At 33.4% G+C, this 57,671-nt stretch carries 49 protein-coding genes, 1 other RNA gene and 1 pseudogene; 36 read left to right on the forward strand and 15 right to left on the reverse strand.

Annotated elements, in window-relative coordinates; all coding sequences use genetic code 11:
- A pseudogene (locus CRV04_RS13000) lies at window positions 1–443 on the forward strand (methyl-accepting chemotaxis protein); the annotation flags it as partial.
- Here the strand turns inward: CRV04_RS13000 and CRV04_RS10920 are convergent.
- Window positions 440–661 (reverse strand): hypothetical protein, encoded by a 222-nt coding sequence (locus CRV04_RS10920; RefSeq protein ID WP_128996885.1) that lies wholly within the window; start codon window positions 659–661, stop codon window positions 440–442. The pseudogene CRV04_RS13000 and the gene CRV04_RS10920 sit on opposite strands and share 4 nt — an antisense overlap.
- The gene (locus CRV04_RS10925; RefSeq protein ID WP_128996886.1) at window positions 661–960 is read right to left on the reverse strand and encodes a hypothetical protein; all 300 of its coding nucleotides are present in this window, start codon (window positions 958–960) and stop codon (window positions 661–663) included. Before CRV04_RS10925 ends, CRV04_RS10920 begins: the two co-directional genes overlap by 1 nt.
- Window positions 961–1,152: 192 nt before the next feature.
- Between CRV04_RS10925 and CRV04_RS10930 the strand changes: the two genes are divergently transcribed.
- Window positions 1,153–3,156, forward strand: coding sequence for an SEL1-like repeat protein (locus CRV04_RS10930; protein ID WP_164969154.1), 2,004 nt, complete (start codon window positions 1,153–1,155; stop codon window positions 3,154–3,156).
- A 10-nt stretch (window positions 3,157–3,166) separates the two neighbouring features.
- Here CRV04_RS10930 and CRV04_RS10935 read toward each other — a convergent pair whose 3' ends face one another.
- Window positions 3,167–3,967: a bacteriohemerythrin gene (locus CRV04_RS10935; RefSeq protein WP_128996888.1), complete on the reverse strand. Its 801-nt coding sequence runs from the start codon at window positions 3,965–3,967 to the stop codon at window positions 3,167–3,169.
- Between the two features lie 186 nt (window positions 3,968–4,153).
- Window positions 4,154–4,548: a transfer-messenger RNA gene (ssrA, locus tag CRV04_RS10940) on the reverse strand.
- A gap of 85 nt (window positions 4,549–4,633) precedes the next feature.
- On the opposite strand from ssrA, the gene CRV04_RS10945 reads away from it, so the two are divergent.
- From CRV04_RS10945 to ppk2 (CRV04_RS10965), 5 genes are all read left to right on the forward strand, one after another.
- On the forward strand, window positions 4,634–5,827 hold the full coding sequence (locus CRV04_RS10945) for a saccharopine dehydrogenase family protein (RefSeq protein WP_128996889.1): 1,194 nt from the start codon (window positions 4,634–4,636) through the stop codon (window positions 5,825–5,827).
- A 256-nt stretch (window positions 5,828–6,083) separates the two neighbouring features.
- Entirely contained in the window at window positions 6,084–6,254 is a 171-nt protein-coding gene (gene rd, locus CRV04_RS10950) for a rubredoxin (protein ID WP_128996890.1), read from the forward strand.
- 3 nt (window positions 6,255–6,257) lie between these two features.
- Window positions 6,258–7,385, forward strand: coding sequence for a carboxynorspermidine decarboxylase (gene nspC, locus CRV04_RS10955; RefSeq protein ID WP_128996891.1), 1,128 nt, complete (start codon window positions 6,258–6,260; stop codon window positions 7,383–7,385).
- Between the two features lie 12 nt (window positions 7,386–7,397).
- The gene (gene ppk2 / locus CRV04_RS10960; RefSeq protein ID WP_128996892.1) at window positions 7,398–8,324 is read left to right on the forward strand and encodes a polyphosphate kinase 2; all 927 of its coding nucleotides are present in this window, start codon (window positions 7,398–7,400) and stop codon (window positions 8,322–8,324) included.
- Window positions 8,321–9,451, forward strand: coding sequence for a polyphosphate kinase 2 (ppk2, locus tag CRV04_RS10965; RefSeq protein WP_128996893.1), 1,131 nt, complete (start codon window positions 8,321–8,323; stop codon window positions 9,449–9,451). The genes ppk2 (CRV04_RS10960) and ppk2 (CRV04_RS10965) overlap by 4 nt, the downstream gene beginning before the upstream one ends.
- A gap of 3 nt (window positions 9,452–9,454) precedes the next feature.
- Here ppk2 (CRV04_RS10965) and CRV04_RS10970 read toward each other — a convergent pair whose 3' ends face one another.
- Window positions 9,455–11,200: a tetratricopeptide repeat protein gene (locus CRV04_RS10970; RefSeq protein ID WP_128996894.1), complete on the reverse strand. Its 1,746-nt coding sequence runs from the start codon at window positions 11,198–11,200 to the stop codon at window positions 9,455–9,457.
- 90 nt (window positions 11,201–11,290) lie between these two features.
- Between CRV04_RS10970 and tig the strand changes: the two genes are divergently transcribed.
- The 5 genes from tig (at window position 11,291) to CRV04_RS10995 (ending at window position 18,110) form a co-directional block, all read left to right on the forward strand.
- Window positions 11,291–12,592, forward strand: a complete 1,302-nt coding sequence (gene tig, locus CRV04_RS10975) for a trigger factor (protein WP_128996895.1) — start codon at window positions 11,291–11,293, stop codon at window positions 12,590–12,592.
- A 3-nt stretch (window positions 12,593–12,595) separates the two neighbouring features.
- Complete coding sequence (clpP, locus tag CRV04_RS10980) at window positions 12,596–13,180, forward strand: ATP-dependent Clp endopeptidase proteolytic subunit ClpP (protein ID WP_128996896.1); 585 nt, start codon at window positions 12,596–12,598, stop codon at window positions 13,178–13,180.
- Window positions 13,180–13,704, forward strand: a complete 525-nt coding sequence (gene def, locus CRV04_RS10985) for a peptide deformylase (RefSeq protein WP_128996897.1) — start codon at window positions 13,180–13,182, stop codon at window positions 13,702–13,704. Before clpP ends, def begins: the two co-directional genes overlap by 1 nt.
- Before the next feature lie 77 nt (window positions 13,705–13,781).
- On the forward strand, window positions 13,782–14,879 hold the full coding sequence (locus CRV04_RS10990; protein ID WP_128996898.1) for an ATP-binding protein: 1,098 nt from the start codon (window positions 13,782–13,784) through the stop codon (window positions 14,877–14,879).
- A 297-nt stretch (window positions 14,880–15,176) separates the two neighbouring features.
- Window positions 15,177–18,110 carry a P-loop domain-containing protein gene (locus CRV04_RS10995; RefSeq protein WP_128996899.1) on the forward strand — a complete coding sequence of 978 codons (2,934 nt, stop codon included), beginning with the start codon at window positions 15,177–15,179 and terminating at the stop codon, window positions 18,108–18,110.
- Window positions 18,111–18,405: 295 nt separating this feature from the next.
- Here CRV04_RS10995 and CRV04_RS11000 read toward each other — a convergent pair whose 3' ends face one another.
- Complete coding sequence (locus CRV04_RS11000; protein ID WP_128996900.1) at window positions 18,406–19,146, reverse strand: endonuclease; 741 nt, start codon at window positions 19,144–19,146, stop codon at window positions 18,406–18,408.
- Between the two features lie 133 nt (window positions 19,147–19,279).
- On the opposite strand from CRV04_RS11000, the gene CRV04_RS11005 reads away from it, so the two are divergent.
- The 5 genes from CRV04_RS11005 (at window position 19,280) to CRV04_RS11025 (ending at window position 24,721) form a co-directional block, all read left to right on the forward strand.
- Window positions 19,280–19,597 carry a hypothetical protein gene (locus CRV04_RS11005; protein WP_128996901.1) on the forward strand — a complete coding sequence of 106 codons (318 nt, stop codon included), beginning with the start codon at window positions 19,280–19,282 and terminating at the stop codon, window positions 19,595–19,597.
- 241 nt (window positions 19,598–19,838) lie between these two features.
- Complete coding sequence (locus CRV04_RS11010; RefSeq protein WP_128996902.1) at window positions 19,839–20,129, forward strand: hypothetical protein; 291 nt, start codon at window positions 19,839–19,841, stop codon at window positions 20,127–20,129.
- 34 nt (window positions 20,130–20,163) lie between these two features.
- Window positions 20,164–21,684 (forward strand): ParB/Srx family N-terminal domain-containing protein, encoded by a 1,521-nt coding sequence (locus CRV04_RS11015; protein WP_164969155.1) that lies wholly within the window; start codon window positions 20,164–20,166, stop codon window positions 21,682–21,684.
- On the forward strand, window positions 21,677–22,579 hold the full coding sequence (locus CRV04_RS11020; protein WP_128996904.1) for a DNA adenine methylase: 903 nt from the start codon (window positions 21,677–21,679) through the stop codon (window positions 22,577–22,579). Before CRV04_RS11015 ends, CRV04_RS11020 begins: the two co-directional genes overlap by 8 nt.
- 153 nt (window positions 22,580–22,732) lie before the next feature.
- A complete protein-coding gene (locus CRV04_RS11025) occupies window positions 22,733–24,721 on the forward strand; it encodes a hypothetical protein (RefSeq protein WP_128996905.1) in 1,989 nt (662 codons plus the stop codon).
- On the opposite strand, the gene CRV04_RS11030 is transcribed toward CRV04_RS11025, so the two are convergent.
- Genes CRV04_RS11030 through CRV04_RS11050 form a run of 5 tightly spaced genes read right to left on the reverse strand, consistent with a single transcriptional unit; the run spans window position 24,713 to window position 30,450 of the window.
- A complete protein-coding gene (locus CRV04_RS11030) occupies window positions 24,713–25,885 on the reverse strand; it encodes a hypothetical protein (RefSeq protein ID WP_128996906.1) in 1,173 nt (390 codons plus the stop codon). The two genes, CRV04_RS11025 and CRV04_RS11030, sit on opposite strands and share 9 nt — an antisense overlap.
- Complete coding sequence (locus CRV04_RS11035) at window positions 25,882–26,955, reverse strand: TniQ family protein (protein WP_128996907.1); 1,074 nt, start codon at window positions 26,953–26,955, stop codon at window positions 25,882–25,884. The genes CRV04_RS11030 and CRV04_RS11035 overlap by 4 nt, the downstream gene beginning before the upstream one ends.
- Entirely contained in the window at window positions 26,942–27,847 is a 906-nt protein-coding gene (locus CRV04_RS11040) for a TniB family NTP-binding protein (protein ID WP_128996908.1), read from the reverse strand. The genes CRV04_RS11035 and CRV04_RS11040 overlap by 14 nt, the downstream gene beginning before the upstream one ends.
- 9 nt (window positions 27,848–27,856) lie before the next feature.
- A complete protein-coding gene (locus CRV04_RS11045; protein WP_128996909.1) occupies window positions 27,857–29,755 on the reverse strand; it encodes a Mu transposase C-terminal domain-containing protein in 1,899 nt (632 codons plus the stop codon).
- Window positions 29,752–30,450, reverse strand: coding sequence for a TnsA endonuclease N-terminal domain-containing protein (locus CRV04_RS11050; RefSeq protein ID WP_128996910.1), 699 nt, complete (start codon window positions 30,448–30,450; stop codon window positions 29,752–29,754). Before CRV04_RS11050 ends, CRV04_RS11045 begins: the two co-directional genes overlap by 4 nt.
- Before the next feature lie 133 nt (window positions 30,451–30,583).
- On the opposite strand from CRV04_RS11050, the gene CRV04_RS11055 reads away from it, so the two are divergent.
- The 10 genes from CRV04_RS11055 to folE all read left to right on the forward strand — a co-directional run bounded on the left by CRV04_RS11055 (window position 30,584) and on the right by folE (window position 40,343).
- A complete protein-coding gene (locus CRV04_RS11055; protein WP_128996911.1) occupies window positions 30,584–31,030 on the forward strand; it encodes a magnesium chelatase subunit ChlI family protein in 447 nt (148 codons plus the stop codon).
- Window positions 31,031–31,039: 9 nt separating this feature from the next.
- Entirely contained in the window at window positions 31,040–31,819 is a 780-nt protein-coding gene (locus CRV04_RS11060) for a hypothetical protein (RefSeq protein WP_128996912.1), read from the forward strand.
- 63 nt (window positions 31,820–31,882) lie between these two features.
- Window positions 31,883–32,557: a WG repeat-containing protein gene (locus tag CRV04_RS11065; RefSeq protein ID WP_128996913.1), complete on the forward strand. Its 675-nt coding sequence runs from the start codon at window positions 31,883–31,885 to the stop codon at window positions 32,555–32,557.
- Window positions 32,558–33,439 carry a GTPase Era gene (era, locus tag CRV04_RS11070; RefSeq protein ID WP_128996914.1) on the forward strand — a complete coding sequence of 294 codons (882 nt, stop codon included), beginning with the start codon at window positions 32,558–32,560 and terminating at the stop codon, window positions 33,437–33,439.
- A 77-nt stretch (window positions 33,440–33,516) separates the two neighbouring features.
- Entirely contained in the window at window positions 33,517–35,628 is a 2,112-nt protein-coding gene (locus tag CRV04_RS11075; RefSeq protein ID WP_128996915.1) for a cache domain-containing protein, read from the forward strand.
- Between the two features lie 60 nt (window positions 35,629–35,688).
- Complete coding sequence (locus tag CRV04_RS11080; protein WP_128996916.1) at window positions 35,689–36,552, forward strand: hypothetical protein; 864 nt, start codon at window positions 35,689–35,691, stop codon at window positions 36,550–36,552.
- A complete protein-coding gene (locus CRV04_RS11085) occupies window positions 36,521–37,186 on the forward strand; it encodes a hypothetical protein (protein WP_128996917.1) in 666 nt (221 codons plus the stop codon). The genes CRV04_RS11080 and CRV04_RS11085 overlap by 32 nt, the downstream gene beginning before the upstream one ends.
- A 1-nt stretch (window position 37,187) precedes the next feature.
- Complete coding sequence (locus CRV04_RS11090) at window positions 37,188–38,579, forward strand: GspE/PulE family protein (RefSeq protein ID WP_128996918.1); 1,392 nt, start codon at window positions 37,188–37,190, stop codon at window positions 38,577–38,579.
- On the forward strand, window positions 38,576–39,763 hold the full coding sequence (locus CRV04_RS11095; RefSeq protein ID WP_128996919.1) for a type II secretion system F family protein: 1,188 nt from the start codon (window positions 38,576–38,578) through the stop codon (window positions 39,761–39,763). Before CRV04_RS11090 ends, CRV04_RS11095 begins: the two co-directional genes overlap by 4 nt.
- 10 nt (window positions 39,764–39,773) lie before the next feature.
- On the forward strand, window positions 39,774–40,343 hold the full coding sequence (folE, locus tag CRV04_RS11100) for a GTP cyclohydrolase I FolE (protein ID WP_128996920.1): 570 nt from the start codon (window positions 39,774–39,776) through the stop codon (window positions 40,341–40,343).
- Window positions 40,344–40,345: 2 nt separating this feature from the next.
- Here folE and mgtE read toward each other — a convergent pair whose 3' ends face one another.
- Together mgtE and CRV04_RS11110 are read right to left on the reverse strand one after the other, a co-directional pair.
- Window positions 40,346–41,689 (reverse strand): magnesium transporter, encoded by a 1,344-nt coding sequence (gene mgtE / locus CRV04_RS11105; protein WP_128996921.1) that lies wholly within the window; start codon window positions 41,687–41,689, stop codon window positions 40,346–40,348.
- A gap of 16 nt (window positions 41,690–41,705) precedes the next feature.
- A complete protein-coding gene (locus CRV04_RS11110) occupies window positions 41,706–42,893 on the reverse strand; it encodes a peptidoglycan DD-metalloendopeptidase family protein (protein ID WP_164969156.1) in 1,188 nt (395 codons plus the stop codon).
- A gap of 224 nt (window positions 42,894–43,117) precedes the next feature.
- Here CRV04_RS11110 and purL point away from each other — a divergent pair, with 224 nt between their 5' ends.
- The 9 genes from purL (at window position 43,118) to CRV04_RS11155 (ending at window position 55,580) form a co-directional block, all read left to right on the forward strand.
- Window positions 43,118–45,328 carry a phosphoribosylformylglycinamidine synthase subunit PurL gene (gene purL / locus CRV04_RS11115; RefSeq protein ID WP_128996923.1) on the forward strand — a complete coding sequence of 737 codons (2,211 nt, stop codon included), beginning with the start codon at window positions 43,118–43,120 and terminating at the stop codon, window positions 45,326–45,328.
- Window positions 45,329–45,408: 80 nt separating this feature from the next.
- The gene (gene purH / locus CRV04_RS11120; protein ID WP_128996924.1) at window positions 45,409–46,941 is read left to right on the forward strand and encodes a bifunctional phosphoribosylaminoimidazolecarboxamide formyltransferase/IMP cyclohydrolase; all 1,533 of its coding nucleotides are present in this window, start codon (window positions 45,409–45,411) and stop codon (window positions 46,939–46,941) included.
- 245 nt (window positions 46,942–47,186) lie between these two features.
- Window positions 47,187–48,161: a 5'-nucleotidase gene (locus CRV04_RS11125; protein WP_128996925.1), complete on the forward strand. Its 975-nt coding sequence runs from the start codon at window positions 47,187–47,189 to the stop codon at window positions 48,159–48,161.
- Between the two features lie 141 nt (window positions 48,162–48,302).
- Window positions 48,303–48,836: an ORF6N domain-containing protein gene (locus tag CRV04_RS11130; RefSeq protein WP_128996926.1), complete on the forward strand. Its 534-nt coding sequence runs from the start codon at window positions 48,303–48,305 to the stop codon at window positions 48,834–48,836.
- Window positions 48,837–48,990: 154 nt separating this feature from the next.
- On the forward strand, window positions 48,991–49,356 hold the full coding sequence (locus tag CRV04_RS11135; protein ID WP_128996927.1) for a hypothetical protein: 366 nt from the start codon (window positions 48,991–48,993) through the stop codon (window positions 49,354–49,356).
- A gap of 88 nt (window positions 49,357–49,444) precedes the next feature.
- Window positions 49,445–50,737 (forward strand): NfeD family protein, encoded by a 1,293-nt coding sequence (locus tag CRV04_RS11140; RefSeq protein ID WP_164969157.1) that lies wholly within the window; start codon window positions 49,445–49,447, stop codon window positions 50,735–50,737.
- 3 nt (window positions 50,738–50,740) lie between these two features.
- Window positions 50,741–51,484, forward strand: coding sequence for a slipin family protein (locus CRV04_RS11145; RefSeq protein ID WP_128996929.1), 744 nt, complete (start codon window positions 50,741–50,743; stop codon window positions 51,482–51,484).
- 184 nt (window positions 51,485–51,668) lie between these two features.
- Complete coding sequence (locus CRV04_RS11150; RefSeq protein ID WP_228126544.1) at window positions 51,669–52,931, forward strand: MFS transporter; 1,263 nt, start codon at window positions 51,669–51,671, stop codon at window positions 52,929–52,931.
- A 57-nt stretch (window positions 52,932–52,988) separates the two neighbouring features.
- Complete coding sequence (locus CRV04_RS11155) at window positions 52,989–55,580, forward strand: ABC transporter substrate-binding protein (protein ID WP_128996930.1); 2,592 nt, start codon at window positions 52,989–52,991, stop codon at window positions 55,578–55,580.
- Window positions 55,581–55,589: 9 nt separating this feature from the next.
- Here CRV04_RS11155 and CRV04_RS11160 read toward each other — a convergent pair whose 3' ends face one another.
- Together CRV04_RS11160 and CRV04_RS11165 are read right to left on the reverse strand one after the other, a co-directional pair.
- Complete coding sequence (locus tag CRV04_RS11160) at window positions 55,590–55,955, reverse strand: DUF779 domain-containing protein (protein ID WP_128996931.1); 366 nt, start codon at window positions 55,953–55,955, stop codon at window positions 55,590–55,592.
- Between the two features lie 54 nt (window positions 55,956–56,009).
- Entirely contained in the window at window positions 56,010–57,506 is a 1,497-nt protein-coding gene (locus CRV04_RS11165) for an aldehyde dehydrogenase family protein (RefSeq protein WP_128996932.1), read from the reverse strand.
- Window positions 57,507–57,671: the final 165 nt, after the last annotated feature.

Here is a 57,671-nt window from a genome sequence, read left to right on the forward strand (position 1 = left end):
GACATGGTAAGACCATCAGTGCAGATATGATTGAAGGGTATAAAGGGTTGTTGGATAATATCAGTAAATCCACACACATGATTGAAGAGATTGCCAATGCCAGTAAAGAGCAAGAAGCAGGGATTACACAAATCAATGATGCCGTGACACAACTGGATCAACAAACTCAACAAAATGCATCAATCGCAAGTCAAACGCATGATATTGCTGTCCAAACAGATACCATTGCTAAAGAGATTGTCAATGATGCAAACAGTAAAGAGTTCTTAGGAAAAGAGAGTGCTAAGATACAAACAGTTAAAAAAGCACAAAAAGAGGAACCTCAGAAAGAGTTAAAAAAAGAGAGTCCTAAAAAGGAAGTGAAAACACAGGAGCCTAAGAAGAAAGAGGAACCTAAAAAAGTGCACAGCACACATGATGATGCTGTGTGGGAAGAGTTTTAATCTGAATCTTTTTTAGATTCAGGTTCTTGTGATTGTCGATTGTGGCAATCACACTTAATAATACTTCGAATGACAAAATATAAAATCGATACAAAAATCCCTATACCTACTGTTTTTTCAACACTGGCAATGCCTTGTGAGTTGAGATAAATGCCTGTGAGAATCACAATGATATAAAAAATCAAAAGAGAGGGTTTTTTAAAATCAATAATAAACACTATTTTTCTTTTTTAGAAGGAATGTATTTAAAAAACACATAGAGAACTCCTACCATCACAATCACACTGATAATGGCCATAAAGCTGATTTCTACTTCAGGCGTAACTCCTCTTTGATAGTTGGATGGAGCAAAGAGTATCATGGTAGAGATAAACATAAATGAAGCCGTTATGATAGCAATAATGTGTGCAAATATTTTATGAAATCGAATTTTATAGAAATCAAAGACCATTTTCCACGTTGCAAAGGCTGCTGTAAACGTGATAACAAGTACAATGATTTTATCCATATTTTCCATTTTTATCCTTTTGTTATGGTGAGTTATTTTAGATACTATTTGCTTAAGGAAGCATTATGGGTGAAAATATAGTACAAATTTATAGCAATCACATAGCAAAGAATATAAAAAAATTGTAACTTTTAAAGACATCAAAGTAAATTTATAATAAAGTTATAGGAACAATTATTAATATTCATAAAAGGTATGGCAATGAAACGAGTTATCCTTTCGACTTTTATTCTGTTGGGTACATTAGCATTTGCAGACCCCATTGATGATTTTAATCAAGGGAAGTATGCATATGAAGATAAAAACTACATTGAAGCTGCTTATTGGTTTAAAAAAGCAGCCAAAGAGGGAGAACCGTACGCTCAAACGCACTTAGCCACCATGTACTTTTTGGGACAAGGGATCAAACAAGATTATAAAGAGGCGCTTTATTGGTATGAAAATGCTGCTTCACAAGGTAATCCTACGGCACAACTCAATTTGGGGCACATGTATAAAAATGCCATTGGAACCACACAAGATTATAAAGAGGCGTTTTATTGGTTTGAAAAAGCCGCACTTTGGGGTGATGCGTATGCACAGTTTCAACTGGGACAACTCTATGAAAAAGGTTTAGGGGTACCTGCTGATACTGCTTTAGCTTTTCAATGGTATGAAAAATCAGCACAACAAGGAAAAAAAGAGGCACAATATGCACTTGGTGTGATGTATGAGAATGGTTTGGGGGTAAAAAAAGAGGAGAGCAAAGCGTATTATTGGTATAAAAAAGCGGCACTACAGGGGCATGCGTATGCACAACTGGCATCGGGGTACATGCTTGAAAATGGTTTGGGCATCCAACCTGATTATGCCTTGGCGTTTAATTGGTACGAAAAAGCGGCCAAACAAAACTTGCCTTCTGCAAAATATAACTTAGCCAATCTCTATTTTAATGGTTTGGGCATTGAGCAAAACTATAAAGAGGCACTTCACTGGTATGAAGAGGCTGCCAAACAAAAAGATGTCAATGCACAAGTCAATACGGCGTATATGTATGATGTAGGAAAAGGGACTCAGAAAGACGCTACTAAAGCCTTTTTTTGGTATGAAAAAGCCGCCCAAAAAGAGAATGCAACAGCACAGCAAAATTTAGCCATCATGTATGCGATGGGTGAGGGTGTGAAACAAGATTATGCACAAGCATTGACTTGGTATGAAAAAGCAGCCAAAGCTGGAAAAGCCGTTGCTCAAAACAATCTGGCGCAACTTTACTTTGAAGGTTTAGGTGTAGAAAAAGATTATGCTAAAGCCTATAAATGGTTTAAAGAAGCCGCACGTCAAGGCGTAGATAACGCACAATTTTATTTAGGTGAGATTTATCTTAAAGGGTACGATACCATTGTCAATGTTCCAAACGCCGTGATGTGGTATGAAAAAGCGGCCAATCAAGGTAATATTAAAGCGCAATATCGACTGGGTGAAATCTATTTTTATGGCAAATTCATTGACCAAGATTACAATAAAGCTTTTACATGGTATGAAAAAGCCGCTTCACAAAATGACGTGAATGCACAAGTGAATGTGGGTTATTTATATTTCAATGGCTTGGGTGTGCAAAAAGATTATGAAAAGGCCTATTTTTGGTATAAAAAAGCGGCACTGCAAGGCAATGATATTGCTCAGTTTAATATTGGAAATCTCTATTATGACGGTTTAGGGGTCAAACAAGATTATCTTCAAGCCATGAGTTGGTATGAACAAGCCGCACAAAAAGAGAATTTAAAAGCACAACTGAATTTGGCGTATATGTATTATGATGGTTTGGGTGTGAGCATTGATTATGCCAAAGCCTTAAGTTGGTATGAAAAAGCAGCACTGCAAAACAGTGCAGCAGCACAAGCCAATTTGGGTTATATGTATTATGCCGGTAAAGGGGTGGTTCAGGACTACGAAAAAGCTTTTACATGGTATGAAAAAGCGGCACTGCAAGGTGAAAAAACATCGCAATTCTCTATTGGATACATGTATGAGTTTGGACAAGCTGTCCCTTTTGATTATGAAAAAGCAGTACAGTGGTATGAAAAAGCCGCCAAACAAGGTCATATTGAAGCGCAAACGCGTTTAGATAAACTGCTCAAAAGCAAAGAAGAAGAGAAAAAAGATGAGACAGAGGTTGCCCAAACAGCTGAAGATAAGGAAGCCCAAAAGAGTGGGCGAAATAAATAGAGGTGAACAGCTAATCTTTTTTGATTAAACGTTTATCTTCAAACACAATATGATTGACCAACCATATGTCCATATACTCTATGAGTTTTCTGTCCACTTTTTCTTTGGGTAAAGTGGGCACAAGTCGTATGAAGTTGTTCATCTCTTGAATGATATTTAAATGCAGTTTACGATGGTAAGTCAGGTATTTATAACGGATGCTCTGCATATACTCCTCTTCATTTTCAAAATGATATTTCATGTAATCATACAAATCAACAATGGTTGCTTTAAATTTTGAATTGTGTTTATCTTGAATAGAGATGTCCAGAGCTTTAAAAGCGATTTCAAAAAGTTTTTGATGTTCATAATCGATTTTTTCATGACCTACTCTATAAACATCTTGCCACATAAATATTTTTTTGAGATCATGAATGGGACGTCTGAAATGAAAGAATTTTTTGTCGTGTTCTAAAATATGTCCCACAAAATAGCTTTGGATAAAATCTAAAAGCGCTTCTTTGATCTCAAATCTTGAATAATGTCCAATATTCTCAATAAAATTAGCTAAAAAACGAACCAGTTTTTTATGCTCTTTTTGGTGTGTCAAAAATTCAGGGTACGCAATCTCGACCATATACTTTTCTTCATGTTTAAAATGCGTTTTAGTGTAGTCAATAATCTCTTTGAGTACCTCTTTGATGGTGTTCATATCTTCTGCGTGATAAATCAGTTTATCACATAACAAAAATATGATTTTGTGTTCATTGTCAATTTTTTTGTGACCAACTGAGTAGACTCTTGACCAACTTTGGGGTGAGATGATTGTCATAATTAAACCTTTAAATACAGAAAAAAGAATCACATAAAAGTCATTTTTACATACTCAAAGTTATAAGCAACTTATATAATATTTTTACTTATTTAAATTCATCATGGTATAGAGCGTCAAATTTAAAAATAGGATGAGGGTTATAACTCTCACTGTCTATAGTAATTTTACCTTGCAGTAAGTTAATGGTGGAAGTGACGGGGGTCGAACCCGTGTCTTAAAACAGATACTACCAGCGTCTACATGTTTAGAGGGGTTGAAAAATTTCACTTCACAACAGCTCAACCCGCAAGGCAATTGCGAAGCTAAGATTTGAAATTTCTCTAATAGGTGCAATCAATACCCAAAAGATAATCTATCTGGGTGAATCCACTATAACCTGCATAGATAGAATCTACAGAGTGAACCTCCGAGGCCTCAACCCTGTACAGGGGAGTCCTGAATTGTTTAACTTATGCTACTTTAGCGTAAGCTGGAGCGTAATTTGTATTGTTTGCGTCTAAAAAATTTGAACTTATTAAGGCGGTTCAGACCTACATGCAACTGATCCTCTCTGCTCTAATCGAAGCCAAATCACTCCCATTAACAAAAAGTAGACGTACATTATAGCTAAAATAAGTTATAATACGGCTTATTTTAACAAACAATTTTCAATGAAGGAATGAGATGAAAAAAGGTATTTTAATTATCGGTGCAGGTGGAGTAAGTCGTGTTGCCACAGTGAAGTGTGCTATGAATATCGATACATTTGAAAAGATTACTTTAGCTTCAAGAACCGTGTCGAAATGTGATGCGATTGCTGAAGATATTAAGAAAAATCAAGGTGTAGATATTGATACAGCTTCCGTTGATGCTGATAATGTACCTGAATTGGTGGCACTGATTAAAAAAGTTAATCCAAAGCTGGTTTTAAATGTGGCGTTGCCCTATCAAGATTTAACAATTATGGACGCGTGTACGCAATGTGGTGTTGATTATGTGGATACTGCAAACTATGAGCACCCAGATGAAGCAAAATTTGAGTACAAAGAGCAATGGGCAAAGAATGAGCAATTTAAAGATGCCAATGTAATGGCACTTTTAGGAAGTGGTTTTGACCCAGGAGTTACGGGTGTTTTTTGTGCATATGCGCAACAAAATCTCTTTGATGAGATTCATTTCATCGATATCATGGATTGTAATGCAGGTGACCACGGGTATCCTTTTGCAACCAACTTTAACCCAGAGATCAACTTACGAGAAGTGAGTGCCAATGGTCGATACTGGGAAGAGGGAAAATGGATTGAGACCAAACCACTTGAAATCAGAGTAGAGCATGATTATCCAGAAGTAGGGGTGAAACCATCATACTTACTTTACCATGAAGAGTTAGAGTCATTAAGTAAAAATATCAAAGGTCTGAAAAGAATTCGATTTTTTATGACATTTGGTGATTCATATATTGCGCACATGAACTGCTTACAAAATGTAGGTATGTTAGGAATTGAGTCAGTCATGCACAAAGGTGTTGAGATCATCCCTATTGAGTTTTTAACGACACTTTTACCCGATCCAGCAAGTTTAGGACCACGAACTGTGGGTAAAACAAACATTGGGTGTATCATTGAAGGTTTAAAAGATGGAAAGAAAAAGAAAATTTACATCTATAATGTGTGTGACCACCAAGAGTGTTACAAAGAGACGGGAGCCCAAGCGGTGAGTTATACGACGGGAGTACCTGCTATGATTGGTTCAAAGTTATTGTACAAAGGTGTTTGGAAAAACACAGGTGTATTTAACATTGAAGAGTTTGACGCGAAGCCATTTATGGATGAGTTGATGACGCAAGGCTTACCTTGGAAAATCCTAGAACTAGAATAACTCTTTTTCGCTCAAACTTGCGTTTACAAAAAGATATTAAGCAGGTCACTTACTTGATGTAAGCTTCCTCGCTTAATACTTTTCACGCCTTGTTTGAACAAAAAAACTCTTATTCTAATGAAGAGGTACTTTAACTTTATGAACAAAACCCCTTTTTTTAATTATCTGTAAACCTACAATTATTTAAATCTTAATCACAACAATTTGACTTTTAACAAACCCATAGTATAATAAGAGACAACAAAAGGAGTCCATTATGCAAAAATATATTTGTACCGTATGTGATTATATTTATGACCCAGCTTTGGGCGATGAAGAGAGTGGAATTGCAGCAGGAACTGCATTTGAAGATCTGCCTGATGATTGGGAATGTCCTGATTGTGGGGTTGGAAAAGATGACTTTGAACCATACAATGAAGAGGATTAGACCATCGAAAATTTAGAAAATTTACCCTCTCCAAGCTTTGTTTGTGAAGAGAAACTGTTACGTAAAAACCTAGAACTGCTGAAACAGGTACAAGAGGAAGCAGGTGTTAAAATCTTACTTGCACTTAAAGGGTTTGCACTTTGGTCAACTTTTGATATGTGCAAAGAGTATTTGCAAGGATGCTGTGCCAGTGGTTTAAATGAAGCCTTGCTTGCAAAAGAGGAGTTTGGTAAAGAGGTGCACACCTATTCGCCTGCATTTAAAGAGGATGAGATTGATACAATTTTAGAGATTTCAAACCATGTGGTCTTTAACTCGTTTGCACAGTTTCAAAAATATAAAGAAAAAGCCGTGGGGAAAACCTCATGCGGTTTACGAATTAATCCTGAGTACTCCAGTGTTGAAGTCGATTTATACAATCCTTGTGCTCCTTTTTCACGTCTTGGTATTACAAAAGCCAACTTTAAACCTGAACTGCTTGATGGCATAGAAGGGTTGCATTTTCATGCTTTGTGTGAACAAAATGTGGATGCTTTAGAAGGGGCATTGGCTGCATTTGAGAAAAACTTTGCAGCATATCTGCCTCAAATGAAGTGGATGAATTTTGGTGGAGGTCACCACATCACACGTGAAGATTATGATGTGCAAGGGCTTATTAAACTTTTAAAAGCATTTAAAAGCAGGTATCCACACTTAGAGGTCTATTTAGAACCAGGTGAAGCCGTTGGTTGGCAAACAGGGTTTTTAATGGCGACCGTTTTAGATGTGGTGGATAATGGAATGCCATTGGCGATTTTAGACACCTCTGCTGAAGCACACATGCCTGATACTTTGGCTATGCCATATCATGCAGCCATTCGAGGTGCAGGCTTACCTAATGAAAAGGCATATACGTATAGATTGGGTGGAAACACTTGTTTAGCAGGAGATATTATTGGTGATTATTCGTTTGATAAACCACTGCAAGAAGGGGATAAAATCATATTGGAAGATATGATTCATTATACTATGGTTAAAACCACGACGTTTAATGGTATCAACTTGCCAAGCATTGTGCTTCAAAAAGAGGATGGTTGTTACCAAGTTGTAAAAAACTTTGGCTACAATGACTATAAGTGCCGACTATCGTAAAAGGAAACATGAATGGGTCAAGACAGAAGTATTATAAAAGATGAATTCTCTGATATGGAGGTCATCGACAGTTCCAAAGATATTAAGCACAACTACAATGATCAAAGTCGTGAACGTGAACCCATGGCTGAAAAAGATGATGGTGAAAAAAAGATTCAGATTTGGGTTCGAAAAGAGACCCTGCTGTATCAAAAAGAGCTGACTCAACTGCAAATTGAACTGCTTAAACTTCAAAACCATGTGAAAGATCAGGGTTTAAAAGTGTTGATTATTTTTGAAGGTCGGGATGCGGCTGGAAAGGGTGGTACGATTAAACGTATTACAGAGCATCTGAACCCAAGGGGCGCACGTATTGTGGCATTGGAAAAACCAAGTGATATTGAAAAAACACAATGGTATTTCCAACGTTACACCAAACACTTACCCAGTGCAGGTGAGATTGTACTGTTTGACCGAAGTTGGTATAACCGTGGGGGTGTTGAGCCTGTGATGGGGTTTTGTACACCTGAAGAACACGAAGAGTTTTTAAATGAGGTACCGGAGTTTGAAAAAATGTTGGTCAATTCTGGTATTATTCTGATAAAATTCTACTTCTCCGTTTCTAAAAGAGAACAGAAAAAACGATTTGAAAAACGAAAAGTAGACCCTTTAAAACAGTATAAACTCACTCCTGTAGATGAGAAGTCTCAAAAACTTTGGAATGAATACTCTGCTGCAAAATATACGATGCTTTCTGCATCTAATACGGCATTTGCACCGTGGACCATTGTACGCAGTGATAACAAAAAGAAGGCACGAATAAACTCTATTAAGTATATATTAAAACAGATTGATTACCCAAATAAGACTCTTAAGGAGAAACTCAAATTGGATAAACGTATTGTCTTAAGTGGTACAGATGAGATAGAGCGAATAGAAAGGAAAAAAGGTATTAAATGAACTTAAGTGATTTTAAAAAGACAGATTATAGTGGTTTATATATTTCAAAAGCAACGCACCCAACATTTGGGAAAAAATATGTTGCACGATTTCAACACAATAAAAAAAGATATGTAAAAGTTTTAGGCTATACACAAAAAGACAATTTAACGAAGAAAACGGCTATTAGTTTACTTCAAAAGTTTAAGGCATCACTTGAAATTGATGATAATATTGAAGCAAAAAACATCACCATCAATCCAAAAAACAATGAAGTGAAACTCGATAAAGGTATTGCTGATCTTAAAGAAGAAAACCAATTTTTAAGAGGTTTACTCGGTGATGAGTATAAAAATGTCAACATTGATGTACTTAAAGATGGTATTCAAAAGATTTATGATTTAGAAGAGTTAAAAGAGTATCAAATTGAGTTGATTAAACTGCAAGAGCATTTAGAGAAACAAAATCAAAGAATGATTATTCTTTTCGAGGGGCGTGATGCTTCTGGAAAAGGGGGTGCCATTCGGCGAATTACTCGATATATGAACAACAAACATTATCGAGTCGTTGCACTTGGTAAACCAACAGAGACACAAAAGAATCAATGGTTTTTACAACGATACATTGAGCACTTTCCAACTGGGGGTGAAATCGTTCTTTTTGACCGAAGTTGGTATAACCGAGCGATGGTAGAACCCATCTTTGGATTTTGTTCACAAGAAGAGTACGAAATTTTCATGGAAGATGTGGTGAATTTTGAACAAGACTTGGTACGACAAGGTATGATTTTGATTAAATTGTACTTCTCAGTATCTAAAGCAGAACAAAAACGAAGATTTGACCGACGAATCAATGATCCTTTACGACAATGGAAATTCTCTGAAGTAGACATGCAAGCACAAGATTTGTGGGGTGAGTTCTCAGAGAAAAAATATGAGATGTTAAAGCGAACAAACTCACGAAGTGCACCGTGGAATATTGTACGAAGTGACAACAAACACTTAGCACGACTTGAAGCGATGAAAACCATCTTAAACTCTGTTGATTATGAAGGAAGAAATTACTCGTTAGACTTTCAACCAAGAGAGGATATCAATATCTCTGTGCAACGAGAGTTGTTACAGATGAGAAAATCTCAAAACTACTAATGGTTACCAAGGTGATGAAGCAGAAGATGCTTCATCATCACTGCTGCTTTCAAACTTTCTTAATAATGTTTTTTGATTTTGGTTCTGTAAACTTTTAAGCCATTTTCGCTCTTCCAAATCCGATATTTCAGCTTGTTGCATCTGTTGTTGTGAAGCTTGTTGTGCTTGCTCTTTTTGTTCTTGAGCATTTTTCTGCTCTTGGTTTTTTTGTTGAGCCTCTTGCTTTTGTTCGCTGTTTTGATTTTTTTCTTGAGTCTTTTCTTGGTTGTTTTTTTTGTTTTGTGAAGACTCTTTACTCTCTTTCTTTTTTTGCTCTTGATTCTTATTTGAATCTTGTTGGTTTTGTTCTTGCTCATTTTGCTGGTTGTTTTGTTGCTCTTGCTCTTTTAGGGCTTTTAAAACTTCATCTAAATTGTGTTGAGTCTCTTCATCATTTTTGAGCTTTAAAGCTTTTTCATACACTTTTTTTGCCTCTTGCAGTTGTCCAAGTTTGGCATAAGCATTTCCCAGATTGTGCAACTTTTGTGCTTCAAGCTCTGCTTTTTCAGTGACCACTTTATTGTAGTTTTCAATGGCTTTTTCATATTTGCCTTGTTTGTAGTAACTGTTTCCTAAGTTGTAATAGCCTTGTGCATTGGAAACCACTTTTTCATAAAGCTTGCTTGAGGCTTTATACTCTTTATTTTCATAATGCTCTTTGGCGTCATTGAGTGTTTGAAAATCCAAAAGAGAGGCTTGGCTTTGGGGCTGAAAAGTACATAATATAAAGGCACAAAACAAAGCGGTTCTTTTTAGTTTTGGCAGAGAAGAAAAAGTAACAAACAGAAGCAACAGAGCAAAAGCCAATGGATAATAAAAAAGCTCTGTATAGGTTTTAAAACGTTTGGTGCTTTGTGCTTGTTTTTGGGATTGTTGGTTGATCTCATTTAAGATTTGGTGGATGTCTTGGTCATTGATACTAAATTGTATAAAACCTGCCCCATTTTGTAAACTCAAATTTTTAATGGCATCGTTTCTTTGGATTAAGACAATGGTGCCATCCTCTTTGGTTTGGTATCCATTTGAAGTTGGAATGGGTGTGGGGTCATTGGTTGCTACAGCAATGGTATAAAGCTTGATATCCTGCTTTTTGATGTATTCTAACTCTTGTGAATAGTCCTTTTTATTCCCACCATCTGAAAGCAGAATGATGTTTTTACTTTGGTAGTTTTTTAAAAGTGCATTGCTTGCTTCAAGCATCGCTTGTATGTTAGAACCTGCTGAGGCTTCTTGTTGAAAATCCAGTTTTTCGACCATCTGTTTTAATGAGTTAAAATCATTGGTCACAGGAGAGAGTATAAAGGCATTTTGACCAAAAAGCACCACTCCAATAGAGTGGTTGGTGGCTTTAGAAATGAGGGTTTCAAGCTTTTTAATGGATAATTGTAAACGTGAAGGGAAGACATCTTGTGCCAACATAGATTTGGAAATATCAATGGCAACAATCAAAGGAATGGTTTCTTGCTCTATTTTTTGCTCTTTTTCATTCATCACTGGGCGAGCAAGGGCAATAATCATTAAAATCAGTGCGATAAAAAAGAGATAGTTTCGAGTGGTTTTATTTAAACCTTTTGAGTGAGCACTTAACGCATTAAGAATTTCAGGCTTAAAATAGCTGTGCAGTCTGCTCTTTTTCGTATTGAGTAAAAAGATGAGTAACAGTGTGGGGATTAACATCATAAAAAGTACATTAGGGTATAGAAATTGCAACACCAATCCTTGTAAAAAAAGTATTTTATTAAAACTTTAGTGATAGTTAGATAAAATCACTGAAAATTTATAATAACGGAGTGAAATTCTATGGAATTTAATGCACAGAAAATTGATGCAGCCAATGCAGTTGTTACAAGCACAATTGCAAAAGATGTTATCGAAAAAAATCTTGACAAAGTAGCAAAACAAGCATCTAGAAACCTGAACATTGATGGTTTTAGAAAAGGAAAAGTTCCTGTTGCTGTTGTTAAAGCAAGATACGGAGAGAAATTACAAGAAGATGCAACAAGTGAAGCATTACGAGGTCTTTTTGACGCAGCTTTAAAAGAGTTAAACATTGCAAACGAAGATTTAATCGGTGAGCCAAACATCACTAAGTTTGACAAAAAAGAAGATGGTTCAATTGATGTTGAAGTAAAAGTTTCTTGTAAACCAACAATTGATTTAGGTGATTACAAAGCGTTAATTCCAGAAGTCAAAACTAAAAAAGTGACTGCTAAAGAAGTAGATGCACGACTAGAAGAGATGGGTAAAGCATCGGCACCAATTGAAAAATTAAAAAGAAAAAGAGCAGCAAAAGAGGGTGATTACGCGGTAATCGACTTTGAAGGTTTTGTTGACGGTGTCGCATTTGAAGGTGGAAAAGCTGAGAAATATACACTTCAATTAGGTTCTGGTTCATTCATTCCTGGATTTGAAGACCAAGTGATTGGTATGAAATATGAAGAGGAAAAAGATGTTGTAGTAACTTTCCCAACTGAGTACCAAGCAGAGAACTTAGCAGGTAAAGAAGCAACATTTAAAGTAAAGCTTCATGAATTACAACAAAAAGGTGAACCTGTTATTGATGACGAGTTTGCTAAAAAGATGTTACCAGGTGAAGAAGACGCTACAGTTGATACATTAAAAGAAAAAATCAAAGAGCAAATCAAAGCTGAAAAAACAAGCACGTACTACCGAGAAGAGTTAAAACCAGCATATTTAGATAAATTGATTGAGGCTTTAGATTTCGCACTTCCTGCAACTGTGGTTGACCAAGAAGTGAACATGGCATTAAACGGAAAAGTTCGTTCAATGACTGAAGATGAAATCAAAGAGCTTCAAGAAGATGCTTCTAAAGTAGATGTGTTAAGAGAAGAGTTAAAAGGTGATGCTGAAAAAAGCGTTAAAGCAACTTTCATTGTAGATGAGTTATCTAAAGCTGAAAATGTAACAGTAAGTGATCAAGAGGTTACACAAGTAATCTATTACGATGCAATGCAAACAGGTAGAAATCCACAAGAGACATTGAAACAATATCAAGAGTCTGGATATTTACCTGCAATTAAAATGTCTATGATTGAAGACAAAGTTATTACTAAATTATTAGACGAGAAGTCAGGAAAATAAAACATGAGTTATATCCCATACGTAGTTGAAAAAACAGGTCGAGGTGAACGAAGTTACGATATCTATTCACGACTATTAAAAGACAGAATTATTATGTTAAGTGGTGAAATTAATGATGCCGTCGCTTCAACAGTGGTTGCACAACTTCTATTTTTAGAAGCCGAAGATCCAGAAAAAGATATTTACCTTTATATCAACTCTCCAGGGGGAGTGATTACAAGTGGTATGTCTATTTACGATACGATGAACTACATCAAACCAGATGTGTCAACGATTTGTATTGGTCAAGCGGCTTCTATGGGTGCATTTTTATTAAGCAGTGGTGCAAAAGGAAAACGATATTCACTTCCTCACTCTCGAATTATGATTCACCAACCGTTAGGTGGAGCACAAGGGCAAGCAACTGATATCCAAATTCAAGCAAAAGAGATTCAACGTATGAAAGATATGTTGAATCACATGATTGCAGAGCAAACAGGACAAAAACTTGAAGTTGTTGAAAGAGACACAGACAGAGATAACTTCATGAGTGCTGATGAAGCTAAAAAATATGGATTAATTGATAAAGTAATAGTTGACCATAAATAATGATTCGAGAAGTTATTACTTATCCCAACCCTCTTTTACGTAAAAAATCAAAAGAGGTGGTGCAGTTTGATGAAGAACTGCACACTCTTTTGGATGATATGTATGAGACCATGATGGAGCACTCAGGTGTTGGGCTGGCAGCCATTCAAGTGGGAATTCCTCTGAATGTTTTAATCATCAACATTCCCAATGAAGATGATATTCAAGACAAAGCAGAGTTGATTGAAGCCATCAATCCTAAAATTACTCACAAAGATGGGGTTCAAATATTCACTGAAGGGTGTTTAAGTGTTCCAGGGTTTAATGAAGACGTCAAACGTGCACAACATATTATTGTTGAGTATTTTGACCGACATGGAAACCCCAAAAAAATGGAAACGGAAGATTTCTTAGCTGTGGCTTGGCAGCATGAGATGGAACACCTTGAAGGTCATCTGTTTATTGAGAAACTCTCTATTATCAAACGTAAAAAATTTGAGAAAGAGTGGAAACGAAAACTCAAAGACGAACAGAAGAAAAAGTAACAAAAAAAAGACAAACTAAGTATGGATTAACCAAAAAACATCTATAATCTTTAAAACCCGTTTTTAAAGATTGTATGATGAAACAGTTAAAATGTGCTTGTATCGAAGGTCTGGATGCCACCAGTGTAGATGTGGAAGCCACGTTTACAAAAGGATTGCCCTCTTTTTCCATTGTAGGGCTTGCAACAAACTCTATTCAAGAGTCCAGAGACAGAATCAAATCGGCTTTACTTACCAACGAATTTACTTTTCCTCCTAAAAAAATTACCATTAATTTATCTCCCAGTGAAATATCTAAAAGTGGTTCACACTTTGATTTGCCCATCGCACTTTTAGTCGCACTCAATGATGTGAAGTGTTCATTGGATGGTTTTTATGTCTTTGGAGAAGTGGGCTTAGATGGGAAACTCAAAGACACGCACTCAATTTTTGTTCTGATTCTTTCCTTGGCTCAACAAGGCTTACTTAAAAAAGTACTCATACCTAAAGCCTCTGTAGAGAAAATTTCTAAAATACCCAATATAGAAATCTATGCAGTAGATACGTTAAGCCAAGCGTGTGATTTTTTTAAATTTGATTCCAAAGAGCAAAGCAGGGTGATCAACAGTGAATTTTCTTATAAAAAGATGACCATAAACAAAAAAAGTTACTATTATGACACCCAATATGTGTATGATTTTAAAGAGGTCAAAGGTCAACAAACAGCAAAAAGAGCAGCATTGATCGCTGCAGCTGGGAATCACAACATTCTTTTTGAAGGAAGTCCCGGATGCGGAAAATCGATGATAACAAAAAGATTGCAGTATATTATGCCACCCATGAGCTTGGAAGAGATTTTGGAAAAAGCGAAACTGGATTCACTCGATGCCATTGAACCATCGTTTCATCCCATAAGAGTCTTTCGCTCCCCACATCATACGGCAACCAAAGCTTCGATTTTTGGAGGTGGAACACAAAGTGCTAAGATGGGTGAAGTGGCATTGTCCAATAATGGGATACTCTTTTTTGATGAGTTGCCACACTTTGGTAAAACCATTTTAGAGGCTATGAGAGAACCTTTAGAAGATCATCGATTGTTGATCAGTCGAGTGAACAGTAAAATACATTATGAGACGAAATTTTTGTTTGTATGTGCTTTAAATCCTTGTCCTTGTGTCATTTCTAATTATAAATAATACATTACAACTAAAAGTGATACAAGAATAAATACTTAAAGGTGTTTTGTCTTTTTCATAAGTCCAATTTGAGAAAAGATACAATGTGAATGTTATTCAATCCAAGGTGTTAATTGAATAAATTGGTGTCTTTAGTCTAGGAGTCATTCCAAAGATATTGAAAAATAGATTTCAATAAATATGTGAAAGAGTCCTTATTTGATACTCATTTTACTCAAAATACTATGAGTGATATATTTTAATGTCTCTACTAAGTAATTTTATAATAATATAATTATAAATTAACTTGGAGAACATATGTCACAATTTCTTAAAAAACTTATCTGTGAAGAAGAAAATCTTTTTTTAGAATATAAGTCTCAATGGTATTGGAAAGAAAATGAAAAACCTACTCCTAACGAATGGGGAGAATTTTTAAAAGATTTTTCTGCTTTAGTAAATTGTTCTGAAGAATACATTGAAGAAAGTAAATATTTAATTATTGGAATAGATGAAAACCAAAAAGAAATTGAAAACAGAGTCATAGATGTTAAGTTTCTCCAAGATAGTAAATATTCAGATTTAGTTTTTTTTAAAAATGAGGTAGTTAAAAAAATAAATTCTTTTTTTAGAACTGATAGTGATGAAGAAATAGTTTATAATGACTTCTCAATATCTACATTTATTATAGACAATAAAAAAGTTTTAGTTTTTGAATTGTTACCAACAAAAAATTTATTAATTTTAGACAAGGACTTGATGGATAAAAATAGAACAGAAAAAAGAAACAATGTTTTTATTAGAGAATTAAAAAAAATAAATGATCCTCAAGTTGCCAATGCTTCACCAGAAATTTTAGGAAAATTACAAAATGCTATAACAGCATATAAAGTGAAAAAAAACAAAGAAGAAAAAAAAGATAGAAGTATTGAGAAAACAATCAATCTCTTTATACAAAATAATGATATTTATGAATTAGAAACACCTATAAAAGAAAAAATTTGGTCTGAAAATATACATTTTGAATTATATCCTGTTAAGTCTGCTTTTCATAATATTGATTTTATATACATATATGATAGAACAAGTCAACAAAAAACATATAACTATCTGTTGAGAGAAGGCTTATTGGCAGATAATGCTCAAAAATGGATAATAATTGATAACGGTTTAAAAAAAGATATAAATGGTATATTGACAAAATTTAAGGCTGATAAAGTTTATTCTTTGGATGAGTTTGCTTATGAACATCTATATAAAAAGTATTTTGAGGATAGTGTCTATCATGATGGAAAGTTTAAAGCCCAAGAGCAAATAAAAAATTTTGTTGAACCCTACACATCAAAGTCAAATGAAAAAAATGCATTTTTAATTTTATCAGAGTGGTATAATCAGGTTTCAAAACCTCTTATGGTAATAAAAGGTTATGGTGGTATAGGTAAAACAACCTTAGTTAAATATTTTTTAGACGATTTATTTTCTCATAATAGTGATAATGAAGTGAATTCTAAAATCCTTTTCATTGACTCAAAAGAAATACTTGATGAAATTTCAAAACAAAATACAGTGAACAATATTTATGATTTTTATGATGCTCTTGCAAAACAAAAAAATATTGAGAAAAAATTAGGAAAAGAGTTACTAGAGTTGTCTGTAGATAATGGTAACTTATTAATTGTACTTGATGGTATAGATGAAGTTATTGCTAAATTAGTAAGTAGATTTGATATCGAAAACTTTATAAATACAATATATAATAATTATTCTTTAGGTAATGAAAAAACGAAAATTATTATTACTTGTAGAGACTATTTTTGGAATTCAAATATTGCTTCAAGCTATAAAATAGATACTTTAGAGTTAGAAGCATTTACTAGAGAATTAGCTGAGAAATTTTTTAGAAAACAATTTACAGAAACATCTAAAGAACTTGAGAAATGTTTAAAGTATGCTGATGAGTTTGCTCTTAGTGAAGAGGATAAGGATATCTATATACCCTATATTCTTGATGTTATTATGGATATGGTAAAACAGCAGAAAGAGCTTGGTAGTGTTAATAGAGGTGATATAGAAACTGATTTGTTAAATACAGAGATTACAAATGATTATTTTATAGGGAGAATGTGTAATAGAGAAATAGCTAAGTTAGAAAACTTATCTATTGATTTACAACTACAAGTTTTTATAAATATGGCTATTAATTTTAATGGTGTAGTTTCTCATGAGTCTAGAAAAAAATTATTCACAAATGTTCAAACTACATTTTCAGAGTCTTTAGTCAAAAAATTTAAAGGTCATCCTTTAATCTCTTACCAAAATGAAACAATGACATTTCGATATGATTTTTTTAGAGAATTTTTTATAAATTTATATATCAGTAAGTTTTTTACTATCCGTGATAGCATGGTCTTGCAGGATGATTTTAAAGAAATCATGATTGAATATATAAAGTATGATAATAGTTTCACAGAATATATTAGTCGAAGAATAAAGTTTGATGATGAGTTTCAATTATTTACAATTAGTATTTTAGAAGACTTAATAGAAGAACTTAAAAAAGAAGAATTATTAGAAACAAGAAGTCTTATATCTTCAATCTTGATTTTATTATTAGTCTCTTTGCGAGAATCAAATCAAAAAAATGATATTGTTGCAAAAACTGAACTTTTAGTTAATATCTTTGGTCAGAATTTAGAGTTTTTGACTCTTATAAATCTTTTTGGAGCTGATAAGAATAATTATCCAATTTTTAATTTTGAAGGGAAAACTATTAAAAATGCTTGGTTTGAAAACTATGAGTATTTTTGGGAATGCAAATACGATGAGAATACTAGCTTTGAAGATTCAACATTTAAGTATCTTGAACCAAGAAAACAAATAAGTTTACCTAAGATTCATGAGAAATTGTTTAAAGACTGTGATATATCTGGTATTGAAAAGATTATTCAAAGTGAAAAAAGCAAACATGAAACTAAAACAAAACAAATCAAGAACAATTTATTGAAAATTTTCCGACACTTTGAACAAAGTGGCACATTTAAAGAAAAAAAGATTGATGATACACGAAAGAAATGTAATACAGTTATTTTAGATAAATTGATTTATAATAATGTAATAGAAGTCTATAAAAATCCGAGTCGACCTACATTAAAGCAATATAGAGTTTTAGATGAATATCATAACATCGTAAAAGTTCTAAGTCAAGAAGGTAGTTGTTTAGAATTTGAAAAAGTTCTTCAGTTTATAGAGTAAATCAATTTAACTAATATAATGATTATGACACTAAAATTCTATACAAGATTTATTTTTTAGATATAATTAGACACTTAGTTATATATTGGAGTGAGGATGCTTTTGTCAGAAACAACAATGAGGCTAAACTCTTATTAGGTCAACAAGCAAAAGGTGAAGGTTCAAATCTTTCTGTTAAACGATTCGCTATAATTAAAGGAGCAATCATGATTAAAAAAAATATCATAACAATTTCTCTGACAGCATCTTTAACACTGGGCATCGGTGCGTCTCATCCTCAGCCCAATATATAAGTTCAATTTGAGATAAAAGGGTTTGTATTCCCTTGAATCTTTTCAATCCTTTTATTTCTCTCAATCTCCCATCCATCAACTGGGTCTTGTTTACTCCAAGCTTCAAGTAGTTGCTTTTGTTGTTTAGATATTATCATTCCATATCTATCTTCAAAATAGAAGTATGTTCTTGCAATATTGCCTCTGATATCTTCTTTAGGTTCAGCTCTTTTTGCTTTAAAATCTACTTCAAAATCTATACTTTGACCATAACGTCTTTCTTCACCTTCAATCATGGCATATCTAAAGTTTGATCTATCGGCATTTAATTCACCAATAGCAGGCACTAGGTTATGTAAATCAGCTTGCATGTATTGATATTGCTTATTTACTTTAGTACAACACTTTCTTCCTTTATAGACTTTCCCTTTAGAGTTAACACACTCTTCATTACCTTCTCTCCAACAAACAAATTGTCGTCCAAAGTTCTCAGCAGGAATAACATGCTCCCATTCAATTCGTCTTGCTCTTTTATTTACTTTACCTGATTTGGTATATTCATTTCTAGGAGTATATCCACAAGATCTTCTATCAATCATATTATTCTTATCTTTATAGTTATACTTACAATCAGAATAGAAAGTAACTTGATGACCTTTATAAACATCTCTTAATAGTTTTTTAGATTTTGAGAATGAAGAGATGGTATCGTTAGCATTGAGAATAAAGATACTTAAAAAAGATAGAAAAAAGATTTTAAACATTGAGTTCCTTTAATAGTCACTATTATATTATAAAGAGATAAGTTTTTATCTTAAAGTAAGTCTACTAATAAAATAAACATTACTAATTGCAATTTTTTTAATTACTTGCCTTAATTTTTACTACTATTTTAAAATGAAAAAAAGTATCGATTTTTTAGAACAATTAAGTAATGAAAATTATTCAAAAATTACTCATCTTAGATTTAACAATAATATAAATGAATCAACTAAGCAAATTAAAGCTCGTATTGACATACTTAATTGGGCCAATGAAATGGTCTATTTTTATATCAAAAAAGAGAAAGGTTTTTTAGAAGAATTCTTGAATGAAATCAAGCTTCAAAAAAACCAAATAAGTATAATAAAAGAGGGTGAATATAAGAAAGCTTTATTGGCTCAATTGGATCAATTGGAGAAGGAAATTAATGATCGAATTAATAGTGGGAAGTAGTACTATTTTAGTATTAATATTTGTGTACATTTTTTATAAAGAAAAAACTGTGCATAAAAACAAGAAAAAGTTTTCAGAGAGAGTACATAAATAGATGTAGTTTAATGTTAAATTGATTTAATGATATTTTCTTTTTTTTGAGTACTTTTTTGAGTTTTATTTGTAGATTATGTTGTTATAAATTTATGCATAATAATTAATATTTTATATTGATATAAGAGTTTTAATTATTTCAAAAGTGATGAAAAAGTATAATTTTATTTTATATACACAAAATTTAGTTTTACCTCCTAAAGATTTCACGAATAATTATTGTTCGGACTTAGTAGAGTTATTCCAATTTAGTGAGCCATGTGCTTGGCAATTATTGGATGCAGTGAAAGATGATTTAGATAATAAACTTTCAAATTATATTGTGAATCAAAATAATATTCAAGATTTTATAATAAAAAATTATGAACAAACTAAATTTTACTCAATTGAAACATTAATGAAAAAACTAGAAGTAAAAAAAATTAAAAGCGATGCTTAATGCAGTATAATTGCTATTAAGAAAGGATTAAATTTTGCAATCTAAATATGAATGGTTAGAAAAAAAAACTCCAAGATCTGTTGAACAATTAAGATTATGGTCAGAAAACCCTAGGTTAAATCCACAAGAGGAACATATAACATTAAGTGACTTTGCAGAAGATTTTACACAAGAAGGTCCTGATAAGAAGAGTTTTTTTTCTTTAATTAATTCTATAGTTGAAGAGGGATTTGTTCCTGCAGATCCAATTATTGTATGGCAAGACTCTACGAATCACAAATATTATGTTGCAGAAGGTAATAGACGAATATTAGCGTTAAAATTATTAAGAAATCCAAATAAGGCACCAAAAGGAATAAGAGCACATATTAGAAAAGCATCTAATAAGATTAACTTAATGGAATTGGAAAAGGTAAATGTTTATGTTGCTCCAAGTTTTGAAGATGCTGAATGGTACATTAATCAACGGAACAGTGCATCTTCTCTACAACAAAGATGGTCTAGAGTGCAACAACAAAGATGGATTCTAGAATTATATAATAAACACAATGGAGATTTTGAAAAAATCACTACAATTACAAAATTATCAAAAAGTGATTTAGAGAACTTCTTTAGAATTCTTAAAATAAAAGATTTTATTAAAATTGATAATGTTAAATCTTGTTTAAATAAGTCTGAATTTGACAAAGCAGATTCTTATAAATTTCCCATCACTATTTTAGAGAGATTTTTTAATTTTTCGGAGGTCAGAAAAAGATGGGGGCTTGTATTTGATGGTAATGAAGTTAATATTATTTCAAATAAAAAAAGTTTTTATTATGCATTTTCAGAATTAATTAAACGCATTGTAAATGAGAGTGATAATAAAATTAATACTCGTATGACAACAGAAAATTTGGAGGAGATATTAAATAGTTTACCTACAGTTACTTTTAGTTCAGATGATATAAGGAACCAAGATAGTAATAATGAATCTGCTGCTATAAGAAATAATGAAGTTGAAGATACAGAAGAAAAGAAAGAAGAAGATACATTAAAAAATAATTCTTCAGAAACAACAAACTCAAAGACAATACAAGCAATGAAAGGTAATCCGAATAGAAATCGTCTCGTATTGTCAATTTATAAATTAAATACGGATAGTTACAGATTGGAAAAGTTGTTTAATGAGTTTAAATCAATTTCAGTTTCAAAATATCCAAGTACAATTGCATCAGCACTAAGAGTATTTTTAGACTTGGCTGTTTTTGACTATATTACAAGAGAGAACATTGTAGAAGATATTCAAAAAAAATATCAAGATAGTTTAAGAAATATTGTTTTAAAGAAAAAATTACAATACATAGAAGAAACACATTTTTCAGCAAGCAATAAAAATAAACAAATTATAAAAAGATTATTAAATCCTGATCAACAATTTTCTTTAGATACTTTAAATGGGTTTATCCATAATAATGATACATATGATTTAAATAGAAATGTAATAAATGGATTTTGGGATTTTTTATTTCCACTTTTTGATGAATTTTTAGATATTAAGGAAGTAGATGTTTAATTCACCACTTCGTTATCCAGGCGGTAAAAATAAATTAGCTGCTTTTATTGCTAATATTTGTATTGATAATAAGATTAATGGCCATTATGTTGAACCATACTCAGGTGGTGCTTCAGTTGCGTTGTTTTTATTATTAGAAGGGTATGTTAATAGAATTACAATTAATGATAAAGATAGATCAATTTATGCATTTTGGTATTCATTATTATATAAAACAGATGAGTTATGCCAACTTATTGAAAATACAGAGGTTTCAATAGATGAGTGGAAAAAACAAAAAGAGGTACAAGTACACAAAGACCATGAAAACTTATTGACTTTGGGCTTTTCTACGTTATTTCTAAATAGAACTAATCGCTCAGGCATAATAACAGCTGGTGTCATGGGAGGGCTTGAACAGAATGGTAATTATTTAATAGATTGCCGATTTAATAAGGCAGAAATTATTCGAAGAATCAAAAAAATAGCTAAGAGAAAGAATGACATTGATTTATATAAGAAAGATGCAATTGAATTAATAGATAAGGTTCAAAGTGAGTCATTAGATAATAATATTATATTTTATTTTGATCCACCTTATTATGATAAAGGTAGTAGCTTATATATGAACCATTATAAGAAGGATAATCATAGAGAAGTTAGTGAAAAAATAAAGCAGATAAAAAATATTAGATGGATTGTTTCATACGATAATGTACCTGAAATACAGAAATTATATTCAGGATGTTCAAAAAAAGAATATTCATTTATGCACACAGCACATAGTAGTAGGTTAGGAAAAGAGATTTTATTTTTTAGTGAGAATGTAATTCAACCAAAAATTAAAAACTGGACACCTTTAAATTTTAAATATAAGAAAAACAATACGAAAAAAATAGTCTATATCTCTAAATAATTTATATTCTTAATTGTTTTTATCTCTAAAAATAATCTAATTACTCTAATAAACACTTGATTTTATATATTGAAAGTTAACTATTTTACTATATTTTGTTATTTTAGATTAAACAAAAAGAATATCTACACTTAATCATGCTACAATTTTCTTATGAAAACTAACGATGATGTAACTATTACCAGATTACCTGACAATGACTTTGTATATGTTGTAGTTAATTTTGGTGTGGCTGCAAAACAAAAATTAAAATCTGAAGTTCCTAATATTCAAGTGATTCTTAGAAAAGTTGATTTAATAAATAACAAATATGTTGTTAAAAAAGAAGATGATATATTAGCTTATATTGCATTACATGAGTTAGATGCAGTGAGAATTGGAACACTTTGGAAGAGAAAGAAAAGAGTAAAAGATGTTTATTGGCAAGATTACGGAAATTTAAATTATTCAACTGATACACGTTTTAGTTTTAATTTTCAACAATATAATCCTACTACAATTACATATGAGCAAAATATCACCGAGTTAAATGATTCATCGTTAGCTAACATATATATAAACAATTTACCTGAATCAAATTCAACAGATATAAATAAAATAAAACTACTACGAAAAACAAAATATACAAAATTAATTGATAGTAATCACAAAACTATTCTTATTCCATGTATGGAGCTATTTGTCTCTACATATACGCCTGAAAGTAAGACTATTAAGGAAATGTTATTAAAATTTGATGTTGATACAGCACTTGATAAATATTTAAAACCTAGTGAATGTTTAATTGATGGTGGTGATTATGTACTTAGTTTAAATGAATCCTCAAAAGGGCTTTTTGGAGATAGAAACTTACGGTTTATTGCTTATATGAAATTAAATAGTATTTCTCGACAAAGAGTAAGTAAATTGTGGAGTAGTTTAGAGTTTGATGAAGGTGATATTATTGATAAAGCACCTGTTAGGTATCCTGAAGTATTACCTTATCATCCAAACACACTTTTAATTGAGTCAGATGGTTTATGGTTAAATGAAAATGTATTTTTAGTTTTAAGAATAAATAATAGAAGCTTACCGAAGGATTTTGATGTCAGTGTTAAATATGACAATATAAGTGTTAATATTTTAGAAGACCATTTAAAAGAATCAGGTAGAGAAAATGAAGATATTAATAATGATGAAGAAGAAATATCTCCTGATGCGGAAACAGTCGATGTATCTAATCCATTAACACCAGAAGAAGTACCAGGAATAAATAGTGAAGATTTAAATCTTGATAGCAATGAGGAACCTACTAAAAGAGTATTTAAGCAAAGAGTTTATAGTGAGGTTGGTGTTATTGGTGAGGAACCTAAAACATCTCATATAGTTAATAATAAACATTATGAGATAACAAAAGGTACATTGGATGAGAGGAAGGGAAAGAAAAAAGCAAAACCTTCTTTCGAATTTGATAAAACTGGAGATAACTCAAGTGAAATCAATGATGAACCTTCAGATAATGTTCCTCAGGACTTATCAAGTGCTGAAGATAGTTCAAATGATACTAAAGATGTAAAAAAATTTTATGTTGAAGAAAAAAACTTTTCACCTGAAACACAAGCTTTATTTGAAAGTGTTATAGAGGCACTTGAAAGATTACAAAAAAAATATAAAGATTTCAACTATTACTTTGTGGATAAAGAATTTGAGGATAAAACAAGTTTTACAGAGTCTAAAACCTCTTTTTATGAGACATTAGTGCCTAAAAAAAATGATTCATGGTATAGGTTAAAAGTAAGAGATAAAGAAAAAGGTGGACATAAAAATCATGGTTTTAGAGCATATTTACTTATACATATTATAGTAAAGGGCAAGCATTACTATTTATTAGAAATTGGCAAAAAGGATGGAGAAAGTTATTCAGGATTAGTATTTCAAAGTGGAAATGATATGAAAGTTAGCATTGTGATATTGAAAGAACTCTTACAAGCTGTTGTTCAAAATAAAGGTGCATATTCTAAAGCAGATCCAAAATCAACAGATAAAAAAGTCTTAAAACCAGTAAAGCTAGGTGTTGAATATGTTACATACAAACATACAATTAAAGAAAAGAAATATATTCGACTATATGGAAAGATCAAAAATAAACTTAATTTAGATTGATAAAAGTTTATAATATAATTGTTCTGGTACATAAAACTTGTGATAACAACAACAAATATGATATAAATCACCTACTTTAGAAATATTATTAATACCTAAATAAACATTTTTTGGAACATAAACTCTATGAAAATATTCAATTGAAGTTCTTAAAACTCTGTTTTTTTCAAATGCTGTTAAACTCTCTTTTTTTAGCAGGTTAATTAAATTTATTTGAAGTATGTCTTTTTTTGTTTTCGAACGTTGTAGAAGTAGCTTCTTTGATTGAATTTGATGTAAGTTACCCTTGTGATGTTGATTTACAAAATTACTAAATCCTACTAATGCATTCATTTGGCCAGGATAAATCCATAGGTATCCATTAATAATACTATCATTGAGTATACAAGACTTAAAGTGCTGTTTATATTGTAGAACTTTAAATGCAGGCGTTAATGCAAGTCTTACTGAATGTATAGTTGTTTGTCCTTGGATATATTTGTTAATTAAATATTTATGATATGTATTTAGTAAAGTATATTCATATGTGTATGGTTTAAAATACGATATATAATTATCTATGATATGTAAATTTGAAAAGAGTTCTTTATATTTATCATCAATTATAATAATTTTTTTTTGTACAAGGAATTTGGTAATTAGTAGTGATTTGCTTATTTTTTCTTTTAAAAAGAAGTTTAAGATCTCTTGGTAATTTGGAAACCTAGATAGGTTATTTGCGATGTAATCAAATTTATAAAAGTAGATAAAGTACTTTTGTATAGATGCTGTTGTAAATATACTACCTCTTTTTTTATGTAGCCACCATGTGAACTCTTCAAATAAGCCATTTGTATATTTAGAAAGCAATAAATTTAGAACAGATATTTTTTTTATTAAAGTGTTATAGTATGAACACTCTTCACAAACTCTGCCTCTTCCTGCAGGAAACTTCTTTGAACATTGTTTACAAACTCTAAAAGGTTGGCAGGTACATTTTTTACACATTGGTTGATTATCACTAGTGTAAGAATAGGTTATTGTATGCCTTCCACATAAAGAGCAAATGTCTAAACACTTTCTAAAACATGTATTACATAATAAGGATTTTGTATTATTCTCCAATGTTCGATTAAATACATATTTTTTATAATCTTTGCATTTTGAACATTGTTGGATTTTCATAAGTATTCTTCAATATGATACATTAATGTATCGACTTCTTCTTTTGATTTAGGTTTAATAATAGTTGGTTGCTTGGTGGGTTGGTTAGCTGTCCTAATTTTCAAGCTCTTACAAAGGAATTTAATAGTTTGAGAATGAGGAATAGAGTTGTTTGAACCGAATAATTGTCTATAAGTAATGCGTTGACTCAATAAGCATTTTTCAACATTGAGAATAGGCTGTTTTAATAGCAGTGATACATTGTGCATTAAAACCATTCTCTTTTGACTGGATAGAGTATCAAGTGGTTTAGGCTCAGTTTGAAAGTTATAAGTTAAAAATTTTATATGGAGCTCATCTTTTAAGTTTTGCAATAAACTTGTCTTATTTCTTATGCGATATAAGAATTGTACTATTACTCTAACGGTGTAAAATACTTCTTTTATAGACTTATCTAGTATTTGATACTTTGAACTGGGAATTTTATTTGTTAAAAAACATTGATTTAAAAATTGTTGGAGTTCAATTGCTTCAGATGAGATACATAGACTATCTTCTATTGTTGATAAATCAAAGCCACAGTATATACATAGTGAGAGTTCATAGTTTGGTTCTATTAACTGAGGTGCATATGGATGATTACATTTTGGGCATTTACTATGAAGAAGTCTCTTGTGTTTTTCGCAACAAATATTCCATGAAAGTCTTGAAAAATGAGAAAACATAATTCCTTTATCATATAAACATTCTGGACAAAACTGAAGACCATGAGTTTTTAATATATATTTTCCTCCTGTAGGAATGACCCAAGACCACTTTGATTGAGTGATTGGTTGCTGATAGTAAATATTTGAAATCGAGTATTGAAGAGTAAGTGTGTAAATATGATTTTTAGGTATCTCTGTAACTTGAGATATTTTGTTAATAGTATCTTTATTTAAATATTTGTCTATGTCTTTTTGAATGAGGGAAGAGTTGTCGAATATTAATTGAGATAACCTTCTTAAACTTATACCATTTGCAAACGAGAGTCTTATAAGCCAAGAGCTTATTAACTCATGTTCATGGGGAATTAGTTTAACTGGTAGCATAATCTTTAGGGTTTGTTATTTGAGCAAGCTTCTTATCCATGATAGTTTCAATAATCTCTTGAGTGATTTCTTCAATATCTTTCTCAATAGCATACTCTGCACAAGCGATTAATACTTGATGTAAATATCCTAAGTTACCTTGACATAATTCATATAATAATACTGCTTTTTCTTTTGAAGCTAAAAATGAAGGCTTTTTTAGGGGTAAGCGTTTTTCAAAACTTTGAAGTAATCCTCTAAACTCCTGATTTAAGTCCCATTTATTCAATTTGATAATATCAAATCTACTTACTAATTGAGGATCATTATATAAAAGAGTAGCAGCAGCTTTTGTACCAACACCAATCATCGGTATCATAAGTTCATTACTCAAATTTTTAATTTGGTCTAAGATAGTACATTGTTTAGTGGGAGTACCTCTTAATAAATTATGCAACTCATCAAAAATAATGGTCTTAACCTGACATATTTTTAGTAAATGAATGGCTTGTTGTTTTAGTTTTAAAGTAGAATGTGAAACTCTATATGGTGCCCAGAATTGATCTAATATTGATGTATAAAATTCTTTTTCCGATGAACCTTGAATATTAACATATATAACAGGTTTTAAAGTAGTTGTTCCGTCTAAAGTTTCCATTTTCTTATTGGGATTCATTGCATAAAACTTTTTTGCAATTGTAGTTTTTCCCATATTTGGGTCACCAATAAGTAATAAGTTTTGCATTCGATTTTTTTTAGGTTTATTCATAAAGTTTGACATGACTTGAATGACTTCTTTTGCTTTAGGATAATAAATCATAAAATCTTGATCTAAAGAATAGGTTCGTTCCTCTTTGCTTAGAGACATCAGGTGTTGAAAATCAGGGTGAATGTGTTCATAATTTATTTGCATATAGTATCCTTAATCAAAGTCAGGTATTTCTTCATCCCAAAAATCATGAGATTGTCTAGTACGAGTAGATTTTTTTACTTGCTTAATGTCTTGAATATTTTGAGTGAGTTTTATATTGTTTTTTACTTTTTGTATAAACTTTTTCTGCTTCTTAGTCTTTCGTACAGATTCCTTTACATGGTCATAAAGTTCTTTATAACCAAGAATAATATTACGTTCATTTAAAACTTGATTATTGACTTTGGAAATATTTGCTTTAATCATATTAAGCTCTTGTAAACTCATTCGTGGTATTTCTGTATTAGCCAATGGTATTTCATGATATTCTTGTTGTAAATTATCATAAAACCATATAGTGGAAATATCTCTAGGATCTCGTTTAAATATATACTGAGAGTCTTCTTTTTTCAGTTTAAGCCCTTGATCATAGCCTCTAATTTTAGTTCTGAGTACAGGATGAAAATAGTTCAATCCATCTATTGTTACACCATTTTTTTGTACACTTCTTTCAATGGTTGGTAAAAAATCTAATGTTAAACTGGTTTCATCTACCGGTAGTTGAGGGTAGCCAATACCAGGGCACTCACTACTACCTAAAATTCCTTTTTTCCATTGTTCAAAAGGTGTTGAATCAATACCACTGTGGTAATTGTGTTGATATATTTTTGTAATGTAAAGTAATAACCATCTTTCAAATTCACTGAATGTCATACATGCATATTTCTCAGAATCATAACTACCTTTTTGCTGTATATTAGATTTTGGTGAACCTGGGATATCATGAACTTCAGTCATAGTTGTACCAATCAATCTTTCTATGTGTCCACCGTATTCTTTTTTTCCAATTGGACGAAACTCAATATGTATACCATTTGCAAGACAAGCTTGTTCAACAGAAAAAGACCTGAAATCAGCTCCATTATCGGTAGCTATATTATCAATTTGACCCCATACATTCCATTCCTCTTCAATATTAAAATCATTTAACAACTTGTCTTTTTTTAAAATAGAGTTCACAATACACATACCAACTGAGACACCACTTGGTGCATCTAAAGACAGATAGTATCCAACGATCATTCTTGAATAAACATCAATTGCTAGTGTAATCCAAGGTCGTCCAATTGCAGTACGCTCTTCATCGTCAACAATTTGTAAGTCTACAAGTGTATGGTCTATTTGTACAACTTGTAATGGATAATCCGCTTTGTAGTGTTTTGGTGCAGGTGCAAACTTATCTCTTGCAGAAGCCTTGTTTTTTCTTTTTTCTAATAATTCATATTGACTGAGTTTATTGATTCTATTTCTTATAGTATTGTTACTTGGAAAGGTAAGGTTTCGTTCAAGGCATTTTATTTTTATTGTATTGATAATAGATTTAATACTTGGTTTATGCACAGTAAGATAATCATTTTTTATTGTCTCTTGAATGATATCTTCAATATCTTGCTCAATAAAAACTGTATCTTTCTTTCGTCCTCTTTTTTGTGATAACAAGCCAGTAACAGTACCAGTTGATTTATATCCTCTGTGCCATCTATATAGGGTTGTAAAGTGAATACCTATTTCTTCTGCGTGTTGTTCAATTTCTGCTCTAGTGTCACCATTTAATATAGGTCTTATCGCAATCAATCTTTCTTCAATTTTTTTCCAATCATCATCTGCTATATCGTTGACATCCTTATGAATATAACCATTATCTTTAATTGAATCTTTTGGTAAAGGTTTTATATGTTCTATCAAAAGTCTTTTTGCTTCATTTGTATGAATATCTATACCTATTACTTCATTAAAATCAATTAACTGAGTAATCTTAAATGTTTTGCTATCATATTTGACAAATTCACCAATAGCTAAATTTAGTTTTTCTCTTGATATTTTATGGTTAGATTGATTTTGTGAGCTCATATTTCTACTCCTAGATTCTCTTCTTCGATGTTTAACCAAATAACAGTATTATTATTGAGTAATACATTTAAGTCAGTTAAAATTACTTTTGTATGAAGTAAAAACCAGATATGAGATAGAGCGATACTTTTTTGGAGGTCTGTTACATATAGATGTGTCAAAAGATGTTCAACAGTTGTATGACCAACTGCTAAAAGGTGATTTTTTATAAGTTCAATATAATCTAAATCAGCTCGAAACTCTTTATATCGATTTAGAAAAACAATGTTTTTTAATTGAGTACTCTCTATACGATTTTCATTAAATATTTTAAATCTGTAGTCTACTTCATTACAGAATTTAATTGCAGCTTTAAATTTTAATTTTAGTGTATCTTTATTTTCAATTAGTTTATTTGATGGTTTGACTTCAACCAATAAAGGCTTAATTGGAGGTCTTTGAATATTATTTGTATCTTTAAAAAAGACCAAAAAGTCTGGACTATAAGTACTTTTATTACCATTAGCCGTTATGTAATCAATAACTAGGGGTTGTGAGATAACATCTAGTACTATATCATTAAATTCTAAAGTTGTTAGGAATTTTTTTTCTAGGAGTGATTCAAATTGAATGCTTTTTTCACTTCTAAACGAATAAGTTCCAGAAGTACTTCCATATGTATAGCCAATTTTTCGTCTATTTAGTGGAATTTTCACACTTTCCTCACATTTTGTAGCATTTATTAATGTATAATGTTATATGGTAAATGTAAATTGTATCATTTTTAAATGAACCGTAAATTAACAAATTCCATAAAATTGAATTAAATTGTAGCAGGATTAAATAAAAATGTCACCTTGTGGTAATCTTTTAAGTACACACAAAGAGTGCCGTTGCAGTGATGTGGAAGTCAATCGATATAAAGGCAGACTCTCTGAGCCCTTTTTAGATAGAATTGATTTATATGTGACCATGACAGATGTCAATAAAAATGATCGCTCAGATGTGAGTTCTTTAGAGTTTCATGAACAAGTGCTCAAAGCATTTAAGATGCAAAAACAAAGAGCTCAAGAGAGTCTTAATGGGAAACTTGAAGATGAGATACTCAATCGTTACTGTATCTTAAATGAGGAATCACAGATGGTTTTAGATAAGGCCATTGTGAATTTAAATCTCTCTTTTCGAAGTATCAACAAGGTTAAAAAAGTGGCACGTACCATTGCTGATTTAGAGCAGAGTGAAACAATACAACGCATACACTTAATGGAAGCATTGAGTTACAGAAAGCGTGCTTAAGGAGTTTTTATGATCAATACCATTATGAAAGATACCCTCAAACTGATTTTTGAAAAGTGGGTGATTTTGATAAAAGTTCTATTTCCCTATATGGTTATTTTGATGGTTACAGATGCTTTTATGCAAGAAAGCACGGCTCGAGTGATACTTGGCAAGACGCAAGAGGGGGATATCTATACGGTTGCAGTGGGTGTGCTTATGAGTGCATTGATGTCACTTTTGATTGCGGTAAAAACACACCGTATACTTTTACTGCCTTCCTTTGAAATCTCAGCATTGGAGTTTTTATGTTTTGGATATAAAGAAGTGAGATTTTTATGGATCAGTTTGATCTTGAGTGTGATGACGTTTGTTATTCCCGTGATGCTCTATTTTATTTTTAAACTTTTAGGTATTATTCCTATGATGGGTGTCTTCGTTGGAATTAGTGTGTCAAGTTTTATTGTTGCTCGACTTTCAATGGTGTTGCCCAGTTGTGCGATTGGTCAGCACATGAGTTTTAAAGATTCATGGCATTTAACACAAAAGTACAAATGGTTAAGTTATTTTATTATCATTCTTTATCCTATTTTAATCTCTGTGGTATTGAGCTTAGTATATGGGTTTGTTATTAATTTTTTAGCGGCACTCTTTTCCTTAGATTTAGCAGTGATGATGGTGGTGTTAAATGTGTGTATTACGGTACTTATTATCAGTGCCATTTCTGCCATGTATCGTTATATCTCTTGCAGTTGCGATGAGTTTAAATATGAAGTGGTATGTGTGGATGATGATAAAATCAAAGAGTAACTCTATTACATGCTTATTAGCCTTTTTTAGCTACAATGTGACCAATTAAAGAAGGAGAGCTGTATGAGATACGTTCTTTTTATGGTAATGGGCTTTTTTCTAACTGCTTGCAGCAATAATATCGCCGTTGTTGGCATAAACGATGGTGAAACGCTGGTCAATGAAAAGGGTAAACCTTTATTAAAAGCACAATATGAAACACTGTTTCGTTATGATAATGGCTATTATAAAAGTTATAAAAATGGTAAATACGGTATTATAAGCACTTCTGGTGATGAGATTGTACCTGCTATGTATGACAAAATTGGCATCATGCAGTACGATACTATTGTGGTTGAACAAGAAGGGAAATATGGTTTGTTAAACAGTCGGTTTAAACAGATAGTCAAACCGCAATATGAGAGTATAAAACCGATTGACAATGGATTGTTTGTAGTGGCTCAAAATGGAAAGTTTGGATGCATTGACAGAGATAATGATATAGAACAAGCACTTAAATATGATATGGTCTATCCTTTTTTTGAAGGGCTTGCACGTGTGCAAGTGGATGAAAAATTTGGATTTATCAATGATGAGTGTGAAGAAGTAACCAAAGCAGTCTATGATTTTGCAAGTGATTTTTACAACGGGTTTGCTCAAGTTCAACGAAATGGTAAAATGAGTTATGTAAACAGTTCAGGAGAAGAGATTGCTAAATTGCGTTTTGATGGCGCACAAATATTTAAAGGACATAATTAGATGACAAAATGCGGATACGTTTCAGTAGTAGGACGGCCCAATGCAGGGAAAAGTTCACTTTTAAACTGGTTGGTTGGTGAAAAGATTGCCATGGTTTCACACAAAGCCAATGCAACAAGAAAAAGAGCCAATATCATTGTGATGCATAATGATGACCAGATTGTTTTTGTGGACACCCCAGGAATTCATGAAACGGAAAAACTGCTCAATCAATTTATGCTTGATGAAGCACTTAAAGCGATGGGTGATTGTGATTTGATTCTATTTTTAGCTCCTGTAACAGATAAAGTGCAACACTATGAAGACTTCTTGGTTAAAAACAAAAAAAACACCAAACACATCTTACTGCTTACCAAAATTGACTTTGTAAGCAATCAAGAGTTGCTTGATAAGATGAAAGAGTATGAGAAGTACCGTGATAAGTATGAATCAATCATTCCTGTATCCATTAAAAAAGGAACTAAACACAGTGATATTTTAGACTCAGTGGTTAAGGAATTACCAGAGCATCCTTATTTGTTTGATCCTGAGATTTTAACCACCGAACACTTAAGAGATATCTATAAAGAGTTTATTCGTGAATCCATCTTTGAAAACATCAGTGATGAAATCCCATACGAAACCGATGTACTGATTAATAAAGTAGAAGAGAAACCCAACGTGGATGTGATAAAAGCTACGATTATTGTACAAAAAAGCACGCAAAAAGGCATGATCATTGGTAAAGGTGCCGCAGCCATTAAACGTATTGGGAAAGATGCTCGAACAAAAATTGAAAAGCTCAGTGGAAAAAAGGTCTACTTAGAACTTTTTGTTTCCATTAAAAAAGGCTGGACCAAAAACAAACAAGGTCTTAAAGAGCTTGGATATGATGTAGATTAAAGCTAAAAGTTAATAATTTACTTAATCGTAATTTAATGAATTGACGTTACAATACGGGAATTCATTAAAAGGCGTTTATGAAACTCTCTAAACTTATTTTTCAATCCATTTTCTGGGTTGCTTTTATCTCTATTTTTATTGTCATTACCTCTTCCATCTTTTTTCAATACAGAGATTTTCAAGCTGAAAAAACAAATTTGAAAGAGCAATTTATGACTCAAAATAAAGAGCTCATAAAAAATGAAGTCAATAAAGTCATCACTTATATCGAGTATCAACATAATCGATACTATTCAGAAGTAAAAGAGCGTCTTTCACAACGTGTCAATGATGCTTATAATATTGCCATGGCGATTTATAACCAAAACAAAAACAGCATGAGCAAAGAGGAGATTCAATACCTTATTGTAACGGCACTTCAAAATATATCATTCAGTAATCATCGAAGTTATTACTTTATAAACAGCAATCAAGGTGATGCCATTTTATACAATACCCAGTCAAAGTTAGGAAAAAATGAAAATATATGGCAGTTACAAGATAAAAATGGCACATTGTTTATTCAAAAACAGGCGAATATTGCACGTAGTTTAAAAAGTGGATTTGTTAAAAACTACTTTGTAAAACCCGATCAAAAAATGGGTCAAGAGTACCCAAAACTAAGCTACGTCAAACTTTTTGAACCTTATGATTGGCACATAGGAATGGGTGAATATATCGATGATATGCAAGAGAGATTGGAAGAAAATATGTTGGAATGGATCAGCACCATTCGTTTTGGAAATCAAGGCTATATTTATGTCAATACACTTGACGGTCATGCATTGGTATTTAATGGACAAAAACTTGAAAAACCAAAATACTGGGGCAGTGATCCGGTGTTTAAAAAAGAAGTCGATGCGGCGTTGAATAAAGAGAACCACTACTTTTATTATAAGTTCAGAAAACTTGACAGTATGGAACTTTCAAATAAATTGGGTTATGTGGTACTTTTTGATGATTTTCAATGGCTCATTGGAAGTGGGATTTACATTGATGAAATCACACTCACTTTGGAAAAAAAGAGAGAGGAGTTGAATCGAAGTATTGTGTATCAAATACTCTTTTTTATTTTTATTAGTATTATCTTAACGGCAACGGTTTATTATCTTTCAAAACGTATTCAAAAGTTTTTAGACAGCAGTGTGAATTATATGAAATATACATTTGATAAAGCCTCTAAAGAGTATTATGAAGTCAATACAGAAAAAATCACTTTTAAAGAGTTTCAAGCTTTGGCAAAGAGTTTGAATAAGACGCTTAAATCAAGAGAAGAGGTTCAAAAAAAGTTACGAAACTATTTGAAAATTGTTGATGCAAATGTCATTACTTTCAGTATAGATAAAAAAGGCTTTATCACTGAAGCAAGTAAAGCGATGTGTAAAGTGAGTTCATATACTTATGATGAATTGGTAGGTCAACATTTTACTGTGTTGTTTGATACTCAGAGTGAAACCGTACTTTTTAAAGAGATTTGGCGTTATATCAAACGTGTGCATGGATGGTCAGGAGAGATACAAAACGTTGATAAAAAAGGTGAGGTTTACTGGCTTAAAACCTATATTCACGCAAACTTTAAAGATAAAGAGGTGATTGATTATACCATCATTGCAGAAGATATCACGGATAAAAAACGGGTTGAACATCTTTCAATTACCGATGGCTTAACTCAACTTTTTAATCGACGATATTTTAATGAAAAGATGCACAGTGAAATTAATCGTGTTAAACGCTCAAAAAGTTGTTTGGCATTTATGATGATTGATGTGGATTATTTTAAGATGTACAACGATACTTACGGTCACTTAGAAGGAGATGAGGTGCTTAAAGAGGTGGCCAATGTACTTCGACACTTTACAAAACGTTCCACAGATTTTGCTTTCAGATTAGGAGGGGAAGAGTTTGGGTTGTTGTTTGAGTGTGAACGCGTCAACAGTGCAGAGGGGTATGCCAATACAATCAAAGAGAGCATAGAAAATCTTAAAATCAAACATCGGCACTCTCATAAAGGGTATGTTACGGTTTCAATTGGTTTGGTGATTAAACAGTATAATGAAATCCAAGGAAGCAATGAGTTCTATAAATGTGCTGATAAAGCACTCTATGAAGCAAAACAGCTGGGGAGAAATCAAGTCATCATGGATGTGTAAAAATAACATTAATGTTATTTTTATATAATAATTGATATAATTATTTCCAAGGTGGTATAGATGCAAACGACTCTCCTTGGTTTAAATAAAATCAATACAACCACGGTTCAAGTCAATGAACCCATTCTTGGGAGCTCTTTGATTGAATTTCTTTTTACATCAACCAATCACTCCAAGAGTGATTGGGACGTTCAGTTTTTATACCACTACTTTGAAACATCAAAAAATTACTTCATTGCATCGTTTAAATCTAAAGAAAAGCACGCCATACTTATGCCACAAGTTCTGAAACTCTATTATAAAAATGCACAAGCTTCAAGTTATGATCTTTTCATTACTTCTGGTTTTTTTGCATTGTACTCATTTGAAAAGTTGGTCTGTTTTAAAGCGGTTCAAAAAAGTGTGACTAAAGAGGAGATTATACGTTATTTAGAACACACGTATTGCATCAAGATAGGACATACTGTTTTGCTCAGTGATGAGGAGTTGACGGCTTTTAAAAATGAGTATCTTAACAGTGCAACAACATTTGTACATGAAAGAGAATATTCTCGTTTTAAGACCATCAAAGCGACAGTAATCTATGGAATATACTTAATTTTTTTAGTTGTAAGCACATTGGTGATTTGGAACAGTACACATACAATATCTTCTAAAACAGTTGCAACAGTTAAAAAGATTGTGGTGCCTACAAAACGACTTCAAACGCAATCCATAGTTGCATTAATGCAAGCAATTAATCATTACAAACTTCAGTTGCAACTGTTTGAAATGAACAGGGCACATGCTAATATTAAACTTGCGCATAACAACAAGGCCCATCTGATGCAATTTTTAGAAGATCAACAGTTGAAGATAAAATCTTTGAATTATCAAAAAGAGAGTCAAATTTATGAACTTACTGCCATGGTTGTATTTGATTGAACATAGGCTTTCAAACCTTAAGTCTTTTGAGAAACTGCAACTCTATCTTATTCCATTATGTTTAATGGGGATCATATTTTACAATGATACGCCTCTTCAAGCAAACATCCAACACAAAACAAATACCACACTCCAAAACCACAAAGTGGAGACGTATGTATTTATAAAGGCATTTGAAAACCAAAGTAAAGCCTTGAATCTTACTCTTTTGTCACTGCAAGAGCAAAGCAGTGGTTTTGCATTTGAGTTGCAAGGAGAGTTTACCTCTTTGATGCAGATGGTTTTGTTTTGTGAAACTTTTGGCAGTATCAATAATATGCCTGATATGAAAATACAACCGTTTAACGATGAACAGTACAGTTTAAAATTACAGTTGGAGTTTGCAACGAAAAAGTATTTTCCCCAAGACAAAGAGCCATTGCAAAGTACAATTGTTCATTTGAAAAATCCCTTCAGTGAAAAAGAAAAACTTCCTTCTTTAAAACTCTATGCCATTGTAAACGATGAAGTGCTGATCAACCATGAGTGGATCCATTTACATGAACATATTCGTGAGTATACACTTATTAAGATTGAAGAACAAGCGGTTGTTTTACAAAATCACTTGGGACAAAAAATCTATTTGGAGTTGTAGTATGAGTGATATTAACAACACGATTATTGATTACTCTTTGATTGCTGAGTTTGATGTTGCGTTGTTACAGCAACAACAAACCGTACCACTGTATAAAGATGATTTCCTTTTATGCGTGGCTGCAAGTAAAGAGGCCAATTTTGAATATATTCAAACCCAGTGTCATCTGCCTTTAAAAATCATCGAGGTTGACAAAAGTGAACTTATATTTATACTGCAATCGTTACCACTCAAACAAAAAATCTATGAAAATGCTTTAGCCTCTGTACGACAAAAAGAGTCTTCCACCTCTTATATTCAAGACTTTTTAGAAGCATTGATTGCTTTTAGTATTAAAAAAAGAAGCAGCGATATTCATATAGAGACACAAGAACATGGTGTCTCTATTCGGTTACGTATTGACGGTTTACTGCAACACTTTTTTTTGTTTGAAAAAGAGTTTTATAAAGTGTTAGGTTCGGTTGTAAAACTGATAGCATCTTTGGATATTACACAAAAAAGATTGCCGCAAAATGGACGTTTTTCAAAACAAGTGAATGGACAAACTTATGATTTTCGAGTCTCTATTATGCCGACCATTCAAGGAGAATCGGTGGTTATTCGTATATTGGATACAAACAGTGTACATCAATCGTTGTACACATTGGGCTTTGAAAAACAACAATTACAACATATAACAAAGATGATACACGCCAAACAAGGTCTGATTTTGGTCACAGGCCCTACTGGTAGTGGTAAAACGACGACACTGTACTCCATACTAGAAACAATTAATTCCGTGGATAAAAAAATCATGACCATTGAAGATCCCATCGAGTATCAAATACCAAGAATACAACAAATTCCTGTCAATCATGATATTAATCTTGGGTTTGCAGAAATATTGGTTGATATTTTGCGCCAAGACCCTGATTGTATCATGGTGGGAGAGATACGCGACAAAGAGTCGTTAAAGATTGCACTTCGTGCTTCTTTAACGGGGCACTTGGTTTTAGCAACCCTGCATGCCAATGATGCCATTGCAACCATTAATCGTTTGTTGGATTTAGAAGCAGAAGCTTATATTTTAGCTTCGACTTTAAAACTGGTTATTGCACAACGTTTGGTCTTAAAGTTATGTGATGATTGTAAACACAGTGTAAAAAACAAAGAGTATAAGGCAGTGGGATGCGAAACGTGTAACTTGACAGGTTTCAGTGGTCGAACGATGCTTTGTGAAGTGTTACGCATCGATGAAAAGGTGGCTTCAATGATCATTCACAAAGAGAGTTCACACACTATACATGAGTATGTTAAAACACAAGGTTATGTCCCTTTATTTGAACAAGGCATGCAAAAGGTTCAAAACGGGGTGACCACTTTAGAAGAACTTTATAAGGTGACCACGCTTTGAAACAGTATAAGATACGTTATCAAGAAAAAGGGCGTATTAAATCAGCCATTGTGGATGACGAGAGTCTTAAAAAAAATACTTATACTATTATCAGTAAACAAGCGTATAAACCTTTTGCAATCAGTCTATTGATCAATCACAAAGTCTCTTTTAAAGAGGTCATCTCGTTGTTTTATGAGTTGGACATTATTTTGCAAGCAGATATTTTATTTGCAGATGCTTTAGAGATTGTGAGTCAAAGTCAAGCGCATCCACAAATCAAAGAGATCATAGATGTGATGAAAATCTCGCTGAAAAATGGGAAAATGCTCAAAGGGGAGTTACAAAATTACAGAGCTGTTTTAGGTGATGTGGTACTCTCTTTTCTTGAAATTGCGCAACACAATGGAAATCTCAAATCCATGATTCATTCATTGGTATTGGTTTTAAAACAGATACAAAGCAGTCGACAAAAATTAGTTAATGCCATGATGTATCCTATGATTTTGTTGTGTGCACTTCTCTTTTTATTTTTGTTTACGTTTTATGGTCTTTTACCGCAATTTGAGATGCTTTTTGCACAATATCAAGGCAACTTGCCTTTGGTGACACAGAGTTTGTTGAATATTAAAGAGTTTATACACGAGTATGGTCTTTGGTCGATAGGTTTTGTAATCATACTTTTGTTTTGTGTATACGCATACTATCAACGCAATGAAACCTTTAAATACAAGATGAGTTATCTGCTTTTATGCAAAATCCCTTTTGTAAGCAGTGCGTTGTTTCATCTGAGTTTTCAACGTTTTTTTTTGCTTTTGCAGATGCTGTTAAAAGATAAATATACGTTTCAAAACTCTTTGCAAAATGCCCAAGTGGTCATCACCAATTATCACGCACAAAAAGTATTAAACGAGATAAATCAGCAGATACAAAGCGGAAAATCAATATCATACGCTTTTAAAAAGAGTTGTTTATTTGACGATTTGACGCTACGTTTAATCACAGTAGGAGAAAAGAGTCACTCTTTGGACAAAACAATCCATGAAATAGAAAAGATTTATCACGTCAGACTGGATGAGTCCATTAAGAAGTTGACAACTTATATTGAACCTGTCTTTTTTATTTTTATTGCATCCATGGTTGTATGGATTATGTTGGCAATATTTATGCCTATATGGAATTTAGGTGAAACGATGGGGATTTAAAGGCTAAATCATGAGTAAAGAGAAATTTGAAGAATCAATTAAAAATATTTTAGAGTATGTGGGCGAAGATGTCACACGAGAAGGCTTGGTTAAAACACCTGAACGCGTTCGAAAAGCCTATGAGTTTATGTGCAGTGGGTATAAAGAGGACCCCAAAGAGATCATCGAAAAAGCACTTTTTACATCAACTAATGATGAGATGGTGGTTGTCAAAGACATTGAGTTTTATTCTCAGTGTGAACACCACATGTTGCCTATCATTGGACGCGTACATGTGGCATATATCCCAGATGGAAAAGTGGTGGGATTAAGTAAAATTCCACGAGTGGTGAATGTATTTGCACGGCGTTTGCAAATTCAAGAGCAAATGACCGAACAAATTGCAGAGGCTTTAAATACACACTTAAAACCCAAAGGGGTGGCAGTGGTCATTGATGCACGTCACATGTGTATGGAGATGAGAGGGGTAGAAAAAATCTGCTCTACAACTGTTACTTCAGCCCTTCGAGGTATTTTTAAAAAAGAGAAAAAAACCAAAGATGAGTTTTTAAGTATTATCTCATCTTCTTCGATTAAATAACATTACAGCAGAATCACTTTAGCTAATCCAAGGAAGCTAAAGAAACCTACAATATCGGTTACTGTGGTAAGAAGTACTGTACTTCCAACCGCAGGGTCGATGTCAAACTTTTTTAATATTAATGGAATAGAAGCCCCAAAGAACCCAGCACTGAACAGATTGATGACCATTGAGAGTGCTATGACCACTCCAAGCATTGCCGTGCTGAACCAAAATGAAGCAATGAAACCAATGATCAATGCAAAAATAAAACCATTCACCAGTGAGATAAAGACCTCTTTTTTGATTGCATCTTTACTGTTGTCATAATCAATCTCACCCAAGGCCAATTGTCGAACCATTACGGCTAAGGTTTGCGTTCCAGCATTTCCACCCATGGAAGCTACAATGGGCATTAAAATAGCCAGTGCCACATATTGTTGGATGGTTTGATCAAACAGACCAATCACCAGTGATGCTAACACGGCAGTTCCTAAGTTAATAAAGAGCCAAATTCCACGTTTTTTTGCAGTGGTTAAAAGATTGTCTTCATGCTCAAACTCTTCATTAACCCCTGCTAATTGGTACATTTGCTCCGTTGCATTTTGTTCAATAACGTCCAAGATATCATCCGAAGTAATTCGACCGATCAACATACCTTGATACCCCACAACAGCAACAACACTTAAGTCGTATTGCTCAAACTGTTTGGCAACAAAGTCGATGTCTTCATCATCTTGCACTTTAAAAGGTTTGTATTTGTTATCATCACTGTTCACAATGTCTTCGTACGTCTTTTCAAAATCAAAAATGATTAAATCTTCTAAAGAGATGGATGCCAGTAACATTTTGTCATCATTGATGATAAAAACTTGGTGAATATTTTCGAGCTCACCTTCAGCTTTTAAATGTTTTAATCGCTCAATTGAATCCCCAATTTTCTCATTGATATTGGCTGAAAAAAGTTCGGTTTGCATATAAGCACCGGCTTCATCATCCTCATAACGTTTCAGCCAGTTGATCTCTTGTTGGTTCTCTTCTTCAAGTCCTTCAAAAATCTCTTTGGCTTTCTCTTTATCAAGCTCTTCAATCTCTTGAATGATGTCCGTTTGGTCATCCGAATCCATTTCTTCAACGGCATCGGTTAATTGCTCACTTGAAAGCTCACCGTAGGTATCTTCTCTGATGTATTCTGGCAGTTCAAGAATAACTTCCCCTAAGATTTCATCAGGAAGCTGTTTTAAAACAAAGTAAAATTCATCACTGTTGTTTTTGTAAATCTTTTTTAAAGAGTTGGCAATATCCGTGGGGTGAAGCTCCTCAATGCTGTTGAGTAGTTCATTGGGATCTTTGATATGCTCTTCCATGGATAACCTTTATGCGTTAAGCTTCAACTTTTGCTACAAGTAACTCTTTTAAGTCTGTTTGTTTATCAAACTGTGTGATATTAAGTGGCTGAGGTTTGTTTTTAATGGTATCTAAAAGATTTTGTGAAACCTCTTTAGTATAAGCGATAAACTCTTTTTTGGCTTTTCCTTTGAGAGTATTTTTTGTTACACGAATGATTTTTTCAGGGTTAATCGCTCGTCCATTTTTATACAGACCAAAGTGTAAGTGTGGTCCTGTGCTCACACCTGTACTTCCTACATACCCTATATGAGTTCCTTGTTTGACCCATTTCCCAGAATAAACACCTGGAGCATATTTTGACATGTGTGCATACAGTGATTTAAATCCCCCTTCGTGTCTTATTTCAATTGTTTTTCCATAACCACCTTTTCGTCCTTTGAAAATCACTTTTCCTGAAGCTGTGGCATAGATTTTTCTTCCTCGTGGAGCTGCGTAATCAATTCCAAGATGTGCTCGATATCGTTTTAATATAGGATGAAATCGTTTATATGTGAATCGGTCTGAAATTCTGGTGTAAGATACGGGGGTTTTCATAAAAAAGCTTGTAAGGTTTCGTCCTTTTTCATCATAATAAAGCCCATCTCCATCATTTTTAAAGATATAGGTTTGTTTCTTTTTTACTTCAACAAGTGCTGCATGAATGGTTGGAGTTCCATAGTATTGACCCATTCTGATACGTTGGGTGTATTTAATGGCAACATGATCACCTTTTCTCATTCTTTTGAAGTTGGCCACTTGGTTAAATGCGCGTACAAACTCATTGGCCAAAGCTTTGTTTGATGTGGCATCTAAAAGATCTTGATAAGGTGAATAGTTGATAGGTATTGCAATGGTTTGAGTAATCTCTTCAAATGAAATAGGTGAAGTCGTGAATACAAACTCTCCTTTTTCTTTGTATAAGTGCAGTTGCATCTCTTCAGAGATTGGAATGAGCACTTGAACCATCTCATTGTTCTCTTCTAAGACTTGGTATTTAATCCCTGCAGTGATTTCAGAACACAACTCGCGGTCATTTTTCTCTAGTTCAAAATAGAGTGTTTGGGGGATATTGTGTGATTGTAAAAATGTGAGAAAAGTTTCCCCTTTTTTCCATGTTAACTCTTTGAGTTCAGCACCTATTAAACTTGAAACCAGCAGCAGCAATGTTATGAGTAATTTCACCGTATTCATCCATTTTTTAAAATATTTGCTCATTATACAACACAAAACTTAAACACAAATGCGTTGAAAAAGGCTTTCTGGAAAGAAAGTATATCAAAAATATTTAAAATAATCAAATCTTAAGAATTGGCTAACTTATTTTATTGGAAATTCTTTTATCAAGTGTTAATCGTTTTTTAGATAAAATCCCAACATTTTAAGACAAAGATATAAGGTATATTTGTATGCAAAAACTAGAAAACCTTGAAGAGATAGCATTAGCACACTCTTTAACCCTCGAAGAGTTTGAACACATTAAACAAATTCTTGGAAGAGAACCAAACTATGTAGAGATTGGTATTTTCTCTGCAATGTGGAGTGAACACTGTTCATATAAATCAAGTAAAAAGTACTTAAACGGTTTCCCTACAAAAGCGCCATGGGTTATCCAAGGGCCAGGTGAAAACGCTGGTGTTATTGATATTGGTGATGGATATGCGGCTGTATTTAAAATGGAATCACACAACCACCCAAGTTTTATTGAACCATATCAAGGGGCTGCTACAGGTGTTGGTGGTATCTTACGTGACGTATTTACAATGGGTGCACGACCGGTTGCAAACATGAACTCTATTCGATTTGCTTCAATTGAAGGTGACTCTCCAACCGCACAAAAACACCGATTCTTACTTCGAGGTGTGGTTGCTGGTATTGGTGGATACGGTAACTGTATGGGAGTTCCTACCATTGGTGGGGAGACTACGTTTGAAGAGTGTTATGCGGGAAATAACCTTGTAAATGCATTTACATTGGGGATTGCAAAAGCAGATGAAATCTTCTACGGAAAAGCAGAAGGTTTAGGAAACCCAGTGATGTACGTGGGTTCTAAAACGGGGCGAGATGGTCTTGGTGGGGCTGTAATGAGTTCAGCTTCGTTTGATGAAGACAGTGAGTCAAAAAGACCAACGGTACAAGTGGGTGACCCATTTACTGAAAAACTTCTTTTGGAAGCTTGTTTAGAGCTGTTTAAAGAGGACTTGATTATTGGTATCCAAGATATGGGAGCTGCAGGTCTTACTTCCTCTTCCTTTGAGATGGCAGGACGAAGTGGTTCAGGTATGATCATGCATCTTGATAAAGTTCCAGCAAGAGAAGAGGGTATGACACCTTATGACTTTATGTTGTCTGAGTCACAAGAGCGAATGCTCATTTGTGCAAAAAAAGGGTGTGAGCAAAAAATCATTGATATCTTTGAAAAATGGGAATTAGACGTTGCTGTTATTGGTGAAGTAACAGACACAGGAAACATGGAACTGTTCTGGCATGGTGAGAAGTGTGCAGAAGTACCTGTTCAACCCGTATCTGAAGAGGCTCCCGTTTTAGATAGACCAGTTGCAGAACCTGTATACTTAAAAGATATTGCAAATATTACTTTGGATAAAAAAATCACAAACCAAGAGGCATTTGATGCGATGTTTGCTGACATGGAAGTGGTGGATAAATCATGGGTATATAACCAATATGACTCAATGGTTCAAACCAATACCGTTAAAGGGCCAGGAACTTTGGATGGTTCTTCTATTCGTGTAAAAGAGACAGGAAAAGCGCTTGCAATGAGTGCAGACTGTAACACACGATTTTGTTACATCAACCCAGAATTAGGAGCTGCAGCAGCAGTTATGGAATCTGGAAGAAACGTAGCGATGACAGGGGCTGTTCCAAAAGCCATCACCGATTGTCTTAACTTTGGAAATCCTCAAAATCCAGAAGTGATGTGGCAATTTGCAAAAGCGTGCGAAGGTATCAAAGCGGCTTGTAAAGAGTTAAACACGCCTGTTATTGGTGGAAACGTATCACTGTACAATGAAACAAATGGAGTGGGCGTTTTCCCAACACCTTCAATTGCAATGGTTGGGGTCAATGAAGATGCCAACAAAGTATTGCCTTCTTGTTTTCAAAAAGAGGGAAGCACCATCTATATGTTAGGGGAAACATTCTCTGAATTTGGTGGAAGTTTGTTCATGAAAAAGATGTACGGAAAAGTTGCTGGAGTGCACCCAAAAGTAGATTTTGCAAAAGAGTTGACACTTTGGAATACCGTAATTGAAGCCAACAAGCAAGGATTACTGAACGCTGCAAAAGATATCAACGTGGGTGGTTTAGCCATCAGTGCAGCGAAAATGGCTGTGGTGGGGAACAAAGGAGTAGAGATCGTTGCACCATTGAATGATGCAAAAGATATCTTCTCTGAAACACTGAGTCGAGCCATTGTAGAAGTCGATTATACAAACGAAGAGGCATTTGAAACATTGGTTTCACGCATGGGGCAATATTGCATGAAAATTGGAAGCGTTAAAGGAGATGAAATCTCAATTAACGGTGTACAAAAATCATTGGCAGATGCACGAGACATCTATTATAACCGATTCAAGCAAGTAATCGAACAAGATTTATAAGTCTAAACAGACAAAACGAAACGGCAGAATTTTTTAATTCGGCCGTTTTTTTATTTTAAACATATCAAAGAGGAAAACAGATGAGAGCGTTAATCAGTGTAAGTGATAAAAGCGGTGTTGAAAATTTTGCAAAAGAGTTGGTAGCTTTAGGGTATGAAATCATCTCTACAGGTGGTACATACAACAAACTTAAAGAGGCAGGAATTGCGGTTATTGAAGCAAACGAAGTGACGAAGTTTCCAGAGTGTTTTGAAGGAAGAGTAAAAACATTAAATCCATACATTCACGGTGGAATTTTACACCGAAGAGACAAACAATCGCACCTTGACCAAGCTAAAGAGCTGGGAGTTGAAGGGATTGATTTAGTGTGTGTAAACTTATACCCATTTAAAGCAACGATTGAAAAAACAGATGACTTTGAAGAGATTATTGAGAACATTGACATCGGTGGTCCAGCAATGGTTCGAAGTGCGGCTAAAAACTTTGACTCAGTGATTATTGTAACGGATGTGGCTGATTATGATATGGTATTAAACAACCTTAAAAATGACACCAATACGGTTGAGTTCAGACGAGATATGATGATTAAAGCATACGAGCACACAGCGGCGTATGATTCTATGATTGCAAACTACATGAACAAACGATTCAACGGTGGAATGGGGGCAAAACAGTTTATCGTAGGTGAAAAAGTGTTTGATACACGATACGGAGAGAACCCACACCAAAAAGGTGCATTGTATGAGTTTGATAAACACTTGTCAAATAAATTCATCACACTAAAAGGTGAAGCAAGTTTTAATAACATGGGTGATATCTCAGGTGCAGCTAAAATTGCAGGTGCATTTGGTGAAGATAACGCAGTATGTATTGTAAAACATGGAAATCCTTGTGGATTTGCGATTAAAGACACCCTTTTAGAAGCCTATACTGAAGCACTTAAATGTGACCCTGTTTCTGCGTTTGGTGGAGTGGTTGCAGTAAATGGTATTGTGGATTTAGAGCTTGCAGTAAAAATGAATGAAATTTTCTTAGAGGTGGTATTTGCTGCAGATTTCACAGCTGAAGCAGAAGAGGAACTAAATAAGAAAAAAAGAATTAAACTCTTTAAACAAGGGACAAAAAAACTTGAACTTGCAAACGATGCCTTTAACTTTAAAATTGTGGATGGTGGATTTGTCTACCAAGACAGCGATAAAGTAGAAGAAGATGAAGTTAAAAATGCTGAACTTAAATCTAAAAAAGAGGCAACGGCACAAGAGAAAAAAGATATGGAAATCGCCGTTAAAGTGGCTGCAGGGACGAAATCTAACTGTGTTGTATATGTAAAAGATTCTGCAGTTGTAGCTATTGGTATGGGTATGACTTCACGAGTAGATGCAGCCAAAGCAGCACTTAGAAAAGCTGAAGACATGGGTATTGATGTAAGCGGTTCAGTATTGGCTAGCGAAGCATTCTTCCCATTCAGAGACTCAATTGACGCAGCGGCTGAAGCTGGGGTTTCGTGTGTGATTGAACCAGGTGGAAGTGTGAGAGATGATGAGGTGATTGAAGCGGCGAATGAGCATGGGATGTCGTTGTACTTTACAGGGATTAGACACTTCTTACACTAAGAAAAGATTGATTTTATAATCAAGCTTTCTTTATAAATCTTCGTTGGAGAGAGAATTTATTAGAGTCATTTACTCCAGTAAACTCCTCCAACAAATTCTCTCTCCGTCTTGATTTCTTTTGAAATCTTACTTACTTAATAAATCAATCTTTATATTTTAAGAATTTAATAATTGGTTATTGCTATTCAAAATGTTTAAAAGTTTATATTGTTACAATATTGGAATTATACATGCAAAGGACATAAATGGCAATTGATTTAACCGATACATTAGTAATAGGTGTTTCTGCAACAGCATTATTTGACTTATCAGAAGCAGATACAGTTTTTCAGGAAAAAATCAAAACTGACCCAGATACAGCTATAGATAGGTATCGTTCGTATATGTTGGAAAAAGAAAATGAAAAACTGGATGACGGTACTGGGATGCCATTAGTAAAGTCTTTATTAAATTTAAATCAACATACAAAAGAAAATGAAGCACCAATTGTTGAAGTTGTTGTTATCTCTAAAAATAGTCCGGAAACAGGTTTTAGAGTTTTAAAAGAAATAAGAAGAAGAAATCTACCAATAACAAGATCAGCTTTTACCGCAGGAGAAAGTAGTTCTATTTATTTAGATGCTTTTTATGTGGATTTATTTTTAACTACTAATGAAAAAGATGCACAAGAAGTAATTGATAGCAAAGTATGTGCATCTGCATTGGTAAAAAAACCACCTTCAAAATTACAAAAACTTGATGAAAACCAAGTTAGATTTGCTTTTGATGCAGATGCAGTATTATTTAGTGAAGAGAGTGAAATTGTTAATCAAAAAGAAGGTTTAAAAGAGTTTTGGAAAGAAGAAGATAGGTCTCAAGATATTCCGTTGCAAGAAGGTCCATATGCCAATCTACTAAAAAAATTATCAAAAGTCCAGGAGAGATTACCGGGGAGAATTGAATATTCACCTGTAAAACTAGCGATAATGACTGCAAGAAATAGTCCTGCGGAAATGAGAGTAATTAAAACATTAAGAGCTTGGAATGTTTATATTGATCAGGCATTTTTTCTTGGAGGATTGCAAAAAAGCCGTTTTCTGAAAGCCTTTAAACCACATATCTTTTTTGATGATCAAGACTCTCATTTAGACCCTGCATCTTCTGAAGTACCTAGTGCTAAAGTATTATATCCATCTAATTCTCCGTTAGTTGAGATTATGAATAAAAAGAATAAAAAGTAAGAAGTACAAGGGATGCCCCTTATACTTTTTAGCTTTTATGTTCAAAAAGGTGAACATCTCTTTATAATTACATTCTGTAATACTTTTAAACTACAGCTATTCTTTTTGTTACGATACTCTTATATTATTTAGGAGTATTGCATGGAAAATCACTCAAAAATTCTACACCAAACTATTGTTGACGATAAAATATTTATTATTCGTGGTATTCAAGTCATGATAGATAGAGATTTAGCGGAACTTTATGAAGTTGAAACAAAAGTATTAAATCAGGCAGTTAAAAGAAACAGTGATAGTTTTCCTAGTGATTTTATGTTTCGATTAAGCAATGAAGAAAAAAATGAACTGGTCACAACTTGTGACCGGTTAGAAAAAATCAAACACTCTACATCAAATCCACTTGCTTTTACTGAACAAGGTGTCTATATGTTAGCAACTGTTTTAAAAAGTAAAATAGCAAGAGAAGTTAATATATCTATTATGCGAACTTTTACAAGACTTAAAAACCAATCAGTTCCCTATTTTGATATTATAAAACGTCTTGAAAAACTTGAAACAGAAGATAATAAAACCAAAGAGTTATTACGAAGTGTGGTACAAGTCATCAACTCGATGCAAGAACTTCAAGATGAAGCTAAAGATAAAACTAAAAAGATAGGTTTTCTAAGAGAATAAATCAATAGTACACTTCTTGCATAGTAAAACTATATGACCTTATGAAAGGAGTCATGATGCCATATTTGTACGAAAACTTTGTTATTTGGAACAGTGAGTTTGGTGTTCGAGATTTTGTAACACTGGGTGAAATAGATAACCAAAACAGAGAAGCATGAGTGGAAAAATATCATTTGAAGCATGTATTGTGATGACTCAAGCGTATTGGCAAAAAGAGCGTTTTAACTTACACCAAGAATCCCTTATAAAACAGCAACAAGCCCAAGCACATTTTTATGAAGAGATAAAAAAACACAATCAAAGACGTCAAACGTTTCAACAAAGTAGCGAAAAAGAGCATCGTATTCTTTTGAGACTTCCTTTAGAAGAGCAACTGCAAGAGGCTCAAATCAAAGAGGCTTTTAAAAAGGTTGCAAAACAGGCTCATCCTGATGTCGGTGGGAGTCATGAAGCCTTTATTGAAGTTACATTGGCACGCGATACACTGCTTGAAAACCTTACCTCTTATACTGCATATTAAATTCAAACTTTTATTCTCATTGTAAATAATTATTAAAGTTGACTTAAAATCAATAGTTTGATATGATAGTGTTATGAAGGAGTCTCTCATGCGATTGATTTTTTTCTTTTTCATTTTTATAGTAAATACGTCTATTTTTGCTTCCAATATTACGCACTTTAGCTATGAGGGAGCTATTAATCCTGCAAGCAATACTTTTGTCAAAAAAGCGATTTCACACGCCAATGAGCAAAATTCTCAACTCATTATTTTTGAACTCAACACGCCGGGTGGATTGTTCTCTTCAACGCGTGATATGATTTCTCAAATTCTTAATTCAAGTATTCCTTTTGTGGTCTATGTCTCACCTAAAGGGGCACGAGCAGCAAGTGCAGGGACCTATATTTTATACGCTTCTCACATAGCTGCAATGACGCAAGGCAGTAATGTGGGTGCAGCAACACCTGTACAAATGGGCATGATACAAGATAAAAACAAAAACAACAATCCCCTTTCTACAATGAAAACAAAAGCAATCAATGATGCCACGGCGTATATTGAAAGTTTGGCAAAACTTCATGGCAGAAACATCCAATGGGCTCAAAAAAGTGTCACTGAAGGTGCGAGTATCGATGCTCAAAAAGCACTGGAACTGGGTGTGATTAATTTTGTTGCCAATGATGTTCAAAAACTCATACAACAGTTAGATCAATTTGAAGTGGAAGTGAATGATAAAACTCTCAAACTCGATACCAACAATGCGACGTTACTGACTGTAGAGGAGGGGTTTAAAATAAAACTTCTTTCATATCTGTCCAATCCCAATATAGCGTATATCTTGATGCTTATAGCGATGTACGGAATTTTCTTTGAGATGATGAATCCCGGTTCCATCCTTCCAGGAGTAACAGGAGTTATCAGTGGGGCTTTGGCTTTGTATGCGCTGAATATTCTGCCCTTTGATTATGCGGGATTGTTATTGATTTTGATTGGTGTGGGATTGATGGCAGCTGAAGTCTTTGTTGTGGGGTTTGGAGTGCTTGGTATGGGAGGTGTCATAGCTTTTGTCTTTGGCTCTTTGATTCTTTTTGATGAAAAGACATTGGGTGTAGATATATCGCTTTCACTCATTGCAGCTTTTGCAGTTGTGAGTGTGGTTATTTTTATCTATTTACTTAAAATCATCATTCAAGAGAGAGACCAAAAAGCAAAAACCGGGACAGAGCAGATGTTAGGTACTGTTGCGACGGTTGTGAAAAAAAACAACAATGGCTACAAGGTGGCCATCCATTCAGAAGTTTGGAATGCTTTGAGTCAAGAAGAGGTTCAAGTGGGCCAAGAGGTCATTGTTGAAGCAATAAAAGGTTTAACGCTTCAAATCAAACCAAAAAAAAAGGAGTAAGTGATGTATATGACTGCTGTATATATTGTATTTATTGTTATTGCCATTTTAGTTGCATCGATTCGTATTTTAAAAGAGTATGAAAGAGGTGTGGTCTTTACATTGGGACGATTTACAGGTATTAAAGGGCCTGGGCTTATTATCATTATTCCCATCATTCAAAAGATGGTCAAAGTGGATTTACGAACCGTAGTATTGGATGTCCCTTCACAAGATGTGATTTCACATGATAATGTGTCAGTTAATGTCAATGCGGTTGTCTATTTTCGAGTGATTGACCCTGAAAAAGCGATTATTCAAGTTGAAAATTTTCATGATGCAACCTCACAATTGGCACAAACGACTTTGCGGTCAGTTTTAGGTGGACATGAACTTGATGAGATGCTCGCTGAACGGGAAAGATTAAATGAAGACATTCAAGAGATACTTGATAAACAAACCGATGCTTGGGGGATTAAAATATCCAACGTAGAAATCAAACACATTGATTTAAATGAGAACATGATACGAGCCATTGCCAAACAAGCAGAAGCAGAACGTCAAAGAAGAGCCAAAGTGATTAATGCCAAAGGGGAGTTAGAAGCGAGTAAAAATTTACTGGAAGCATCCAATATCTTAGCACAAAATCCCCAAGCTCTACAACTGCGATATTTGCAGACTTTAAGTGACATATCCAATGACAAAACTAATACAATTGTCTTTCCTTTTGGAAGTGAATTGGGTAAATTTTTTACACCAAAAGGGTAAAAGAGTTTATGTGATGGTTAAAGGAGCTGCTTGATAAAACTGTATGGATTAAGTAGCTTCTTTTTATAAAAAGAGAATAACGAAAAATAAAATTATTTCAAAGTGATTTTGTAAAGACTTAAGCATTTAGCATTTTCTAATCTTATATCTACTATCATGAAAAAAATTATACAGGAGAGTGAATATGATGCAACCAACTAAGTCTATGTTTTTAGCCATTTCCTCTCTCTTTTTTTCAATTGGATTTTTAGCCATTGGCTATGGAATGATTATGACTTTTATTGGTGTGTTTTTAAAAGAGCAAGGCACTTCAGATATGGTCATTGGTTTTATTAATGCTGCATTTTTTTTAGGGGCAATGGCTTCCTCTATTTTTTCTCAAAAGATTATCTCAACTGTGGGACATATTCGTAGTTTTGTCACGTTTGCTTCACTCATGGTAATTACATTTTTAATGCACTCTTTGTTTTTAAATGAGTTTTTCTGGGGCATTTTACGGCTTATTTCAGGATTTGCTTTTTATGGTCTTTTAATTATTTTAGAGAGTTGGCTCAATGAAAAGAGTTCTAACGAACAACGGGGGCAAATTTTAGCGATTTATACCATTATTTTCTATCTTGCAACGGCACTGGGACAACTGTTTTTAAACATTGAAAATGATTTTAGACATATGATATTCTCTATTGGTGCGGTATTGGTGCTGTTTTCAGTGATTTTTATTGCTATGACCAAAATTAAAGAACCCACCATTCAACCTTTTGAGCGTTTTAGTTTTCCCAAACTTTATAACGTGGTACCTCTTGCTGTGACAGGGAGTTTTATTGGTGGTTTTTTTGTGGGTGGATTTTTTACGATGGTGCCACTGTATGTCTTAAAAGTATACGACTCCAAAGAGGTGTTGTCGTTGTTTATGATGTTTACACTTTTAGGTGGGCTCATTGCACAATGGCCAGTAGGGCGCCTTTCAGATATGTATGGACGGCGAAAACTGATTGCGTTTAGTGGTTTTTTTACTGCATTGGCTTCGTTGCTATTTATTATTGCACCTGTTAATGAGTTTTTAGTCTATTTATTGGGTGTCATATTGGGTGTGAGTATCTTTTGTATTTACCCTTTGAGTCTTTCAAGAGCCAATGATGTCATTGATGAGAACAAAGATATTGTAGAAATCAGCCGAGCGCTTCTGTTTGCTTATGGTGCAGGGTCATTTTGTGCACCTATTGTGATTGGGTTGGGGTTTGATTATTTAACTCCTCACGCTATTTTTGTAATGTTTACTGTGTTGGGTATCTATTTGGCATTATACTCATTGTCAAGACAACGTGTGGCAGATGATGACATGAGTGTCTATGTACAAGTCCCTGTGGCTTCTGGTGCAGTGATGCCAGAGTTTGATCCACGACAAGATGAAGAGTGGGTTGAGGAACAACAAAGCAACAATGAATAGGTTTAAGTTTTAAAAAAAATAAGATATAATCCTTTAATTGGATTATGAGGACAACACTTGAAGCTACGATACTTAGCTATATTTTTCTTTTTGATAACCTTTCAAACACTCAATGCAAAAGAACTCAAAAAAATAACACTTCAACTCTCATGGTTTGACCAATTTCAATTTGCGGGTTATTATATGGCCAAGCAAAAAGGGTTTTATGAAGATGCCGGTTTAGACGTTGAAATCAAACCTTTCTCTTTTGGACGAGATATTCCCAAAGAGGTCAATGATGGCAACGTGGATTTTGCAGTGGGGCGTGAAACGCTCATTTTAGATAGAAGCAACAATCGTAATATTGTGGTTTTGTATGCTCTTTTTCAAGCCACACCCTTGGTGCTTCTTTCAACACAAGAATCAAGGATTGATTCCATTTCCAAGTTTAAAAACCGTCGAATTATGACCACCATTGATGACTCTTCAGAGGTCTCTCTTAAAGCCATGATCAATTCACACAACATACAAATGAGTGATTTGAGTTTTGTAAAACACTCTCACAATATCATGGATTTGGTCAATAAAAAAGTTGATGTGATGTCAGCATATTTATCTAAAACACCGTACGACTTACAACAAATGGGGGTTAAGTATCATATTTTTGATCCCAAAAAATATGGCTTTGACATGTACAGTGATTTTTTATACACCAGCGATGAGATGCTGCATTCTGATCCGAACACCGTTTTTCTTTTTAAACAAGCCTCTTTACGTGGTTGGGAGTATGCTTATTCGAATATCAATGAGAGTGTGGATGTGATTTATGAACATTACAACTCTCAAAATCTCACCAAAGAGGCGTTGCAATTTGAAGCAGAGGAGCTGAAAAAACTCTCATATTTTGGAACAAGTAATTTAGGTGAGATTCAAGAGGATAAGTTGCAACGTATTTATGATTTGTACAATGTCATGGGATTGGTGAAAAACCAAATTCAAATCAAAGATTTTTTAGCCCAAAATAACTTCTCTACATCGTTGATTTTCTCTCAAAAAGAGCAAGAATATCTTGCAAAAAAAGAGCGTATTACGATGTGTATGATTCCAAATGTTATGCCATATGGTGAGATGAAAAATGGGCATCTTATTGGTTTTTTCGCAGATTATGTGAAGTTGCTTGAACAAAAATTGAATGTACACATTGACCCCATACAAACCAACAGTATGGTACAAACCATAGAGTATCTTAAAAACAAAAAGTGTGAAATCATACCGGGTGCGCAAATCACACAAGAGCGTAAGAGCTATTTAAACTTTACTAAACCCTATTTAAAAATACCGTTTGTACTGATTACTCAAGAAGATAAACCATTTATCACTGACTTGCATATGATTCAAGAGAAACGTTTATCGATGGTATCAGGGTATGCTATCACGGATTTGATTAAACGCAAATATCAAGACTTTGAATTTAAAGAGGTAAAGAGTATTCAAGAGGCTTTTAGAGAGGTTCAAAATGGCAATGTTTATGGAACCATTGCGCCATTGGCGGTTGCTTTATATTTGATTGAAAAAAATCATTTTAAAAACCTCAAAATCTCTGCAAAATTGGATGAAGTCAATTATTTGCGTATGAGTGTTGTTAAAGATGATGTAGTGCTTTATTCGATTTTGGATAAAGTCATTAACAGCATTGACAGTTCGGTGATTGATTCAATACTGAATAAATGGCTTTACAAACAAGAGGAGAGTGATTTTAATTACAGACTCTTATTACAGATGTTTTTGTTTTTTGCTTTGGTGATTGCTGCGATACTTTATAGACAACATCTGCTTAAGAAGGTGAATAAAAGCTTGACTGAAAAGGTCAATGAAAAGACCAAAGAGTTACAAAAAATCAACTCCGAGTTGGAAATGCGTATTGAAAAAGAGGTCGAAAAAAATTTAAAAAAAGACCGTATCTTATCGCGTCAATCAAAGATGGCAGCCATGGGTGAAATGATAGAAAACATTGCACATCAATGGCGACAACCTCTGTCAATTATCTCAACAAGTGCCAGTGGTATGCGACTAAAAAAAGAGCTCTCCGCTTTAGACGATAAACATTTTTATGAGATGATTGATACTATTAACAATACTGTACACTATCTCTCAACCACAATTGATGATTTCAGATACTTTTTTAAACCCAATAAAGATAAAGCCTTTTTCTCTCTTAAAAGATGTTGTGAACGCAGTTTGGAACTTCTTAAACCCAAATTGCAAAATATTGAGTTGGTTCTTGATCTTGAAGAGGTGCAACATTTTGGATTTGAGAATGAGATGGTGCAAGTTTTTATGAACATCATCAGCAATGCTAAAGATGCTTTAGAGCACTCAAAAGTGCAGAAAAAGTATATTTTTATCACCATTCATTCCATGACCAATGGAGTTGAAATTGAGATAAAAGATAATGCAGGGGGCATTCCTGAAACCATTTTAAACAAAGTCTCTGAGCCTTATTTTACAACCAAACATAAATCGCAAGGCACAGGCATAGGGCTTTATATGTGTGAAGAGATTATTTCAAAACATATGGGTGGAAAGATGGAAGTCAATAATCAAAGTTTTTTATATGAAAACACGCAATACAATGGTGCATTGTTTACGATTTATTTGTATAATGATTAAAGAGATGTTTTATTGTAATTGTTGATACTCTTCATCGGTAAAAATTCGTGATTTGGTTATAAACTGATAGCCTAAATCAATCTCTAAAGAGAATGAATTTCCAAAAGCAGCACTCTCTTTTTTAACATCAATCGTGATTTGAGAATGTTTAAAATATTCAAATTGATCTTTATCGATATAAAATTCGCACCCACAAATTTCTCCGAGTTTTATATTTCGACTGGGAACATAAAAATCATCTTTAGCATAACACATGGGTGCCGTTCCATCACAGCAACCACCACTTTGATTGAAGACCAATTCTCCATGTTCTGTTTTCAGTTGTTCAATAACATCACACGCTTCTTTTGTAACTTTTAAACGTTCAACATTCATAATATTTCCTTTCTTTAAAAAGGAGCATATGCTCCTTTTTATAAATATGATTGATTAAAAAAATCCAAGGGCATCTTTACTGTAAGACGTTAAGATGTTTTTCGTGTGTCGGTAAGAGTTTAACATCATCATATGAGTTTCTCTACCAATTCCTGATTTTTTATATCCACCGAATGATGCATGTGATGGATACATGTGGTAACAGTTAACCCATACTCGACCTGCTTGAATTGCTCGACTCATTTTATGCAGTTGGTGCGCATCTCTTGACCACACTCCTGAACCCAATCCGTAAATGGTGTCATTGGCAATTTCTATGGCTTCATCTTCATCTTTAAAAGTAGTTACAGCAAGTACGGGACCAAAAATCTCTTCTTGGAAGATTCTCATTTTGTTATGACCTTTGAAAAGTGTCGGTTGAATATAAAAACCGTTAGGATAGGTTTCACTTTCATAGACATCACCCCCAATTAAACACTCAGCCCCTTCTTCTTTACCGATTTTAATATATTCTAAAATTTTCTCTTTTTGATTTAATGAACATTGCGCACCCATCATATTGGCTTCATCCAGCGGGTTTCCTAATTTAATGGCTTCGACTCGTTCCAATACTCTTTTTATAAACGGTTCATAAATAGATTCTTGAATCAAGGCACGTGAAGGGCAAGTACATACTTCTCCTGAGTTAAATGCAAACAGCACTAACCCTTCAATGGCTTTATCAAAAAAAGCATCGTCTGCATCCATGATTGATTCAAAGAAAATATTAGGAGATTTACCACCTAATTCTAATGTAGAAGGAATAATGTTTTCAGTTGCATATTGCATGATGAGTTGACCGGTTGTGGTCTCTCCTGTAAACCCTACTTTTTTAATATCAGGGTGTGTAGAAAGATATTTCCCTATTTTTCCACCCGCACCGTTGATTATATTGACAGTACCTTTAGGTAAAACATCTTGAATGGTTTCCATTAATAATAAAATTGACATTGGTGTAGCTGAAGCAGGTTTCATGACCACACAGTTTCCTGCAGCTAACGCAGGTGCTAGTTTCCAAGCAGCCATAAGCAAAGGAAAGTTCCATGGAATAATTTGAGCAACAACACCATAAGGTTCAAAAATCTCTTGTGAAACGGTATTCTCATCCAAATCAGCAACACTTCCTGATTCCGCACGAATAACGGATGCAAAATATCTGAAGTGGTCGACAACTAAAGGAAGATCTGCTACAAGTGTCTCACGAATAGTTTTCCCATTATCTAAAGTTTCAGTAACGGCTATTGTCTCTAAATTTGCTTCAATCGCATCGGCAACTTTATTGAGCATGATGCTTCGTTCAACAACTGAAGTGTGTTTAAATGATTCAAACGCTTTATTTGCAGCTTGAATAGCCAATTCTACATCTTCTTCATTTGAACGAGGAATTTTAGTGAGTACCTCTCCGTCAACAGGTGAAATATTTTCAAAATATTCACCGCTTTTTGGCGCAATCCACTCTCCTCCGATAAAATTTTCATACTGAGGTTTATAGGTTGGTTTTGTATGTGTCATACTTTTTCCTTTATTTGAATTTTGTTTTCAAAAAGAAGTTTACACTATATTTATAGCGTGAATAAAGCCCCAATATAGCGCGAATATAGCGTATCCGTAGCATAAAAATAGCATTTGAAAATTTCTCCTATTTTTAGGGCTTTGGGGCAATATTTTTATTAAATT

Source organism: Candidatus Marinarcus aquaticus (assembly GCF_004116335.1).
GTDB lineage: Bacteria > Campylobacterota > Campylobacteria > Campylobacterales > Arcobacteraceae > Marinarcus > Marinarcus aquaticus.

What these genes read in the sequence shown, in the direction of transcription:
- CRV04_RS10925 (WP_128996886.1), bottom strand. Translation starts at nt 960, where the DNA reads ATGGAAAATATGGATAAAATCATTGTACTTGTTATCACGTTTACAGCA.
- CRV04_RS10930 (WP_164969154.1), top strand. Translation starts at nt 1,153, where the DNA reads ATGAAACGAGTTATCCTTTCGACTTTTATTCTGTTGGGTACATTAGCA.
- CRV04_RS10935 (WP_128996888.1), bottom strand. Translation starts at nt 3,967, where the DNA reads ATGACAATCATCTCACCCCAAAGTTGGTCAAGAGTCTACTCAGTTGGT.
- CRV04_RS10945 (WP_128996889.1), top strand. Translation starts at nt 4,634, where the DNA reads ATGAAAAAAGGTATTTTAATTATCGGTGCAGGTGGAGTAAGTCGTGTT.
- rd (WP_128996890.1), top strand. Translation starts at nt 6,084, where the DNA reads ATGCAAAAATATATTTGTACCGTATGTGATTATATTTATGACCCAGCT.
- ppk2 (WP_128996892.1), top strand. Translation starts at nt 7,398, where the DNA reads ATGGGTCAAGACAGAAGTATTATAAAAGATGAATTCTCTGATATGGAG.
- ppk2 (WP_128996893.1), top strand. Translation starts at nt 8,321, where the DNA reads ATGAACTTAAGTGATTTTAAAAAGACAGATTATAGTGGTTTATATATT.
- tig (WP_128996895.1), top strand. Translation starts at nt 11,291, where the DNA reads ATGGAATTTAATGCACAGAAAATTGATGCAGCCAATGCAGTTGTTACA.
- clpP (WP_128996896.1), top strand. Translation starts at nt 12,596, where the DNA reads ATGAGTTATATCCCATACGTAGTTGAAAAAACAGGTCGAGGTGAACGA.
- def (WP_128996897.1), top strand. Translation starts at nt 13,180, where the DNA reads ATGATTCGAGAAGTTATTACTTATCCCAACCCTCTTTTACGTAAAAAA.
- CRV04_RS10990 (WP_128996898.1), top strand. Translation starts at nt 13,782, where the DNA reads ATGAAACAGTTAAAATGTGCTTGTATCGAAGGTCTGGATGCCACCAGT.
- CRV04_RS10995 (WP_128996899.1), top strand. Translation starts at nt 15,177, where the DNA reads ATGTCACAATTTCTTAAAAAACTTATCTGTGAAGAAGAAAATCTTTTT.
- CRV04_RS11000 (WP_128996900.1), bottom strand. Translation starts at nt 19,146, where the DNA reads ATGTTTAAAATCTTTTTTCTATCTTTTTTAAGTATCTTTATTCTCAAT.
- CRV04_RS11005 (WP_128996901.1), top strand. Translation starts at nt 19,280, where the DNA reads ATGAAAAAAAGTATCGATTTTTTAGAACAATTAAGTAATGAAAATTAT.
- CRV04_RS11010 (WP_128996902.1), top strand. Translation starts at nt 19,839, where the DNA reads ATGAAAAAGTATAATTTTATTTTATATACACAAAATTTAGTTTTACCT.
- CRV04_RS11020 (WP_128996904.1), top strand. Translation starts at nt 21,677, where the DNA reads ATGTTTAATTCACCACTTCGTTATCCAGGCGGTAAAAATAAATTAGCT.
- CRV04_RS11025 (WP_128996905.1), top strand. Translation starts at nt 22,733, where the DNA reads ATGAAAACTAACGATGATGTAACTATTACCAGATTACCTGACAATGAC.
- CRV04_RS11030 (WP_128996906.1), bottom strand. Translation starts at nt 25,885, where the DNA reads ATGAAAATCCAACAATGTTCAAAATGCAAAGATTATAAAAAATATGTA.
- CRV04_RS11035 (WP_128996907.1), bottom strand. Translation starts at nt 26,955, where the DNA reads ATGCTACCAGTTAAACTAATTCCCCATGAACATGAGTTAATAAGCTCT.
- CRV04_RS11040 (WP_128996908.1), bottom strand. Translation starts at nt 27,847, where the DNA reads ATGCAAATAAATTATGAACACATTCACCCTGATTTTCAACACCTGATG.
- CRV04_RS11045 (WP_128996909.1), bottom strand. Translation starts at nt 29,755, where the DNA reads ATGAGCTCACAAAATCAATCTAACCATAAAATATCAAGAGAAAAACTA.
- CRV04_RS11055 (WP_128996911.1), top strand. Translation starts at nt 30,584, where the DNA reads ATGTCACCTTGTGGTAATCTTTTAAGTACACACAAAGAGTGCCGTTGC.
- CRV04_RS11060 (WP_128996912.1), top strand. Translation starts at nt 31,040, where the DNA reads ATGATCAATACCATTATGAAAGATACCCTCAAACTGATTTTTGAAAAG.
- CRV04_RS11065 (WP_128996913.1), top strand. Translation starts at nt 31,883, where the DNA reads ATGAGATACGTTCTTTTTATGGTAATGGGCTTTTTTCTAACTGCTTGC.
- era (WP_128996914.1), top strand. Translation starts at nt 32,558, where the DNA reads ATGACAAAATGCGGATACGTTTCAGTAGTAGGACGGCCCAATGCAGGG.
- CRV04_RS11075 (WP_128996915.1), top strand. Translation starts at nt 33,517, where the DNA reads ATGAAACTCTCTAAACTTATTTTTCAATCCATTTTCTGGGTTGCTTTT.
- CRV04_RS11080 (WP_128996916.1), top strand. Translation starts at nt 35,689, where the DNA reads ATGCAAACGACTCTCCTTGGTTTAAATAAAATCAATACAACCACGGTT.
- CRV04_RS11085 (WP_128996917.1), top strand. Translation starts at nt 36,521, where the DNA reads ATGAACTTACTGCCATGGTTGTATTTGATTGAACATAGGCTTTCAAAC.
- CRV04_RS11090 (WP_128996918.1), top strand. Translation starts at nt 37,188, where the DNA reads ATGAGTGATATTAACAACACGATTATTGATTACTCTTTGATTGCTGAG.
- folE (WP_128996920.1), top strand. Translation starts at nt 39,774, where the DNA reads ATGAGTAAAGAGAAATTTGAAGAATCAATTAAAAATATTTTAGAGTAT.
- mgtE (WP_128996921.1), bottom strand. Translation starts at nt 41,689, where the DNA reads ATGGAAGAGCATATCAAAGATCCCAATGAACTACTCAACAGCATTGAG.
- purL (WP_128996923.1), top strand. Translation starts at nt 43,118, where the DNA reads ATGCAAAAACTAGAAAACCTTGAAGAGATAGCATTAGCACACTCTTTA.
- purH (WP_128996924.1), top strand. Translation starts at nt 45,409, where the DNA reads ATGAGAGCGTTAATCAGTGTAAGTGATAAAAGCGGTGTTGAAAATTTT.
- CRV04_RS11125 (WP_128996925.1), top strand. Translation starts at nt 47,187, where the DNA reads ATGGCAATTGATTTAACCGATACATTAGTAATAGGTGTTTCTGCAACA.
- CRV04_RS11130 (WP_128996926.1), top strand. Translation starts at nt 48,303, where the DNA reads ATGGAAAATCACTCAAAAATTCTACACCAAACTATTGTTGACGATAAA.
- CRV04_RS11135 (WP_128996927.1), top strand. Translation starts at nt 48,991, where the DNA reads ATGAGTGGAAAAATATCATTTGAAGCATGTATTGTGATGACTCAAGCG.
- CRV04_RS11140 (WP_164969157.1), top strand. Translation starts at nt 49,445, where the DNA reads ATGCGATTGATTTTTTTCTTTTTCATTTTTATAGTAAATACGTCTATT.
- CRV04_RS11145 (WP_128996929.1), top strand. Translation starts at nt 50,741, where the DNA reads ATGTATATGACTGCTGTATATATTGTATTTATTGTTATTGCCATTTTA.
- CRV04_RS11150 (WP_228126544.1), top strand. Translation starts at nt 51,669, where the DNA reads ATGATGCAACCAACTAAGTCTATGTTTTTAGCCATTTCCTCTCTCTTT.
- CRV04_RS11160 (WP_128996931.1), bottom strand. Translation starts at nt 55,955, where the DNA reads ATGAATGTTGAACGTTTAAAAGTTACAAAAGAAGCGTGTGATGTTATT.
- CRV04_RS11165 (WP_128996932.1), bottom strand. Translation starts at nt 57,506, where the DNA reads ATGACACATACAAAACCAACCTATAAACCTCAGTATGAAAATTTTATC.